Genomic DNA, 57,671 nt, shown 5'->3' with positions numbered 1-57,671 from the left:
GTCGACCAAAGGAACTTTTTAAGCGAGCAGGGACTGTTTACTGCGCCGGTTCGCTCAGGCCGCTTTGAGACGGCCCGCAACAACCGCGACGCCAACCGGGTGGTGCTGGTGGCCCCCGCGTTAACCATGCGCCGCGCCGCCCTCGCCTTTGAGAATGAGGGCATTCAGGTGGTGGCGGCCCCCACCGAGCTGTATAGCACCCCCAACCTGGAAAACCGCGATACCCTGGCCAGCCTGGCCGATCTGGCCCCCAACGTCAACGCCCTGGCGCTGACCACGCGCTACTGGGGCGAGCTGCTGAGCGCCATCTACTACTACCTGCGGGGCTGGCTGCCTCCCTTCAGCATGCAGTGGGATGAGGTGGTTGAGACGATCTAGTTGAAACCGTTCTGGCACCCAGGAACCGGCTCGCTAGAGCTTTAAGCAGTTAGGGTCAGGGTATAGGGTTTAAGGTTTAGGGTGCAGGGCGTTGCCGTAGACCTTAAACCCTGTACCCTAAACCCTCCCCAGCAATTTGCCAGACAGCCATAGGCCATAACGTGCCGCCAATGCGTCCCCCCAAATTCGTCTAGGATAGGGGGGCAATTAGGGCGGATGTTATGGCGCGATCGCAGCTACAAAAACTGGGTACCTACCTCAGACCCCACTGGCGGCAGACGGCACTGGGGGTTGTTGCACTCTTTATTGTGAACTTAGTCGGCGTGTGGATACCGCTGCTGATTCGCAACGGCATTGACGAGCTTCAGGTCACCTTTAGCTTTAACCGGGTGATGTACTACGCCCTGCTGGTGCTGGTGCTAGCTTCGGTGATGTGGGTGATTCGCATGGTGTCGCGCATTACCCTATTTGGGGTGGGCCGCCAGGTGGAGTTTGACCTCAAGCAGCGCATCTTTCAGCACCTGCTGAGCATGGAGCCCGCCTACTTTGGCCGCAACACCGCCGGGGAGCTGATCAGCCGCGCCACCAGCGATGTGGACAACATTCGCCGCCTGCTGGGCTTTGCGATTTTGAGCTTGGCCAATACTCTGTTTGCCTATGCCCTGACGGTGCCGGTAATGCTGTCAATCAGCGTGCGGCTGACCCTGATTTCGCTGATTGTCTACCCGCTGATGCTGGTGCTGGTGCAGACCTTTAGCGATCGCCTGCGCAACGAGCAGCTCCATGTGCAGGAGCGCATCTCTGACCTCAGCGACCTGATTCAAGAAGACATGAGCGGCATTGCGCTGATTAAAATCTACGCCCAAGAAGAGAACGAGCGCCGCGCCTTTAACCACCGCAACACCAGCCTGCTCGACGCCAACCTGAAGCTGGCCCGCACCCGCAACATGCTGTTTCCGCTGCTGGGGGGGCTTGCCAGTGTTGGCCTGCTGGTGATTTTGGCCACGGGGGCGGGGGCGATCGCCGAGGGAGTGATCACCGTGGGCGACTTTGTGGCTCTGCTGCTGTATGTGGAGCGGCTGGTGTTTCCCACCGCCCTGCTGGGGTTCACCATCACCGCCTACCAGCGCGGTGAGGTCAGCATCAACCGCATTGAAGAAATCCTCGATGCCCAACCTGATGTGCAAACGGCTGCCACCGCCATTCCCCTGCCCCTGGAGCAAGTCAAAGGCAGCCTAGAGGCCCGCCACCTCAACTACGCCTACCCCGACAGCAAAGTTCCGGCACTGGATGAGGTGAACTTTAAGATTGCGCCGGGGGAACAAATTGCGATCGTCGGCCCGATTGGCTCGGGCAAATCGACCCTGGCCAACGCCCTGCCCCGCCTGCTCGATATTGGCCCCGGCCAGCTCTATCTAGATGGCTACGATGTGACCGAGCTGCCCCTGGCCGATCTGAGACGGGCGATCGCCTACGTGCCCCAAGACAGCTTTCTGTTTAGCACCAGCATCAACAACAACATCCGCTACGGCGAACCCATGATGGAGTTCCCCGAGGTGCAGTACGCCGCCAAGCAGGCCCAGATGGACGAAGAGATTCAGAACTTTCCTCATCACTACGACACTGTCGTGGGTGAGCGCGGCATCACCCTCTCAGGGGGGCAGCGGCAGCGCACCGCCTTAGCCCGCGCCCTGGTGGTTGATGCCCCCATTCTGGTGCTTGACGACGCCCTCTCTAGCGTAGACAACCGCACCGCTACCGCCATTCTCAACGCCCTCTCGGAGGGCACTCAGCAAAAGACGGTGCTGTTTATCTCGCACCAGATGTCTGCCGCCGCCACCGCCGATCGCATTTTTGTGATGGACAAAGGGCGCATTGTGCAGCAGGGCTGCCACCGCGACCTGGTGCAGCAGCCGGGCCTCTACCGCAACCTCTGGGAGCAGCACCAGCTAGAGTCCGTGTTGCAGTAGCGAGCCACTTTGCCGGGGGTGGGTTAGAGCAAATCCAGGTGGGGCTGACGGGCAAGAAGAACAGCCAATCAAACCCAGGCCAGAGTAAAGAATACAGCAAGGGAAATGACCGCTATGGAAAGCATTAAAGTACGTCAGCACATTGAACAAGATGGCATTCTACATCTTGCTCTGCCGGTTGGGTTGGCCGACCGAGATGTAGACGTAATGGTGATATATCAACCTGTTCAGGCGTCAGCTTCTGTAGAAATATCCTTAGCAGCTTTCTACGGCATCTGCGCCGATGACCCCATCGTGACTGAGGAACGAAACCCAACTGAGAGCAGCACCAGCTAGAATCAGCCCTGCGATAACCGTTTAGGTGATGAGGCAAACAGCTCTAAAACCTTGGCCGAGCTAGGATCAGCTGCATCCTTCTGTGACTCAGGAGCGTGATCCATGGCTTCGATGGCTGGCAAAGTTGCGATCGTGACCGGGGCAAGTTCGGGCATTGGTCGGGCCACTGCGATCGCCTTTGGCCGAGCAGGCGCAACTGTGGTGGTAGTCGCTCGCCGCCCCGACAAGGGCGAGGAAACCGTCCAGCAGATCAAAGCGGCTCAGGGGAAGGCGATGTTTATCCAAGCCGATGTCACCCAGGCGTCAGATCTCGAAGCTATGGTTAAACAAACCGTCGAAACCTACGGTCGCCTCGACTATGCCTTTAACAATGCCGGGTCGGGTACCTCGGGCAAACTGGCCGACCTCTCCGAAGCCGACTGGGATTTTGAAATCAACGCCAATCTCAAATCGGTTTGGCTGTCGATGAAGTACGAAATCCCCGCTATGCAGCAGTCGGGCGGTGGGGCGATCGTGAATACCTCTTCCCAGGGTGCCCTGCTGGGGGTGGCCGGGTATGGGGCCTACGGTGCGGCTAAGGCGGGAGTCATCGCCCTATCGCGGGCGGCGGCGGCAGAATACTCTAGCGATCGCATTCGCATCAACACCGTTAGCCCCGGCGCGGTCAAAACCGATCTCTGGGCCGCAGCCCCGCCTGAAATGCTCGATCAGGTAGCCGCTGGCATTCCGCTACAGCGCATTGGCAGGCCAGAGGATATTGCCGAGGCCGTCGTCTGGCTGTGTTCTGAGGGGGCTGGGTTTGTGACTGGCCACAACCTCGTTGTAGATGGCGGGTTCACCGCCGTGCAGAAGTAGACAGCCCAGGGATGGGGAGTAGATTTATGGGTTAAGCACAGGTGCTTGTGATGCCAAATTCCGCATGAATACCCCCAATTTGTAGTAGGGGCGTAGCATGCTACGCCCCTACGGGGTTCGTGATTATGAATTGGGGTTTACCAAAGCCTATGTCTCAAGCTACCGGGCTAACCCCGAAAATTGCCCTGTTGAGATCGCTCATTATCGTCTGCGCTCTGGCTCAGATTGTCTGCACTCTGACTCAGACGGCTCGTCGGGGCACTTGGGGTTGAGCGCCTTGCGAGTCAGGTTGGTGGTATACCACCCGGCGCAGAGTGCCAGCACAGCCCCACCGCCTTGCAGCGCCAGTTTTCTGGCGGTGAGCCCCTCGTGAAACAGGGCAACGCCAAAGGAGCCCAAATAGACATACAGCGTAATTACCGGCAGCATGCCCACCCAGGAAAAAAAGCAGTACTGCCAAAAATTCACCTTGGTGCAGCTAAAGCCATAGTTGAGCAGGTTAGATGGCACCAGGGGCGACAGCCGCGTCAGCAGCAAGATTTTCCAGCCCTTTTGACCGACGGCGTGATCGAGGCGAGCAAAGCTGGGGTTTGTGATCATCCAGCGCTTGATGCGATCGCGGGCTAGGGTGCGCCCCACCCAAAAACAGGCGATCGCCCCCAGGGTGTCGGCCACAGAAGCCACCACAATTCCTTGCATCAAACCAAAGACCGCCCCGGCCACCAAAATCAGCACGATGTTGGGCAGACCCAATACGGTCGCCAGCAAATACACCGCCACAAAGACCGGAGCCGCCACAAAACCCAGCGCGCTGAGCCAGCCTTCAATATTCACAAACCAAGCTTGCAGCGGCAGTTGGCTGCTCAGCAGAGCCGCAATTACGCCGCAGCAGGCCAACAGCCAAAACTTCCGGCTCCGCAAAATTGTCAATTTCATACCTGTCAGATCCCATGCCAATAGGGACAGGCTGGGGGAATAGTTAACTTTAATCAGCGATCGGAACTTTCGCCGTCTGCCTTGAGAAACGTAAGCGTTGCAGCTTGAACATCATAAGACGGACACAAACTCAATACTGATGCCTGACACACTCTTCTCTTGGAAGATGTGGGCCCATTGCTTTCCTGTCAAGATCGAACAAAAGCTAAAGCAGGGGTCGGCATGCAACTCGATGGCGTCATTTTAGATGTTGATGGAACACTGGTTTTGAGCAACGATGCCCATGCCAAGTCCTGGGTTGAGTCCTTCGCCAGCCACGGTTATGACGTGCCCTTTGACCAGGTGCGCGCGATGATGGGAATGGGTGGCGATCAGCTCATGCCCAAGCTGATTCCCGAACTCAATGACGAAGAAGAACCCGGCAAGACAATCGCCAGCGATCGCAAAGAACTGGTCTTAAATAAGTATGCGCCCGACATTGCCCCCGCCAACGGCGCACGGGCGCTGGTGCAAAAAATGCTGGAAGCGGGCCTGCACGTGGTGATTGCCACCTCCGCCAGCCCTAAGGAACTAGAGGTGATGCTCAAAATCGCCGAGGTGGACGATCTGCTGCACGAAACCACCACGTCCAGCGATGCCGAAAACTCTAAACCCGCCCCCGACATCGTCGAAGCCGCCGTCAAAAAGGCACAGCTCGCGCCCGATCGCATGGTGATGCTGGCCGATACCCCCTATGACATTGAGTCGGCAGGCGGAGCTGGGGTGAAGGTGATTGCCGTGCGCTGCGGTGGTTTTAGCGATGAGGAGTTAGCGGGCGCGATCGCCATCTACGACGACCCCGCCGACCTGCTCCACCACTACGAGCACTCTCCCCTTGGGCAAGCCGCAGCGGGTTAACCCCTATCGAAGAAGGCCTTCGAGGAGGTTGTTACACTCAAGCTATAGCTGTGTCGAGCCGTCTTTTATGAAACTGGGCCAGAGTCTGCTAATTGTGGGGGTTGTGGTAATCGGGGTGGGGGCGCTGCTCTTTTGGGCCTACAGTGCGGCCTCGGCACCGCTGCCCGTAGGCTTTCCGCCACCAACGGCGGATGGGGAAATCGAAATCAAGCAGTATCCCGACTATAGGGCCGCTACGGTGCAGGTGACGGGAAACTTAGCTAACGCGCCCTCCCAGGGCTTCTCGCCGCTCTTTCGCCACATCAGCAGCAACGATATTGCCATGACGGCTCCAGTAGAAACGCGCTACCCGACCGCAACCCTTGATGCTAGTACGGTGGTCGAAGGGGACGCATCGGTTTCGTTTTTGTACCGCAGTTTGGATATCGTGCCCCAGGAGATCGCCCAAAACGTGCAAGTAGAAGACATTCCGCCCATGACAGTCGTGAGTGTTGGCGTCAGGGGCGGCTATGGCTACGAGGTCTACACCAGCGGCCTTCAGCAGCTGAAGACTTGGTTGGCAGCGCATCCTGAGTATGCCGTGGCAGGGCCGCCCCGCCGCTTTTTTTACGATGGCCCCTATGTGCCCGATGCCCTAAAGCGGAGCGATATTCAAATTCCAGTTCGGCAGAACTGATCGCACCATTCCTGCTCATCTAGCTCAGGCAGCGGCGGTTCCTCTATTAGCGATGAAAGCTGAATGATGTCGCTGATCAAGGTCAGGTTGCCACTTTTTCGCTCAGATACAGGTTGGTGACATACTTCAGCGTCACTGTGCCGTCGATCGCAGCCCAAGCCCCATGCCAAGCGGCGCTGGCGTCTAGAAACTGTAGGTGAGCTCGCCCTTCCTTAGGAATGTAGGACGAGCTGAGCGATCGCCCCACCACCTCAGGCAGCGTCAGCGTCTGGCCGTAGGCAAAACTCAGGTGTCGCACCCGTGAAAACTCAGTCTGCTGCTCCACCGCTTTGAGCGCTTGGGTGTGGTCGCGGTGGTCAATAGCACGCGTCGCTACGGCATGGATGATCTGATAGTAGGCCGCCGTGCCTGAGTCCTTTAAATCCCAGTCGTTCCAGAGCAGGGCCAAGCGTCCTCCCATCTGCAAAATGCGGCTAAACTCCGCCAGCGCCAGCGGTGCGTTGAACCAGTGAAACGACTGGCAACAGGTGACAATATGAACAGACTTATCCGCTAGCTCTGTTTGCTCACCAGTACCTGGCTGAAAGACCACCTGGGGATGCGCTTCAGCTGCTTCGCGCATAGCGGCATTGGGTTCAACCGCGATTATCTGGGGGCCGCGATCGCCCAGCAGCCGACTCGAAATACCCGTGCCTGCTCCAATATCGGCTACCACTAGCGATCGCGGGTCACCCATGTCGGCCAAAATGGCGGCGATCGCCTCCGGAGGATAGCCTGGCCGATAGCGAGCATAGTCTTGGGCGCGGTCAGAAAAGCGTCCCAACGGGTTCAGGGTATGAAGCGGTAAGACATTGGGGGGCATAAAGCGATCGCCATACTGCTACGTCGCTATCGTAACCCAGCAGTGCAGCAGTCAGAAGCTCTACCAGCGCACCTTGCCAATCCAGTACAGTAAGCCTAAACCCTCCTTACCGCGTCCATGACCACGACCAAACTCAAGCCCGACTGGGCCGGCAACGATCTGCTCTCGCGGATCGTCAACCGCGCCATTCAAACTCCCGCTCTCTACGCCCTGATGAAGCGCCAGGCCCGCCAGGTGCTAATCAAAACCGCCGAGAAAAATGGCGTTCCCTGGCGACAAACCTGCCTCGATCTCGACACTCCCGAAATGCGCCAGCGATTGGATGAGTTAACCAATCCAGCGGTAGTCTACCCCGACTATTACCAGGTGCCCTTCCACGCCTACAGCGAGGGCAACCTTTGCTGGCAAGCCGCCTTTGAGGCCGCCCCCGCCACCTACGCCATGGCCCTGCGGGTTTGGCCTCAGGAAGAGTTGTCCTGGCAGACAGCCCAAGCCCGGCTGCGCCACAGCTTTCTTGAAGTGCTCGACCAGCATGGCCCAGCCGAGGTAACAGACATTTTGGATGTGGGCTGCTCGGTGGGCATTTCTACCCTCAGCCTGCACCGCCACTACGCCCAGAGAAATCCGGTGCGCACCGTGGGCCTTGACCTGTCGCCCTACATGCTAGTGGTGGCTCAATCCCAAGATACCAACCGTGAAATTGCTCAATGGGTACATGGGGCAGCAGAAGCTACCGGCTTCCCCGCTGCGTCGTTTGATGTGGTGACGATGCAGTTTGTTGCCCACGAACTGCCCCGCGCCGCTACCCAAGCCATATTTGACGAAGCCCGGCGAGTGCTGCGGCCCGGCGGAGTCCTGGCCATTGTCGACAACAACCCCAAGTCGCCCGTGATCCAAGCCCTGCCTCCGGTGCTGTTTACGCTGATGAAAAGCACCGAACCCTGGAGCGACGACTACTACACCTTTGATTTAGAAGCAGCTCTGGTTGAGGCTGGCTTTGAGCCACCTATCACAGTGCCCAGCGACCCCCGCCACCGCACCTTAGTAGCGCGCAAGGGGATGTAGCACCGACAAAACAGCGGAGACAAAGTGCGTCCGAAGAAATACGGGTAGAATAGGCTCAGTGCTAGCGTGGAATACCGCATTGGCACTGAGTTTGCGATTGCACCTGTCTTTTGCAATGGCCTTCGCAAGCGCCAGCGGCACAGCCTTAATTAGTGGCAGGGGTAAACCATGGGTGAATGGCTCGATCACAGCGTAGCGGTAGATGTCGATGTGCCGGTAGAAACGTCCTGGAATCTGTGGTCTGACCTGGAGCAGATGCCCCGCTGGATGAAGTGGATCGACTCTGTCAAAGTCTCCGATGCCGATCCCGAAATTTCAGAGTGGAAGCTGGCCTCCCGCGGGTTTGAGTTTACCTGGCGCTCTAAGATCACCAACCTGGTCACCCACCAGATTATTCAGTGGGAAGCGATTGACGGGCTGCCCAATCGGGGGGCCATTCGCTTTTACGATCGTAAGGAGGGTCAGTCAACCGTCAAGCTCACCGTGTCTTACTCGGTGCCTGGCGTCATCAAGTGGATGGACGGGCTGTTCCTCGGTCGGTTGGTCGAAGCTACGCTGCAAGACGACCTCAACCGCTTTCGCGACTACGCCATGGCGGCCAAACAATCTCCTTCCCCCTAGGCACCATGGGCCTTACGGTAGAGCAGCCCCCCACCCCCACCCTAGTGCAAGGCTTTCAGCGGAGCTGGCAGACGTTGACCGACGCCCTGGTGTCCTTACCCGGCAGTCAACGCCGCCACTACGCCACGCTGCTGCTCACGCGGCTGATTGCCGTGGCGGCCCTGCAACAGCGGGGCTACTTGGGCGGTGACGAGTGGTATCTACACAATCAGTTTGGCCAGAGCCAGCAGCGCGAGCTAGATGGGTTCTTCTCACAGGTGCTACAGCCGCTTTGCCAGCAGGGGTTTACCCTGCCCGCCGAGGAGCGCCCCCCAGCTTTGCGCCAGCGGCTAGGGCCACTGCCCTTTGTGCCCACAGGGCCGTTTCGATTCACAGAGTTAGACCAGCGCTGGGGTCACGTTCCCCTGCCCGACGCTGCCTTTGAGCCCACCCTCCACTGGCTAGCCGACCTGGCAGCGGCGGCTCCTGCTGGGCTAGACGCGGGCTTGGGCATGCTGCTAGAGCAGGCGGTCAATGGCTATGACGGGGTCGCCATGGCGACGCCAGCACCACTGCTGGGGGCGCTGTGCGATCGCACCATCCACGCCACCCTACTCGACCGCGCCGAGGCGCTCACCAACCACCGCTATCGCTCCACCGAACAGCTTCTAAAGGAGCTTTCCCCCGCCGAGGCCGGAACGCTGTTGACCGAGCTAGGACAGCTCACCCTGCTCGACCCCGCCTGTGGTTCAGGGCGCTTTCTCGTGGCGGCGCTCAATCAGCTGATGGAATTGGCCCTAGGATTGCGGGCGATCGCCACCCAAAATTCTGCCAAAACTATTCCCAACTGGGCCAAACCATCCCCCAACAACCCTACCCTAGGCCTCTACCAACACCTGGCCACCCACGCCCTCTACGGCCTCGACCTGTGGCCTCCAGCGGTAGAGCTCGCTCGGCTACAGTTGTGGCTCCAGGGCGTGCAGCACACCAGCCAACCGACAGAACTCACCGCATTGCCTGACCTAACCCTAACCGTGCTCCAGGGCAACGCTCTGGTCGGTCTAGTGCGCGTTGATGACGAACGATTCGATCAGGTGCCGCCCCGGCGCGGGGCCAAAGATCCAGAACAAGCCGTCCCGCTCCAGGGGAATCTGCTCCAACCATTGATTGCTGACAGCTACCAGTCTGTGCTGGGTGAGCGCCAGGTGCGCCTAGAGCACTACCGCAGCCAGACCCAGCTGCTGGCCGAAGTGGGCAGCGTGCCCGCCTACGCCCAGGCCGACTTTTTGCGCGATCGCCTCGACGAACTCGACGCCATTGCCCAGGGCAAGCTCACCCACTTGCTGTGGAGCGAGGGCAGCCAGCAGCTGGGCCTGAGGGTGCCCGATCCGACGGGCGATCGCCCCACTCGCCCCCTAAACCAAACGGATGTCGATGCCACCCAGCCCTTCCATTGGGGGTTCTATTTTCACCAGCAGCGGCGTGACCAAGGCGGCTTTGACATCGTGCTTAGCCACTTTCCCCGCGGGGCCGTGGAGGCGACCCAGGTGGGCTTTGTGGAACGCTATGCCACTCTGTTTGAGCAAAAAAACGTGACTCCCTCTACCTTTCGGCACAACCGCCAACCGGTGCTGACCATCGACCACGACCTCACCCAAGCCTGGGCCGAGTACCGGGGCCAGTTCACCTGGCTGAGTAACTACCTGCGCCGCTCTGACCAATATCCCCACAGCAGCTTAGGGCCTGACGGCCTGAGCCAGAATCGGCTTTTTTGGTCTCGGTTATTTCTAGAACGCAGCTTGCAACTCTTGCGGCCCGGCGGTCGCTGCGGGGTGTTACTCGACCCCTTTTGGGCCCAGAGCAACAGTGCCCCCCTGCGCCACTGGCTACAGCGCCAAACCGATCTGGCTACCGTGCTCGACCTGTCAAATCACCAAAAGCTCTGGCCCGACATCCCCTCTCGTACAACGCTCTGTGCACTGTGGCTGCGGCATCAGGGACCAACCCAGGGCAGCCCCTATGCCGCTTTTTCTAAGCCCAATACGGCCCTAGCGCCGGAAGCCCTCGGGGGTGTGCTGCAACGCCTCATCCACCCGACGGGATAGGGCGGCCAAGTCGGCGGAGTTGTCGATCACCACATCCGCCAAGGCCACTTTGTCTGCCAAGGGCATCTGGCTTTGAATGCGGGCGGTGGCCTGCTCGGCAGTCAAACCATTGCGTTCCATGAGGCGCTGACGTTGGCGATCAAAGGGACAGGTCACCACCCAAATTTCGCTCACCTGATCAGCTAGGTTGGCCTCAAACAAAAGTGGGATGACTTGCACCACGACGGGAGCCTCGGCCAGCTCAGCCATCGCCTCCCCGAAACGCTGGCGTACCACCGGGTGAATCTGCTGCTCTAGCCAGGCTTTTTCGGCGGGTTGGTTAAAGACGATTTCCCCCAGCGCTCCCCGGTTCAGGGTGCCGTCGGGGTGAAGCAGAGATGCTCCGTAGCGATTGGCGATCGCCCCCAACACCGCCGACCCCGGCTCCACGGCCTGACGAGCGTAGATATCGGCATCCAGCACGGGCAGGTGGTGTACTCGCGCCAGGTACTCGGATACGGTTGATTTGCCGGTGGCAATGCCCCCGGTTAGGCCGATAATGCGCTGGCCCATGTGACAATCGCCTCCGTCAGTCCATCTAAGGTATATTCCGCTGGCTCAATATCCACCCGGCCTAGAAGCTCGCGGCAGCTGTCTGAGGTTTTGGGGCCAATGGAGGCGATCGCCACCCCCTTCAGCACCTCGCGCCAGTCCGCACCTAAACCCTGTTCCAAAAGCTGAGCCGTATGCACCACGGTTTTCGAACTGGCAAAGGTGATCACATCCACATTGCCACTTTTCAGGGCTGTCAAGGCGTTTGGGTCGGCGAACTCTGGACAGCCCGATTCGTAGGCCGCCACTTCCACCACCTCGGCCCCGGCGGCGGTGAACTCCTGCACCAGCACTTCCCGACCGCCGCTTTCTACCCGGGGAAATAGCAACCGCTGCCCCGCCACCGCTTCAGGAAAGTGACCGACCAGGGAATCGGCAACAAAGTCGGGGGGAATAAAGTCTGGTACCAATCCCCGTTGTCTTAGCACCGCCGCCGTTTTACGCCCCACCACGGCAATTTTGAGCGAACTCAGGGCGCGCAGATCCTTCCCCTGCTCCAGCAGCCGATCCACAAAGAAATTCACCGCATTAGCCGAGGAGAGAATCAGCCAAGAGAAGGTGGGAAGAGCAGCGATCACTTCATCTAGCCCAGCCCAGCTCGACGGCGATCGCATCTCCAGTGCGGGGAGATCGATCACCGTAGCTCCCTGGGTGATGAGCAAGTCAGCAAAGGCGCTGGATTGTTCGGCGGCGCGGGTGATGAGGATGGTCTTTTGAGTGAGAGGGAGGGGAGTGATGGGGTGATGGGATGCGTAGGGTGCATTCACGAAGCAATGCACCGCTCCAGGGCTCTCTCCAGAATGTTGGATTTTGGATTTTGAATCTTGGGTTGGTTGCTTGCCCGAAGCCAGATAAGGACGCAGGCGGACAACTTCCCCAAACACCGTCACACAGGGGGAGAGGGTTTCGCCGCGAGTTGCCTGGCAAATGGTGAGCAGGCTGCCTTCCCACACCTGCTGCTGGGGGTGGCCGCCCCAGCGAATAATGGCCACCGGCATGTCGCCTCGGCAGCCGTTTTGGCGCAGACGGTGAACAATTTCTTCGAGGTGGCGACTGCCCATGAGCAGCACCAGAGTGCGCAGGCGAGCCAGGGTGGGCCAGTCGAGCAGATCAAGATCGTGGGCGGTAAAGACGCCAAAGCCGTGGCTCCACACCGGGTCGGTGAGGGGAATACCTGCCAGCAGCGGGGCCGCCAGAGCCGACGAAACGCCGGGCACAACTTCTACCGGGCAGCCCGCCTCGCGTAGAGCCTGCACCTCGGCGGCGGTGCGGCCAAAAATAAAGGGGTCGCCGCTTTTAAGACGTACCACCTGACGCCCTTCTAGAGCCAGCTTGACCAAGAGTTGATTGATGTCGGTTTGGGCGGTGCTAGGCTGGCCACCGCGTTTGCCAACATTGATGCGATCGCACCCCTCCGGCAGCAGCGCCAGCAGCGCCTCATCCAGCAAAGCGTCGTACACCAGGCACTCGGCCCGCTGGAGCAGGGTGTATCCCCGCACGGTGAGGTAGTCGAGGCTCCCCGGCCCCGCTCCTACGATATACACTGTCCCCGGCTGAGTCATAATCAAACGTTACACCGTCACGCCTCGTAAGTCATGCCCCTTGGATGGCCCCTGATTGCCCAATAGCAAATCATAAATTTAGAAACCCAGTTTCTCCAAGAGACCGGGTTTCTGATTCGCCATATCCCCATGACTTCCCTTAGCGGGCTGGGTAAGCTAGGAACGAGTAATTGTTCATGCTTTTTCTCGCACTGCCATGCCCCAAATCATTGACGGGCGCTACGAAGTCATCCAAGCCCTTAGCGAAGGCGGGTTTGGCATCACCTTTTTGGCCAAAGACTTGCGCCGCCCTGGTCAGCCCCGCTGTGTGGTAAAACAATTGCGGCCTCGGCGCAAGTTTTCTGCCGAGACATGGCAGGTAGCCCGCCGTCTGTTTGACCAAGAGGCTGAGATCCTGGAGCGCCTAGGTCGCCACGACCAAATTCCGCTGCTTTTGGCACACCTGGAAGAAAACGGCAAGCTCTACATCGTGCAGGATTTTATTGCAGGGCGCACCCTGCGGGATGAACTTCATGCCGCAAAGCGATTGCCCGAACAGGATGTGACTACATTATTGCGCCAAGGGTTGGAAGTACTCAGTTATGTACATCAGCAGGGGGTTATCCACCGCGACATTAAGCCCGAAAACTTGATTCGCCGTCAGGATGGTGTGCTGTGCCTGATCGACTTTGGCATTGTGAAAGAATTTTCAGCCCAGCAACTTGGGCAGATGGCTCACCCTCCATCTAAGTTAATTGCAACTACTGTCAGCATTGGCACCGAAGGCTATACTCCTCTAGAGCAAGCCCGAGGGAAACCCTACCCCGCTAGTGATGTCTATGCCCTAGGCATGGTAGTCATAGAAGCACTGACAGGCCGCTACCCAAATGATCTCGATCTCGACCCCAACACGCTAGATGTAGTGTGGCGGAAAGGGGTAAAGGTCAGCGATTCCCTAGCGGAGGTACTGACTAAGATGGTGTGCGGCCACTATAGCCGCCGGTACGCTAACGGGGCAGAGGCTTTGCAATCGCTGCAAGTAGCATTGGGGGAGGCCGGTTCTCAGGCAGATGTAACTCTTAAAAAAGACTCGGAAACCAAGCCCAAGAAAGGGTTAAGAGGAGTGTGGCAAAGCTTTAAGGAAGGTTTCCAGGATGCCTCCGAGGAATTTCAGGCTGCTTATGAAGAAGAATTATTGAGATGTGAGCAAGAAGCAATTGCACCACAAGAGCAGAAAGCTCAGCCTGAGAAGAATGTAACTCCTCAAAAAAATCCAGAACCTAAGCCTCAAAACGGGTTAAGGAGAGCATGGGAAAACTTTCGAGATGGATTTCAAGATGGCTATGAGGAAGAGTACCAGGATGATCTTAGCTCAGAAAAAGGGGTTGACTACACCCACCTGCGCGACCTACTCAAAGCCGGAAAGTGGAGAAATGCTGACCAAGAAACCTATGAAGCGATGATTCGCACTGTGGGCAAAAAAACTGACAATTGGTTCACTACCGATGAATTGCTGAATTTTCCCTGCACGGATTTACGCACGATTGATCGCCTGTGGGTAAAGTACAGCCAGGGCAAGTTTGGTTTTAGTGTACAGAAGCAAATTTATATCGAATGTGGGGCCAAACTCGATGGCAAGTATCCGGGTGATAAGATTTGGGATGAGTTCTGTAATCGCATCGGCTGGCGTAAAGACGACAAGCCTCTTGTGTACTATGACGACCTAAAGGCAAATCCCTCTTTATCTCCCACCGGAGAATTTCCGGCTCACGTCACGGGGTGTGGTTTTGTGGGTGGGTTGTTCTTGTCGGTTGGTGGTGGATGGTTTGGGGTTCTCTTCTCTCGCACAAAGACTTGTGAACTTTAGTACGAGCCATTCTAGCGGTCTTTAAAAATTTGTAAAAGCAGAGTGTTTACACGATTTTCCTGCCTTTCAGCGATCTGTCACCTGGCACCACGGGGCACTCCGCTTTTCTAAATTCTCACTCATCAAACAGGAGGTGATGGAGCGTAGCCTTGTTCGGTGCGTCCGCCGGTGCTACAAACGCTTAATAGGTGTCTGTAGTTCCCATCTCCCGGCGGATCGTCTCCAGTTTGGGCAATGCTCCCACTCGCGGGTCACTGTACTCTTGATAGCTCAAAAACACTCAATCTTTGGGACATACCAATCGTCGCTAAGGTTGTAGAGATGGTAGTAAACGTACTAGGGCCGCGATCAGCGCGTGGTTTTGCTCCTCGGTGCCTACCGAAATCCGCAGCTTGTCGTCTAACCGGGGTTGTTTGAAGTAGCGTACCAAAATGCCCTGCTCTTTTAGGGCCAGATACAGCTGCTCGGCGTTGGGCTGGGGCGGCGTAGCCAAGACAAAGTTGCCATGGGAATCGAGCGCAGTAAACCCCAGATGCCGCAGTTCTTTGGTTAATGCTGCTCGCGAGGATTTGATTTTATCTACGCAGGTGTTCTTGTAGGCCTGATCGCGCATGGCCGCCGTTCCTAGGGCGATCGCAAGAGCATCGACGTTGTAGCTGTCTTTGACCTTAAATAGCTCAGCCAACAGCGCCGGATTGGCAATGCCAAACCCCAGCCGCAGCCCCGCCAGCCCATAGCCCTTCGATAGGGTGCGCAGCACCACAACGTTGTCGAATTCCTGCACCAGCGACAGCGCTGAACCCTCAGCAAAATCCACGTAGGCTTCATCTACCACGACCAGTCCTGAAGCCTGCTGTGCTAAGTCTCGCAGGTCAGACAGCGCCACCACGTGGCCCGAAGGGCTGTTTGGAGTGGCAATGAACGTGATCGCCCCCTGGGCCGCCACCAAATCCTTTAGAGGAAACTGAAAATCGTCGGGATAGGGAACCTCGACCACGGTGGCGGGTTGCAGCGCCGCCAGGGTGCGGTACAGCACGTAGGTAGGGGTGGGGTAGACAATCGGTCGGGCGGCGTCATCGGCACAGGCGCGCACCAAAAGATTGAGCAGATCGTCGCTCCCGTTTCCCACAATGATCCAGTCCGCCGGTACGCCTAGAACATCGGCGATCGCCTGACAAAAGTTGCGGGCAAAAGGGTCAGGATACCGCCTGAGCAGCTCATTCTCGAAATGCCTCAGCACCTCAATCACCTGGGGAGAGGGCGGATAGGGGTTTTCGTTGGAGTTGAGCTTAATAATGCCTGTGCCAGGGCGAGGCTGTTCTCCCGGCACGTAGCCAGCCATCGCATCTATGTTGGGGCGAACGTAACTCATTACAAATAAATCGTGGGGATCAGAGTACTTCCTGTGAAATGCTGGATCACAGACATTCAGCCTGTTGAGGCAAGGTTTGATCATGCTGACCTTTTACCATACCCCGCTGTCGGTCAACTCCCGCCGCGTCTGGGTGGCGCTGCTAGAGAAGAATTTGCCCTTCGAGGAGATGGCCATGAGCATGGGGGGAGAGCAGTTTCAGCCTGAGTTTTTGGCACTCAATCCCTTTCATCACATTCCCGTGCTGGTCGATGATGGCTTCACGGTCATTGAATCCTTCGCCATTTTGGATTATTTAGAAGCCAAGTACCCCACGCCTTCGCTGCTGGCAACGACTCCCGAGGGCATCGCCACGATGCGCATGGTCGAAATGGTGACGGTGAATGAGCTGGTGCCCGCCATCAACCCACTGATCAAACAGATGATGGGCTTTGGCCAAGACCCAGAAGATGCGATCGCCCAGGCCAAGCAAAAGGCCGAGGTGGTGCTCAAGTTCTATGCCGACAAGCTGGGGAATGGCCCCTTTTTCTGCGGCGAGCAGCTCACCCTGGCGGATGTGGTGGCGGGCACCTTTGCCCCCTGGTTTGAGCAGTTGGGCCTGCCCATGGCCGACTACCCCACCCTACAAGCCTGGACTAGCCGCCTGATGGATCGCCCCGCCTGGCAGAGGACCCAACCTTCAGCGAAAGATCTGGCGGCGTTTCGCGATCGCATGAAAGAGCGCATGGCCGCCCAAGGGCAGTAGTGATTCGTCGGGTGCCTCTCTGGGGTTGGACTCTGGGGTTGGGGGCGATCGCCCTCAGCCTCCGCTTAGCTGGCCTGGGCCGCATCCACGGGCTAGTCTTCGACGAGGTCTACTACGTCCCCTTCGCCCTCGACTATTTACAGGGAACGCCCAGCTTCGATGCCCACCCGCCCCTGGCTAAATACCTAATTGCCCTGGGCCTTTGGCTTGGTCAGTGGCCCGCCACTTGGCTGGGTTGGCCCACGGTGAAGGTGGAGGGGGCTTTGGTCAGTCCGCTCGCCTTTCGCTGGCTGAATGCGATCGTGGGCGCGACGATTCCGGTACTGTTAGCGGCGCTGGCCTTTGCCCTCAGCCATGAATACCCACCTCAACGCCGTCGCACCTTCGCTCTGGTGGCCGGACTGCTAATGACGATGGAAGGGCTGACTCTAGTAGAGTCGCGCCTGGCGTTGATCAATATTTACGGGCTGGCCCTGGGGCTGCTGGGCCAGTGGGCATGGGTCAGGGCAGGTCAGGCCCAGCATTCCTCGCACTGGCGCTGGGTAGCAGGCATCGCCCTGGGGGCCGCCATCAGCGTGAAGTGGAACTGGGCAGGACTGTGGCTGGGCCTGCTGCTGTGGGAAATTCTCACAAGCGATGGGGAAGCCCCTCTTCCTAAATCCCTCTCCCCAGGGGAGAGGGACTTTGATGTTTCCTCTGGCTCCTCTTCTCCCTCAGGGAGAAGGGGCTGGGGGATAAGGGGCAACCGCTGGCGCATGCGGGCGGCCTACCTGGGCGTGATTCCCTTGGCAACCTACCTGCTGCTGTGGCTGCCCCATCTGGTGCTGACGAGTGAATCGTTAATGGGCGTTCACCGTCGGCTTTGGTCTACCCACCAATCGATCGCAGCGGGAGCGGGTCACGATTACTGCTCGCCGTGGCACAGCTGGCCGCTGATGGTGCGCCCGGTAGCCTACTTTTACGAACGCGCTGACGGTATGGCCACAACCATCCACGCCATGGGCAACCCGGTGTTGTGGTGGCTGGGGACAGCGGCGGTGCTGGCCCTGGGCCTGGGCTGGGTGAGTCGGCGAGTGACGGGCGAAAATCGCGGAGTTGGGTCGTCAAGCAATGCCGTAGTGCTGTTTATTCTGCTTAATTACCTAGCGAACTGGCTGCCCTGGGCGCTGGTGAGCCGCTGCACGTTTCTGTACCACGCGATAGGCATAGCGGCGGTTAGCACCCTGGGGCTGGCCTGGCTGATGGCGCAGTGGTGGCAGAATCCGCGCGATCGCCCGCTGGCCCTGGTGCTGCTAGGGGCGATCGCCCTCAGCTTTCTTTTCTGGCTCCCCCTCTACCTCGGCATCCCCCTCTCGCTAGAAGCGCTCCACCGCCGCTGGCTGCTGCCGGGGTGGATCTAGCCGCATCAGCCGTGGATAGTGATCACGTTAAAGCCCTCTTCCGGGGCGGGCGGCACAAAATAGCTGGTGAACTGATCAAAATCAGCCTCGGTTGGCGCAAATTCGTGAGTGCCACTTTCGTTGCGCAGGCGCAGCCGCCGCTTGCACTCGGCATCCGGCACATCCAGGTAATAGAGAACATGGGCAGCTTCGGCGCGCTCAACGATGGCTTTCATCCACTGGCGACTCTTGACCGTGTTGGCAGGAAAATCGAGGACGACCGAGAGACCCGCTCTCAGCAGCGCCTCAACGTGGATACCCATTACTGTATTGAGACGCGTGCTGTAGCGAACATAGTCGGCTAACGTGTTCAGCTCATCGGGGTAGAGGGTGGATAGCCACTCGTCTTGATTGATCAAAACCGTCCTGGGCTGGCTCGCCAGTTCGCGCGCCTTAGTGGACTTGCCCGCTGCAATTTTGCCGCAAATGAGGTGAAGCGTAACGTCAGCCATCGGAGTCGCTGGGTGCTAGCCTAATTCTCTTCCTGTAACGCTATAGCTGTAGCCAGTTTGATTGAGACATTTTCCAAGCCAACGTTTGAACGTCTTATGGTTTTGAGTCTGATTACGACTATAACAAAGCAAATTTAACGCGAAAGCAGGCTGTATGGGTTAGTCGCCTCAGTAGCCATGCTCCGCCAAAAACTCTAACGAAACGCTGTTGCCCGCCGGGGCGTCATCCTTGCCCCCCATAAACTTCTCTACGTACTTGCCCAGCACGTCGCCCTCCAGGTTCACTGCCTGGCCGGGGCGTAGGTGTTGCAGCGTGGTCTCATGGTAGGTTACGGGGATCACCGCGACGGCGAACCAGTTGCCGCTGGGGCTACAGTCGGCCACCGTCAGGCTAATGCCATTCACCGCAATGCTGCCCTTGGGCACGATGTAGCGGGCAATTCTGCGATCGCCCACGGTAAAGCTAAGCTTCCAGGCGTTGTCAGTTTCGATCGCCGCTTCTAGATGACCCTGCCCGTCGATGTGGCCGGTGACAAAGTGACCGCCAATCTTGCTGCCCACCCGCAGCGACGACTCCAGGTTGACTCGACTGCCATCGGGGAGGTTGCCTAGAGAGGTGCGATCGAGGGTTTCCGGTGAAACTGCGGCCACAAAGCCATCGGGCAGCATGGTTTCTACCGTCAGGCAAATGCCGTCTACGGCGATGCTATCCCCCAGTTCGACATCGGTGAGAGAACTAGGCAGTGGGCTGGTCTCCCAGCGCAGGTAGACCTGAGTATCGCCCTTGTGAAAGAGCGTACCCGTCGCTTGAATCAGTCCGGTAAACATGGCTGTAACCTTAAGAAAATTCTCAGGGAAACTGCGACCCACCTAGGGCCCAATCGGGGCATACTTAAAGCAATAATTTTTTTCTTTAGAGTATCCCGTATTCCATCTGCTGATAGATAAGCTTAGGTAGACTAAGGGGGCAACCCCCGCCCACAGTCGCTTTAGAATCGCTTCACTGGGTAACCCTCAGCCTGCCATTCATAGAAATCGCCCGGTACGCAAACAGCCCAGTACACTAGTAATAGTATCGGTTCCAGGCTGACAAACACCCCTAGAGCACGCCAATCAACGGATCCAAGAGGCCAAACCAATGATTGAAATGAGAGTCGCCGGGATTGCCCTAGATGCGATGTCGCGAACTCCGGTAATTTTGCTGCGAGACACTACCGATCGCCGACAGGTTCCAATCTACATCAGCCGCGAGCAGGCCAATTCCATCATCGCGGTGCTCGAAAACCAGCCCGCCCCCCGTCCCCTCACCCACGACCTGTTTGTCAACTTGCTCGACGAGTGGGATATGACCCTGGAGCGCGTGGTCATTCACTCCCTACAAGACAACACATACTTTGCCTTGCTCACCCTCTCCAAGGGCGAAATTCGCCGCGAACTAGACTCTCGCCCCAGCGATGCGATCGCGATCGCCCTGCGCCTTGACGCCCCCATCTGGGTAATGGAAGAAGTTGTCGCCGAGGCCTCTATCTCCGTCGATACCGACGCTGATGAGGCCGAGAAGAAGGCATTCCAGGCTTTTTTGGCCAACATCAACCCCTCCGATTTTACCCACCGAGGCAAGTCCTCGACCAGCAACGATACCCTCGAAAGCTCTGATTCGTAGGGTATGGGGGTTTAGGGTATAAGGTACAAGGTTCAGGGTTGTGGCCATCCCTTAAACCCTATACCCTGCACCCTTAAACCCTTCCAACTATGGACTATCGGCGGTTCGGTCGCACCAATCTATCGCTCTCGGTGCTATCTCTGGGCACCATGCGCGCTTTGGCCTCTGAGAAGGTGTTTCGCGACACTCTGATCGCTGGGTTGGCGCTGGGCATCAACCACATCGAAACTGCTCAGGCCTATGGCACTAGCGAGCGCTGGTTAGGGGCTTTTCTCAAAACAGCAGCGGTGCCAGACAACTTGGTAATCACCACCAAAGTTACACCTCAGCCTGACGCCGCCACAATGACTCAGCGCCTGGAGGAATCCCTGGAACGGCTAGGGCTAAACCACATTCACTGTCTCGCCATCCACGGTCTCAACACCTCTGAGCACCTAGCCTGGGTGAGCGATCCCCAGGGCTGCATGGCGGCGGTGCGGCGCTTTCAGGCTGAGGGACGCATTGGCCACGTGGGGTTTTCGACCCACGGCAGTCGGGAGGTGATCGAGGGGGCGATCGCCACTGATCAGTTCGATTTCGTCAACCTGCACTACTACTATTTCTTTCAGCGCCACGCCCCCATCCTCGACCTTGCTGCTGAGCGAGATATGGGCATCTTCATCATCTCCCCCGGCGACAAGGGCGGTATGCTTTACACCCCGCCCGCCCAGCTTGAGGAACTCTGCGCGCCGTTTACCCCGCTGGAGTTGACCTATCGCTGGCTGCTGGCCGACCCACGCATCACCACCCTCAGCACCGGCCCTGCCATCCCGGCAGAACTCGCAACTCTAGAAAGTTTGGGCGATCGCACCCAGCCCCTGACCACTGCAGAACTCGCTGCCCTGGAACGGCTTTCGACGCAAGAATCTGCTGCTTTGGGGAGCGATCGCTGCGCCCAGTGCTACGACTGCCTGCCCTGCCCCGAAGCCATCAATATTCCAGAAGTGCTGCGGCTCAGAAATCTAGCGGTGGCCTACGACATGCAGCCCTTTGGCGAATATCGGTACCGCATGTTTGAGAACGCAGGTCACTGGTTCCCCGGCCGCAAGGCCAACCGCTGCACCGACTGCGGCGACTGCCTGCCCCGCTGCCCCGAAAAGCTCGATATTCCCGCGCTGCTGCGCGATACCCACGATCGCCTCCAAGGCCCCACCCGCCGCCGCCTTTGGGGCGACTAGGGGCTACAGGGCAGCAAGCTGCCGCTACGCCAAGCGAGTACCTATGGATAGCCCCATCACCATTGAGCCAGCCAAACCCGAAGATGCCCAAGCCCTGCTCGAAATTCACGCAGCGGCGGTGCACCAGACGGCCGCCCCCTACTACTCCCACGAGATTTTGAACAACTGGTCCCGGCGGCCAATTACGAGCGATCGCATTGAGCGCGTCCGCCAAAGATGGATTGAGCACCCCGACCGTCGGGTCATTGTCGCCAGACACAGCGGGCAGGTCGTTGGCTACGGCTTTATTCACAAAGATGGCGAATTGCAGAGCTTGTACACTCACCCCAACTATGGCCGGCGCGGCATTGGAGCCAGCATTTTAGCCACCCTTGAACGAGAGGCGATCGCCCTAGGGCTCACCGACCTGCGGCTCAACGCCTCTCTCAATGCCGCAGCGTTTTACCAAAAGCAGGGCTTTGAAGTCATTGAGCCGGGGGTTCACCAGCTGGCCTTTGGACAAGAAATGCCCTGCTTTAAGATGCGCAAGGCCCTAGCAAACCACAAGCAGTAGGACGCCGGTTGCTATACTAGCGGCATGGCATTTTTGGCATCATCACCCAGGGAATTACTGCTGGGCAGGAGCGGTCGGTTTAGACCCTCAATGTTTCTATCGCCGAGAAAATGCCTACTCTATAGCTAAGGCACTCACCCCCAGCCATTCACCCAGAGCCAAAGATACCGTGGAAGAACAAAAGCAACCCTCCGAAGTCATCACTCTCCTTTCTAGCCGCGAGCTAGAAAAAATGCGCAAAGCCTGCCAGCTCGCCGCTCAGCTGCTCGACTACCTGACTCCCCACGTCAAGCCCGGCGTCAGTACCCAAGAACTGAACGACTTGGCCGAGACCTGGACCCAAAAGCACGGCGCTAAAAGTGCTCCCCTGGGCTATGCCGGTACGGTGATGCCCTTTCCCCGCTCGATCTGTACCAGCATTAACGAAGTTATCTGCCACGGCATTCCCAACGGCGAAGACGTACTGCGCGACGGCGACATCGTCAATATCGATGTCACCCCTATTCTCGACGGCTACCACGGCGATACTTCCCGCACCTTCTTGGTAGGTGATGTCTCGCCCACCGCCCGCCGCCTGGTTGAAGTCACCGAAGAAGCCATGTGGCGCGGCATCCGTGCGGTCAAGCCCGGTGCTCGGGTAGGCGACATTGGTGCGGCCATTCAAGAATATGCTGAAGGCGAAGGCTTCTCGGTGGTGCGCGACTTTGTGGGCCACGGCGTCCACCGCATTTTCCACGCCGCCCCGCAGATTCCCCACTACGGCGAAAAGGGCAAAGGCAAAAAGCTGCGCCCCGGCATGGTGTTCACTATTGAGCCGATGATCAATATCGGCAGCTATGAGGCTGAAGTGCTGGTTGACGGCTGGACGGCAATTACCGTCGATCGCTCTCTCTCGGCCCAGTTTGAGCACACCGTAGTGGTGACCAAAGACGGCGTCGATGTGCTGACGCTCTCGCCTGCCAAGGTTTTGGCCTAGCGATCGCAGCCCTGCAAATTTGAAATAACCGGTGGCTGAGCGGAGTCACCGGTTATTTTTTGCTGTCTGCAACTGTTAGCTGAACCATGGAATCAAGGGCGGCCTGAATGCGCTGCCAGCCGGCAGGCGAGCTAAAGTCGATGCCCATAAACGTGCTGCTGGACTTAGTTCGCAGCATGAGGTAAACCACCCCTGCTACTAAAACAGCGCTAATGGCCGGAATATCTTTGTCTGGAGAAAAAGACCCTTTTTCTTCTAAAAACTTTAGGCTGTCTAGAGCAAATCTGTCTCTTACATAGGCAAGTTCACGGGTTAATTCATTGCCCTCAAGCAGTTCCCACCGCAGAATTTCCTGCGTCATGGGGCGCTCTTGCAGATTGTCTGAAAATCTTGACAGTAGATAGGCCATCCAGTCAGCCAGAGTTTCGGCATTCACCGTAGACTCGTCCCCCACCAATTCTTCCACTGATGGCCAGTAGTCACCCTCCTTAGCAAAACTTTGGAGCAGCTGCGGCAGCCCTTCAAAATATCGGTAGATCAAGACTTTATCGACTCCGGCCTCGCGGGCGATCGCATTCACCCCCAGACCTTTAAAGCCAGATTCGGCTAATAGCTTGCCAACGGCAGCCAAAATGCGGGCCTTAGTTTCTTCTTTGTCGCGTGCCATAAAGTCCTCTCGCTGGCTTGTCACCACTCGGTGACCATGATACCGTGTCACTGAGCGGTGACTTAGATCGATCATTCTCTGGCTGGCGCAGACTATGCACAAACTTCTGTTTGATCTTGAGGTTTATACCTATCAAATTGACTTTGCTGGCCATGTGAATAACTCGGTTTATATCCACTGGATGGAAATTGGTCGCCTCAAGTTGCTAGAAGCCATTGGCATGCCAATCCATGAAGTGGTTAAACAGGGAATTGCGCCCGTTTTAACTCAAACCAACATTATTTATAAATTGCCGCTGTATTTGGGCGATCGCGTTCAGGCTCAAATGTGGCTGTCTGAGCTACGCAATGCCTCAGCGGTCATGCAGTTTCGGTTTTACAACGGTGACCAGGTGCTGGCCGCTGAGGGCATGCAAAAAGGCTTATTTGTAGACATCAAAACCATGCGTCCCAAACGCCTTTCATCGGAAGAAAGAGCTTTGTTTTCTGCCTATTTAACTGTGGCGGCGGAAGTCTAGGTCTTGGCCCATGAATTTAGTTTCCCTATCTAACTTCGGGCTACGGCACCCTTAGTGTGGGCTGACACATCCATGACCGGGGTGTTTTTGAGCAGTTTGCCGACGCCGGCCAGCATTCTGACATGGTGGTTTGCTCTCTCAAATCATATTGTTTGTCAGCAACCCCCGAGGGAAAACCAAATTCCTTGGGGGGGCGATCGCCATGCCCCCCTACTCAGATTCTGGGGGCCAGGCAGCGTCGATGTCGCTGAGCACGGTGTCTAAGTCTTGGCCATCGACATAGTCAACAATGCCCGACCAAAAGGCACCCGTGCCGATCGCACCCGGCATCAGATCAGCACCGTCGAAGCGTAGCACATCGGCGTTTTGCAAAATCTCGGCTTGCCTGCGGGTGAGGTCGTCGGGGTAGGCGTCGAGGCTCACCTGGCGGTGCGGAGAAATGTAGCTGCCCAGCCCGGCCCAAATCGCATGGGGTTCGGGGGTGGCCAGATACGCCATCAGGGCGCGCACCGCTGGCGTGTCGTTAAACACGCCAAAGACGATGCCGCCCAAAATCACTGCGTTGCCCTGGGCTGGGTCCATCGGCGGCAGCGGGAACACGCTGAGATTGACGCCGGGTTCAACGGTTTCGGGTAAAAATTCGACAATAAAGCTGGCCTGGTGGTGCAGGTAGCAGCCTGGTGGGTTGGCAAATAGAGGCAGCGGGGCCTCCCCAAAGGGGGTGCTGAGGATGCCAGTGGTGCCGCCCAGCACCGCCTCGGAGTCGAGGGCGATCGCTCCAAAGCCCTCAAACGCCGCCTTCACCTGCGGGTCAGCAAAGGGAATCTCGTGGCTCACCCACTGGTCGTAAACCTCTGGCCCCGCCTGGCGCAGCAAAATGTCTTCGACCCAGTCGGTGCCGACCCAGCCGGTGGCCTGGCCGCTCTCCATGCCCATACACCAGGGTTTGCTGCCGTCGGCGATCATGCGATCGCTGAGCACTTCCATCTCGGCCCAGGTCTCAGGCACAGTGTATCCTTTGGCCTCAAAGGCTTGCGGGTTGTACCACACCAGACTTTTCACATCCGCCCGCATCCACAGGCCGTAGACATCGTCTTCTAAGCTGACTAGATTCAGCAGGTACTCGTCGTAGGCGTCGCCCAGGGTGGCGCGATCGATAAAGTCGGTGAGGGGCACCATCTGGCCGGCCTCAGCAAAGTCCATCATCAGCCCTGGCTGCGGAAACAGGGCTATATCAGGCGGGTTGCCCGAATCGACCCGCACCGGCACCAGGGTGGTAAAAGCGTCGCTGCCTTCGTAGATAATTTCAATTCCGGTAGCTGCGGTAAAGGGAGCCATAGCGGCCCGCATCTTGTCTTCGCCCACGCCGGTCAGGGTGCCCAGAATGGTGATGGTATCGCCGGACTGCACTTCGGTAGACTGGGGAGCGTTTGACTGCGACCGACAGCCAACCATCACAACGCTGAAGATGAGCGTAAGCCCGACGAAATGGGGAAGTTTTTTCATTGTGGTGGCCTGATCTCAGTTGGCATGCATGGCCCTAACCTTAGGCCAGGTTACTCTACTGTGCCAGCCCCGCGAAAAGAATCCTTATTCCCCGTAGACTACGCGGTTGCGTCCGGTCTGCTTGGCTCGGTAGAGCGCCCGATCAGCGATGTCGATTAGATATTGAGGCGACGTGCCGACAGTGGGAATTTGGCAGGCCACCCCAACGCTAACGGTGACATAGACCGTCTCGGTTGCTGTTTCAAAATTCACGATGTTGAGCGCGCAGATGCTGCGACGAAGGGTTTCAGCAATGGTGAGTGCCCCTGAAAGATCGGTATTGGGCAAGACGACAGCAAACTCTTCGCCCCCATAGCGAGCGACTAGATCGGTAGGGCGATTGACCACGCCCTGGCTAGTTTGGGCAACGGTGGTCAGACAAGCATCGCCAGCCAGGTGCCCGTGGCGATCGTTGAATTGCTTAAAGCGATCAACGTCAAACATGATCAGCGAGAGGGGTAATTGGCTGCGGCTCAGGCGCTTCCACTCCTGCTGAAGAACGACGTCGAAATGGCGACGGTTGGCAATTTTGGTGAGGGCATCTTGGCGGCTCAGTTCATTGAGGCGTTGGTTGGCCTGCTCTAGGGCCTGGTTGGTCTCGGCTAGCCGTTCAGCTTGGCACTGGAGTTTGGCCAGTAGATCGGCCTGCTGCACGGCGATCGCCAACTGGTCAGCCACCTGCTCCAGCAGATCGACTTCTCCCGTACTCCACTGGCGGTAGTCGCTACAGGTCTGAGCGATCAAAAAACCCCAAAGGCAGTTTTCTCCTTTGCCTTGAGACTGTAGCACCGGGGCAATGATGGCCGACTTGGCCGCGATCGCCCGCATCAAGGGGCTGAGGCAGAGGTCAGCATCCTGCTGCTCTAGGTCGGCCACAGCACCCACGGTGCTCTGACCATAATGTTGATAGCAGGTTGACCGCAGCCCTTGCCCCTGGCACTGATGAGCGGTGATGGCTATAGGGCAGTCAGCCTCATGGGTAACCTGAATGACCTCGCCGCCGTGGCCCGAGGTGAACTGAAAAATCAGGGTGCGATCGACGTGTAGGTGGCGCTGCACCTCCTCAGTGGCAGTGGCCAAAATATCTTGTAGGTCTAGGGTTTGTCGAATGCGTTGGGTGATCTGCCAAAGAGTGTGATCTTGCTCTGACTTCCGCTGGAGGGCAAGTTCTGCCGCCTTGCGATCGGTCAGGTCTTGAATCAACGCAAAGTAGCCTTTCACCGCCCCCTCGGTGTCGTAGTCGGGTACCAGGGTGGCGTGCACATAGCGCGTCCCCGCCCGGTCATAATGTAGGGTGGCTTCATAGACCACCTTTTCTCCCGCTAAAACCCGATCGATATTGGGCTTAACCTTTTCGTAGGCGGCGGTGCCAATCACTGTTTCCAAGGAGCGACCATAGAGATCCTCCGGCTTGATACCAAACCAGTCTTGATACGTGACGTTGACGTATTGATAGCAAAGATTTTTGTCTACATAGGAAACGCAAGCAGGCATCGAGTCAACTATTTGCTGCAGCAGATGAAGCTGGGCATAAACTTGAATCTGCCTGTTCACGGTCGCCTCGTGCCGCCATGCCGTCGGAGAGAGCTGCAACTCCGATGACTCTGGAGTAATCTCGTTCCAAAAGCGGGGAGACTGCCGTTTACCTCTAGGCACCTTGGCCATAGAGAAAATCCTCTGGTGGTAGATTGAGCAGAACAGGTGCCAGAGTCGAATTATTCCCTGTTCAGCATTGTTCTTTGTTAAGTTAGCAAAAGTCGCTCCTAAACAATCCCCACCCAAAGAGTTAACTTATCGCCTCTTCAGTGTGGGAATTAAACAGGTGTAGGACATGGGTGTTCACGGCCAGTTCAACCCTGTCGCCCAAAGCCAGAGTCGAGCGGCGATCTACCCTAGCTGCGCAGCTCTGACCGTCGCCTAGAGCCAGGTAAACAATCACCTCATGGCCCATGCTTTCAGTGTGGGTAATGGTGCCTTTGAGGGGAGCGGTGACTATGCTAGGAGGCAGGTAGCGGGCATCGTGAATGTCTTCGGGGCGAATGCCGCAGATTACCCGCTGACTGATGTAGCGCTGGTACTGGGCAGAGGTTGTCGGCGGTAGAGGCAAGCTTAGAGCATCGGATTTGAACCAAAGCTGATCGGCCATTTCGACTAGAACTCCATCAAAGAAATTCATCGCGGGACTGCCGATAAACCCGGCCACAAACTTGTTTTTAGGAGCGCTGTAGATCGCCTGGGGAGTATCGATCTGCTGCAAGACGCCCTGGTTCAAAATGGCAATGCGAGTGCCCATGGTCATGGCTTCGACTTGGTCATGGGTGACATAAACGAACGTGCTCTCTAGCTCACGGTGCAGGCGGCTGATTTCGGCGCGGGCCTGCACGCGCAGTTGGGCATCCAGGTTAGAAAGGGGTTCATCCATCAAAAACACCGCCGGGTTGCGAAGGATTGCCCGACACACCGCCACCCGCTGCCGCTGCCCCCCCGAGAGTTCCTTAGGCTTGCGGTGAAGCAAATCCTCCAGCCCCATCTGCTGAGCCGCCCGCTGCACCCGCTGCTGAATATCGCCCCGGCCCAAACCCTGAATCTCCAGGCTAAAAGCCATGTTGTCGTACACCGTCATATGGGGGTACAGCGCGTAGGACTGAAACACCATGGCAATATCGCGATCGCGGCTAGCCAGCTCATTCACCCGGCGATCGCCAATGTAGATATCTCCCGCAGTCACGCTGTCCAACCCCGCCAGCAACCGCAGAGTAGTGGTTTTGCCACAGCCCGACGGGCCAACAAAGACTAGAAACTCGCGATCGCCAATCTCAATATCTAGATCACGCAGGGCCACAAACTCGCCGTAGCGCTTAGTGACAGACTTGAAAGTGACCGAGGGCATAGGGTGGGGGAGTGGATGGGTGGGCGGGTGGGAGAGTAGGAGGGTGAGGGGGTGGATGGGTGGGAGCGTGGATGGGAAGGGTGAGGGGTAGGAGGCAGGGGTCAGGGCTCAGGGGGTGGAGTTTTAGGCTCATCTACTCCATGCACCCGCCTACCCATCAACCCATCTACCCCTTCACCGACCCCGCCAGCAGCCCGCGCACAAAGTACCGCTGGAGGGCAAAGAACACCAGCAGCGGCACCGTCATGGTGACAAACGCCCCGGCGGTGAGCAGGTGCCAGTCTTGGCCTCGCGAGCCGACCAGGTTGGTGAGGGTAATCGTCAGGGGAGCGACGGTGGGGGTGCCGCCCAAAAATACCAGCGCTACCAGCAAATCATTCCACACCCAGAGAAACTGGAAAACTGCAAAGGAGGCGATCGCAGGCATCGACAGCGGTACCACCACCCGAGTAAAAATTTTGAGGTGGGTGGCCCCATCCACCGCCGCCGCTTCAACTAAATCCTTCGGCAACGCTCTGATGTAATTATTCAACAGGTAAATGCCTAGGGGCAGGCTGTAGCCCGTATGGGCCAGCCACACCCCGGCGAAGGTGCCCGTCAGGCCCAAATCGCCGTAGGTGCGCAGCAAAGGAATAAACGTCATCTGCAAGGGCACCACCAGCAACGCCACGATCGCCAAAAACAGCCACTGGCGCCCAGGAAACTCCATCCAGGCGAGGGCGTAGGCGGCAAAGGTGGCGATCGCGATCGGCATCACCGTCGCTGGAATCGCAATGGTAAAGCTATTGAGCAACGCCTGACCCATCCCCGCCGCGCCCAGCACCGCGCGGTAGTTCTCCAGGCTGTACTGGGTGAACTCAAAAGGGTGCTGAAACACCGTCCACCAGCCGCTGGCGAGCACGTCAGCTGGGGGGCGGATCGAGCTGATCAGCAAGCCCAGGCTGGGGAGAGTCCACAGCAGGGAAAGGGTGACTAGGGCGAGGTGGATGGGGGTGCGGGTGAGCCAGGGGGGCATGGGGTAGAGGGTTAGCGAGTGGGAGGGTTAGCGAGTGGGAGGGTAGGGGGTTTAGCGGGTAGTGGGGTGGAGGAATTCGCGGATGTTGACGACCATGATGGGGATGACGGCGAGCAGCAAAATGACGGCGATCGCGCTGCCCCGGCCGTAGTGGCGAAAGCTAAACATCTCCTTAAACATGCGGCTGGCGATCACCTCGGTGCCCTGGTTGCCCGCCGTCATTACATACACAATGTCGAATACCTTCAGTACCAGCAGCACAGTGGTGGTTGAGACCACCAGAATGGTGGAGCGAATCATGGGCACGACAATGCGCCAAAAGATCTGTACCTCATTGGCCCCATCGATGCGGGCGGCTTCGATCATTTCCTGGGGAATGCCCTTCACCGCTGCCGAGAGCAGCACCATGCAAAAGCCTGTTTGCAGCCAAATCATAATGGTGATCAGGGCGAAGTTGTTGAGCGATCGCTCCACCAGCCAGCCCACCGGCTCAAAGCCCAAGCTGGTAATCACCCCGTTGAGCAAGCCAATTTGGGCAGTTCCCGCCGGACGAAAGGCGTAGATAAACTTCCAGATCACGCTGGCTCCGACAAAGGAGATCGCCATGGGCAAAAAGATCAGCGTTTTGGGTAGTGGCTCGTAGCGCACTCGGTCGGCTAGTACCGCAATCAGCAGCCCCAGGCTGACACTAACCCCTGTCACCCCCACCAGCCAGAAAATATTGTTGCGTAAGGCTTCGCCCATCCCCGGATCGGCAAGGAGCGAGAGGTAGTTACTAAGACCGACGAAGGACTGCGATCGCGCATCCAGCAGGCTAACGTAAACCGTCAACACCGTTGGAATGACCAGGTAGGCCAGCAGCAGCAGCAGCGCCGGGCTTAGGTAAACCCAGGGCAAGATGCGACCTTTGAGCCGGCCTGGGGCAAAGCGCTCCACCAGCGCATTCGCCCCATAAAACAGAGCCACAACCCCACCGCTACCGACCAAAATGGCCAGCACCGCCATTCCTATCTTGGAGAAAACAACCATAGACCTGCGGTTAGCTGTCAGTCAGTCTTGACATTACCTGCCCCAGGCCCACCCATTCCCGTCCATCGCTGCAGGGCCAATGCCCCATTCTGCAACAACTTCAGCGCTCTTATGTTTGAAGGCAGGCATTCTAGAAATGCTCCGAGCCGCCATCGGGTTGAAAGGCCCGACACCACCCAGGAATAACGCTATGCTGGGGCTGATTTTACCTTAGGCAAGGCGATGGCGCGGCAGCGAGCATTTTCGGGCACTCCGTGGGAAGAGCAGGTCGGCTACTGCCGAGCGCTGCGGGTGGGCCAGCAAATTTTTGTCTCCGGCACCGCCCCCAGCGATGGCCAAGGGGGCACCTTTGCCCCCGGCGATGCCTACGCTCAAACCAAGCGCTGCTTTGAGATCATTCAGCAGGCCTTAGTAGAACTGGATGCTGACCTCAGCGACGTGGTGCGTACCCGCATCTACATCACTGATATGAGCCGCTGGGCAGAAGTCGCCCAGGCCCACCACGAGCTATTTGCCGACCATCCCCCGGTCAACACCACCGTCGAAATTCCTGCCCTCATGCAGCCCGATATGCTGGTCGAAATCGAGGTTGACGCCCTGTGCGAAGCAGCCCTACCCCAGCCGCCACCGGTCAGTCGGACCCAAAGCATGATTTTGGGCCGCCCGATTCAACGGTCTGGCCTGCCGCCGACTAGAGGATCAGACCTAGATGAAGGCTGTCTCGACTAGATCCTCAATCTTCGTAGTCAACCGGAATGCGCCCTTGTTTAGCAGCGGACACCAGGCGATCGTAGTCGCGCTCGGTTTGGTCGGCGTAGGCTTCGGCAAAGAGAACCAGGGCATCGGCCAACGCATCGCCTTTGCCAATATAGCCCGCCAGCATGGCGGCGTCGCACGATTTTGCGTGGGCCAGCGCCAGCGCCCAGCCGCAGAGGGTGCAGTAGTCAGGCAGTCTCGATAGCTGAAACTTGTCGGGTTCGAGTTTAAATCCGCCTTTCATATCGCGCAGTTGACGAACGTAGTAGTGGGTGCCGTTGAGGCTGCCCCAGCCTAGAAAAATATCGGGAGATCCTTGAATCAACTTTTGGCCAATCACCACCCGCCGCCCCTGGTGGTCATCGGGCAATCGATGGTCACACCGCGCCGAGGAATAGGGGGCCAGCGCTGAAGGCTGGACTTCTTTGACCTGCAAGAACAGTGGATCGCTGGCGTCCTTGCCCTCTAAATAGAGCACCCAGCAACGGGTGCCCACACTCCCCACTCCCACTACTTTACGGGCCACATCCAGCAGCCGGTAGCGCGATAGCAAAAAGCGGCGATCGCCGCTCAGAGACGTCAAATAGTCTTGCAGCAGCGTCTTCACGTCAGCTAGTACCGTAGGGCCATCGCTCAGGGTCTCGGCCCGCACCACCAGCGGCGGTGACTCGATGATGTGGTGGCGATCGTCCACCAGGTTGGTCATTTCGTCGAGCACTTGCAGGTGGTTGCGATCGCGCGCCTTATCCAAAACTCGCTGGGCATATTTCTCGGCGCTGTCGGGCAGCTTTCCGAGCAGTTCGGATTCAGTAATGTTGTCGTACCACAGCTCAAGGTAAGGCAGGTTGGCGTAGGCAGCCAAGTGCTGACGGTAGGATTCGATCGCCGCCCGCACTGAGTTCTGGCAAAGGGAGCGATCGCCCCCTAAATATCGCCCCGCTACCACAATGCTGGCCGCCAGACGCTTCAGATCCCACTCCCAGGGGGCGGGGTAGGTTTCGTCAAAGTCGTTGATGGCAAATACCAGGTTGCGCTCAGCCGAGGCAAACACCCCAAAATTAGACACATGCATGTCACCACAGGCCTGCACCTCAATGCCGGTAGTCGGTGCTGGAGCAACATCGGCCACCATCACCGCCGCCGAACCCCGCAAAAAGGCAAAGGGCGACGCCAGCATTCGCCCGTAGCGCAGCGGCACCAGGGATGGCAGACGCGTTGTCGCCTGGGCCTGCAGCAGGTCTACCGGGTCAGGGCGATTGGCAGGGGGGTGATATTCGCCCAGGTCAGAGCGCTTGACCCGCTGCCGCAAAGCCTTGCCCGCCGCCATGCGATCGGCTACCGACTGAGGCATATCGGCATCGGCGACTGGGCTAGAAGCCGATTCGTCAGCGGTAACCATAGCAATACAGGCCAGAAACAGCAGCGTAGCTAGGCTTGACCAACAGGCACATCGACAGCGGCTTGAAAGGCATCCCAGGTGAGAATGTCCTGGAGCAGCGCCCGGTAGCCAGCTACGTTGGGGTGCAGGCCATCCACAGAAATTAGCGGCTGCCACCAGGCTTCACCCCGGCCCATCCACAGGTTGAGCACATCTAGGTAAGGAATGTTGTGGCTGGTGCAGACCAGACGAGTGGCTTCGCGATAGCGCCACTGGTCGCTGTGAGTGTAATACAGCACCTCTGAGAAGGGCATGGCCTGCTCGTTGACCGGCGTCATGCCGATAAACAGCACTGGGCACAGCCGTCGCGCCTGGTTCAGCAGCGCCTCCATGTGCTCTTGAAACTCGTCAAAGTCGGTGCGATTGCGGCCCAGAGTATTGCCTACCCGCGCTGAGTCATTGAGACCCACCGACAGCACCAGCAGATCGGGCACCCGGTTGCGCAGCTCACCTCGGTTGCGAAACTCATGGTCAAGGCGCTGTCTTACCTGGCTGACGCCATCCCCCCGCACCCCGAGGTTGTAAAAAACCGCCCCCTCACGGCCTGGAGCCATGGTCAAGCGGCGCAGGCGCTCAACCCAGCCGCCGCCTTCTGGGTCACCAAAGCCGTACACCAGACTATCGCCCAGCACCAGCACCTTTTGGGGATGGGGCTGCTTGAGAATGATTCCTGAGGTAGGGGCGGGATGGGAGGCCAGCATAAAGTAATTAACTTAGGTAATGAGCCGAACCAATCAAACTGGACTATAGAAGGATTTGTTTTAAATTGTTTACATATTACCCTTTGAGGTGACTAGTGCCAGAGGCAAACCTTCATCTGGCTGGTAAAAAAGCGCGATCGCCCAAGCTTGAAACCCGCTGCTTTGCCTTAGGCTGTAAATGGCCACAACGGCCGCGCCCCGATAGACCCTGGCCCACATGAGCAGACGTATGGAGTACGGTGCAGCACATGGTAACGAACCGATCGCCAAAAGCTGGCTAGCCCGCTGGTGGGAAGAGCTTACTCCCATGGCGCAGTCAACCCTAGTGCTGCTGGCTACCCCGCTGCTCGTACTGAACGTTTGGGCGGTGGCGGTTATTTTTGGTTACTTCCGCTCAATTTTAGTCACCGTGCTGATCGCGGGTCTGCTGGCGTTTTTGCTCAGCTATCCCATGGGTCGCCTCGAAAACCTCGGCCTCAAGCGTGGCTTAGCCTCAACCCTAGTGCTGGTGCTGGCTCTGGTGGGGTTTTCAGGCCTAGCAATTGTGGTGCTGCCCTTTGTTATCGACCAGGGTCAGCAGCTGGTAGTGCGCTTGCCCGACTGGTTTGACTCAGGCAAAACCCAGCTCATAGTGCTCGACGGCAAGATGGCCGAATGGGGCTGGCCAATCAACCTCGATGGGCTAATTGCTCAAACCAGCGATCGCCTCAAGCGCGAGATCCAGTCCATTGCGGGGGAAGCCCTCAACCTCACCATCAACGTAGCGGTGTTTACCGCCAATAAGCTACTCGACGTTGTGCTGACCGTGGTGCTCACTTTCTACCTGCTCCAGCACGGCGAAGAGGTGTGGGAAGGGGTAGTAGGGCTGCTACCGACCCGCCTCCAGCAGCCCTTCTCAGAGACCCTGCGGCAGAGCTTTCGCAACTATTTTTTAGGCCAGTTCATCGTCGCTAGCTGCTTTGGCACTGCCCTGACAATCATTTTTGGCCTGCTGAATGTCCCCTTCGGTTCACTGTTTGGTCTCACCGTGGGGCTGCTGGCGCTGGTGCCCTTTGGCGGCACCGTCGGCGTAATCATCGTTACCCTACTGGTGGCCCTGCGGGACATCAAAATTGCCATCCCCATGCTGATTTCTGCCGTTGTTGTGCAGCAGCTGGTTGAAAACGGCATTGCTCCCCGAGTGTTGGGCAGCGTTACCGGGTTGAACCCTTTTTGGGTCTTTATCGCCATTTTATCCGGGGCGAGGGTAGGGGGTCTGCTGGGGGTAATTGTGGCCGTCCCCGCCGCTGTCATTATTAAAGAAGCCCTAGTGGCACTGCGCAACTCCCGTCAGCCTGTTCCCGAGGCCGATGCCTCCGTTAGCCCCGGCGCTGGCTCACCCCAGGCGAAGGCACCAGCCCTGCCCTAAAGAACGCCCCGGCGGCCGTTGGGCATCACCGTAGACCAGTTGGTGCGAGCTGCTGCCAGCTGGTCGGCAGAAATTAGCGCTCCCGTCAGGTCAGCTCCGCAGAGGTTGGCTCCCCGCAGGTTAGCGTTTGACAGACAGGCATGGGCGAGGTTGGCCCCTCGCAGATCGGCCCCCTCCAGGTTGGCATAGTGGAAGTAGGCCTTGATCAACTTGGCGTTGCGCAAGGTTGCTTTGCACAGGTTGGCCCGGCCAAAGTTGGCGTTGCTGAGATCAGAGCCCTGGAAGTTGGCGTTGGGCAACTTTGATTGATTAAAGTTGGCTTCGACCAGCAGGGTGCGCTGTAGATCGAGGTCTTTGAAAGTTTGTAGCGAAAAGTCGCGTCGCCCTTTGGCGTACTTTTGCTTGACATCTTCGGCAGACAACACGGCAGCAGCGGGCGTAGCTTTCCGCGGGGTGGGCGAGCCGTTTTGAGTTGGCACCAAGGGAGCCATGCTCTTGGCCCCCGAATGCGATCGCTCCCGCCGGGCTCGAATCGCTGCCGCCATGCGAGATGACGGAGAACCACCCCCTGAGTTGCTGATAGCGGCATGGGGTGAGGAACCACTCACTGGCCCGCCAATGCTATAGCCGCTGGTGGCCGGCCCCAGTGAGGTGGGAAACGCCATGTTTTGGGCCAGGCTTTCCATGTAGGGTTCAAGATCTAGGTCGCGATGGATAGCCTCCACGCTCTGGTAGCGATGCTTGACCGAGATCTCCAGCATCTTTTGCAGCACGCCAGCAAAGTGGTCGCTAATGTGCACGTGCTCACGCCACAGCAGTTCCCCGTTATTGGGGTCGTAGTTGAGGTCTTTGGGGGCCTTGGCCGATAACAAATAAATGCAGGTCACCCCCAGGGCGTAGATGTCGCTGGCGTAGACGGGGCGCATGGCCATCTGCTCAGGGGGCGCGTAGCCGGGAGTGCCAATGGCATAGGCGGTGAGGGCTGTCTGGTCAGAGCTGGCGGCCTGGGCTGGGTTGACTTTGTCTTTTACGGCCCCAAAATCGATCAGCACCAGTTTTTTATCCTGGTCGCGACGAATGATGTTGGCGGGTTTGATGTCGCGGTGAATAACGTGGTTATCGTGGACGTACTGCACCATCGCCAAAATTTCGCTGAGGAATTGCTTGACCCCAGCCTCAGTGAAGGGGCCACCGCGCTTGACCTCTTGCTGTAGGGTGAGGCCATTGATATATTCCTGCACCAAGAAAAACTCTTGCTCGCTCTCAAAGTAGTCAAGCAGGCGGGGCAGCTGGGGATGGTTACCGATCATCCCTAAGATTTTGGCTTCTCGCTTAAACAAATCTCGTGCCATCTCGAGCACGTGGGGCGCTTCGGCGGAGGGGCGCAGCTGTTTGATGACGCAGGGGGGCTTGCCGGGCAGCAGCTCATCGCGAGCCAGAAAGGTTGCCCCGAAGCCACCTTGGCCCAGAGCCCGAATCATCCGGTAGCGGTCCCGCAACAGTAGCTCTGCCCCGCACGTTTGACATTGGTTAACCGTGGGGGGGTTCTTAGGCTTAGAACAATCAGGGTTGATGCAGTAGCTCATGCGGCCCAGAATGGTGGGTATCTAGACGGGCCCGAAGGCCACGGCAAGCGGTAATTAACCAGCAGCGGGGCAGTAACAGGGCAGCCCTAAGGCTGCGATCGCGGCAGCTATGGGGACCGGCCCCTCTCGGTAATGCCACATTACCCCAATTATTCCCTGTTTCAGAGAGGGGTTATAGCATTCACCTACAGGGATATATACTTCTGCCCAAAATCCAGGGGAAATGTGAAAAGTCGATAAACCCTTGCTTCCTATTCTCAATAGTGAATCAGGTGTGCAGTAGAGAGCTGGCGCCCTTGGGTAGATGCAATGCCCACGGGGTAGAATGTTTGGGCAATAAACCACAGCATTCTAGATTTTCTAACGGTCAAGACAGCCCCACCATGCGCATATCTCTGAACTGGCTCAATGAATACGTCAATGTCCAGCTTTCTGCCGAAGAGCTAGCCGATGCCCTAACCATGGCCGGGTTTGAGGTCGAAGACATTGAAGATAGACGCACTTGGGCCGATGGCGTGGTGGTTGGCCGAGTGGTAGAGCGCACCCCGCACCCCGATGCCGACAAGCTCAGCGTATGCGTGGTCGACATTGGCCAAGCCGATAGTTCAACTATAGTGTGCGGGGCTGCCAACGTGCGAGCCGACATCTATGTGGCGGTGGCTACCGTTGACACCTATTTGCCGGTCGTAGATTTGACCATCAAGCCCCGCAAGCTGCGCGGCGTGCCCTCAGCGGGCATGATCTGCTCCCTAGCAGAATTGGGGTTGGCGAAGGATTCTGAGGGCATCCATATTTTTGCGGCTGACAGCCTAGAGCTGGGGCAAGATGTGCGCCCCCTGCTCGGCCTAGACGATGTAATTCTCGATGTCACTTCGACAGCTAATCGGGCCGATGCCCTCAGCATGGTGGGCATTGCCCGCGAAGTGGCGGCAATTACGGGGGCCGAGCTGCACCTGCCGATCACCCAAGCGCCCGCAATACCGAAAAGCACCACGGCTCCGGAGATCGCCCTCCCGGATGAGAAGGCCTGCCCAATCTACATCGGCACGGTGTTGGAGAACATTGCCCTTGGCCCTTCGCCCCAGTGGTTGCAGCAGCGGCTGGTGGCGGCAGGCACTCGCCCCATTAATAATGTTGTGGATGTAACTAACTACGTGCTGCTGGAGTGGGGCCAGCCGCTACACGCCTTTGACCGCGATCGCCTGCTAACCACTGGGGACGCCCTCAACCTCGGCGTTCGCTACGCTCAGCCCGGCGAAACCCTAGTGACCCTAGATAGCCAAAAGCGTCAGCTTCAGCCCGAGACTCTATTGATTACGGCCAACGACCAACCTGTGGCCCTGGCGGGGGTGATGGGCGGTGAAGCCACTGAGGTCCACGACGGCACCCAGGCGATCATGCTAGAGGCCGCCTTTTTTGACGCGGCGGCGATTCGCAAGTCGGCCCGCAGCCAAGGGTTGCGTACCGAGGCTTCGGCCCGCTACGAGCGCGGTGTGAACCCGGCAGAGCTGGGGCTGGCCTGCGATCGCGCCCTGCAACTCCTACAAGAGCTAGCTGGGGCCACCGTCGTTGCCCAGACCACCGGCACCACTGTCCTTGGGACGGCCATTCCCGAGCGGGTGATTACCCTGCGGCTGAGCCGGGTAGCCCAACTACTGGGCAAAGTGATCAATCTGGGTGACCAGCCCCAAGACCTGCCGCCTGAGACCATTCAAAAGCTGCTAGAAACCTTGGGCTGCCAGGTAACTCCAACAGATGATACGGGCGTGTGGGCCGTAACCGTACCCCCCTATCGCTACCGCGATCTGGAGCGCGAGGTGGACTTGATTGAAGAAGTGGCCCGTCTCTACGGCTACAACCACTTTGCCGACACCCTGCCCCAAAAGGCGATCGGCGGCTTTTTGTCGGTGGAGGCAGCCCTGCGCCGCAAGCTGCGGGAGACGTTTCGGGCGGCTGGGCTGACGGAGTTGCTGCACTACTCGCTGACTAAGCCGGTTAGCGATCGCCAGGTCACCCTCGCCAACCCGCTTTTCCCTGAATATTCTGCCCTGCGCCAGGATCTGGTAGACGGGCTGATCGATGCCTACGAATTTAACCTCAACCAAGGAAACGGCCCCCTCAATGGCTTTGAGATTGGCCATATTTTTTGGCAGGATGAAACAGGCATTCATGAGGCTGAGGCCTTGGGCGGCATTGTCGGCGGTGATGGGCGATCGAGTCAGTGGGTTACCAGCGGTCAAGATCGCCCCCTTACCTGGTACGAGGCCAAAGGCATTCTCGACGGTGTCTTTAGCCGCTTGGGCCTGACGGTTGACTACCGCGCCGACAGCACCGACCCGCGCTTTCACCCCGGTCGAACCGCATCGCTGTGGGTGCGGGGGCGGTTAGAGCTAGGCCGTTTTGGTCAGCTCCATCCCCAGCTGCGCCAGCAGCGGGAGCTACCCGCCGAGGTGTATGTGTTTCAGCTCAACTGGTCAGCGCTGGAGACCTGCCTGGTGCCAGTGCTGCAAAGGTCGGTGAAGTTTGCCGCATACTCGACGTTTCCGGCCAGCGATCGCGACCTGGCTTTCTACGCTCCGCTCGAGGTTACCGTCGCTGACTTGACGACAACCATGACCAAAGCCGGGGGCAAACTGCTGGAGTCGGTCGCCCTATTTGACGAATACCGAGGCGAAAGCGTCCCCCAGGGGCAACGCAGCCTGGCCTTTCGTCTGGTCTACCGCTCCCCCGACCAAACCCTCACCGATGAAACGGTAGACCCTGTGCACCAAAAAGTGCGCGCCACCTTGGAGAAGCAGTTTGGCGTAACGCTGCGCAGCTAACTACAGCAGCGACATGCCACCGCCCCGTGTTCCCAACGGCTCCGCTTAGGGAACGTGGGGTTAGCTCTAACTAGGGCATGACCTTAACCATTGTCTGCCTCAGCCGGTTCGGGCTGTGCGGTGTGATGGTGCCACAGCCGATAGCCACCGTAGCCCACTGCTGCCAGCAGCACCCAATAGGGGCTAAAGGCCAGCAGCCAGAGCGCTAGCTTTAGCCCGCTGACGGTAAACGCTTTCACCGATTGAGTTGCCGATTCCCAGGTGTTGTCGAGGGTTTCACCCACTGGGCGCAGCGGGGTTACTTGAGTTACCGGGCTTTCCAAGGTTAGGTAAATTTGTGAAAAGGCCACTTGCCGTTTGAGGTTTTGCTGCTGAGCTGCCATACGCTCGATCGACTCGCGCACGGTGCTGAGCTCCCGCGCTACTTCTAGCACGTGGGAAATTTCGCCCGATCGCTCCATAATTTTCAGCAGAGCGGCTTCAGACTGACGCAAATTCTTCAGCCGGGCATCGAGATCGACTAGCTGGCTCGACACATCCTCCGCCGTCAGCGACTGCTGCTGCACAGTTCCCAGAGGACGGAGAGCGTTCAGCACCGGATCTAACTGGGCCTGGGGCACTCGTAGAGTCAAAGTCACCTGCCGAGCTGTTCCCTCAGGCGAGCGGTTATCTTGCAGACTTAGCACATCCCCTTGAGACCTTTGAAGGATGGTTTGCACCTGATCTACGGCAGCGTCAATATCAGTTAGCACCAGCACCAGGCTGGACTGTTTGACCAGCTGAGGTGCAGGCTGCCCAATGTCGCTAGGGGCCGGCTCGATAACTTCGCTAACCTTGGCCCGATCAGAGGCCACAGCATCTGCTGGGGCGATCGCCTGATTGGCAGTCGGCGCAGCATCGCTCGACACTGCACCGGATTCAGGAGCCATGGCTTCTTGCTGGCTTGCTATATCGGGTACGCCAGCACAGCCGCCTACCAAGGCAGCCCCTAGGGCGATCGCTAAAAACTGAGCACGATGGACACGGAGGAATGCAGAACGGGTCATCGGGTCGCCTAAGCCAAACTCGGATGGCTCTACTATGGCCTGAGCGATCGCGGCAATTGCCCGAGTTACCAATACTGAAACCGGTAGAGCGAGCGAGGGCGATCGCACCGGAATTCTTGATAGGATCGCACAGTTGCCGCAGAGGAGCGTTGGCGCGGCCTTTTTAAAGGAGAATCGCACCCCAGTGCCAGAACCCATCAGCATCACTGTCAAGCTCTTTGCCATTTATCAGGAGGCCTACGGCCAGCCCGAGGTCCAGTGGCAGTTTTCAGAGGGGGCCACGGTGGGAGCAGTGCGCGATCGCGTTCTAGCCGAGCATCCCAAGTTAGAGGCTTGGCGCGATCGTACCCGCCTGGGTCTCAACCTTCAATTTGTAGCCGACGATACTCCTCTAAAAGACGGCGACGAGGTGGTGTTGATCCCTCCCGTGAGCGGCGGCTAAGGCTAGCACAAGCGAACTATCGCAACTTTTCTGCTTTGCCAAAGAAACTTCAAAAAACGTTAGGGTTGCCGCATCCAAGGCAGGATAGGCGATCCCCATTTTTTCGTGTTTAAAAGATTGCACAAGTTCTAGAAATGCTCATCGCGCTCCAGATATTTCTATACCTATAGCGTAGAGTTGATCTTGTTGACCCCATATCTAGCGTTTACGTAGGAGCGCCCGCTATGGACTGGTTCCCTCGCCGCCATGCCGTTGTCTTAGCCCGCAGCAGCCCTAGTCGACTCGCCTATCTCGAAAAACTAGGAATCATCGTACCCCAACGGTCCGGAGGTTCTTCCCGACTGGAGGTGTTCTACTCCTGGGAGCAGATTCTTGAAATTCGCGCTATTAGTCGGCTGCGCCAGCACTTGTCGTTTCAGACTATCCGCAAGATTCTACAGTACTTTGATGACCGCGGCGTGGGCCGCACCCTGCGCGACAAGCACTTGGTGATTGGCAACCATGGGGTCAGCTGGGTGCGATCGGGCACAACCACACCGCAAGTTGTTCATCTAGTGGGTCATAGCTGCTGCCCTATGGGGCAGTTTGTGCTGGCTCCTCTCAACGGACCAGACTTAAGTTGTGCCGATGCACTGGCTAAGACAACCATGTCTAAGGTGGTAGATATTGAGCACTTTAGACAAAAGGCACGCTCTCGATAGACAAAGTCCAATCCTAAAAAAGCCTCTGAACTCAGCATCCAGAGGCTTTTTGATAGGTTTGATCTTAGACATCTACCTTGTAGGCAATTACTAGCCCTTAGGACACCATTTCGCCGGTTTCTTGCAGCACGTGTAGGCGGTGGTAAATGCCGCCATGGGCCAGCAGCTCTTCGTGGTTGCCGACTTCGGCAATGCGGCCTTCCTCCAGAACCACGATCTTGTCAGCCTCCCGTACCGTACTTAGACGGTGGGCAATGATGATCGTGGTGCGCGTTCCGAGAATCGATCGCATCGCCAGCTGAATTGAGCGCTCCGATTCGTAGTCGAGGCTGGAGGTGGCTTCGTCAAACACCAGCACATCGGGGTTAACCAGCAAGGCGCGGGCAATGCCCAGTCGCTGCCGCTGTCCGCCCGAGAGTCGCACGCCCCGCTCGCCCACCACGGTGTAGTATCCCTTGGGCAGACGGTGAATGAACTCGTCAACCCGAGCGATGCGGCAGGCTTCGTTCACCTGTTCCATAGTAGCGGTGGGGTTGCCATACCTCAGGTTGTCGAGCAGAGTGCCGTTGAACACATCCACTTCCTGGTGCACGATCGCCAGCCGCTTCCGATACCCCGTCACATCCAGCTGGCGAATGTCTTCGCCGTCGATCAAAATGCGGCCGCTGTGGGGGTCGAAGTAGCGAAACAGCAGCTTCACTAAAGTCGATTTCCCCGAACCCGATCGCCCCACCAGAGCCACCGTTTGGTAAGGCTCAATCAGCAGATCGATGGCTTGCAGCACGGGTCTTTCAGCGTCGTAGCCAAAGCTCACCTGGTCAAAATGCACCTTGCCGGTGAACTGGTAGGTGGGCAGGCTCTCGGGGGCGTCGGTCAGATTCACCGCGTCGGTGCCCAGAGGCTCTTCCATAAACTCGTGGAAGTGCAGCATTGAGGCGTAGCGGCGGGCCAAGACCTCGCCCATGTCACTAATCGGCTCTAGCTCCGAGTAGGCCATGCTTGACACCGTCAGGGTGGTGACAAAGTGCCCCAGCGAGATGTGACCCTGCAGGGTGGCCAGCAAGGTCATCACCAGCAGCCCAAACACGCAACTTTGAATGATGAGATCCTGCCAAGTGCCCAGAACGACGTAGCCTTTGTGAATAACACGAATCACCACAGCGAACTCGCGCTGCAATCGCTGACTCTGCCGCCGCAGCTCGTCACTCTCCGCCGCAAAAGCCTTCACCGTTTTGATGTTGGTGATGATCTCCGAGGTGCGGCTTTCGGTGTTCTCCATATAGGTGTCGAGGGCCTGCTCCTTTTTGTTCAGGCGAATCAGATCCTTCAGGCTAAAGCTGAGAATACCGATAAAGGACATCAGAAAAATCAGCGCGATGCGCCAGTCAATCCACCAAATAATGACAAAAATGCCGGCAATGCGCACCAGCTTAGGAATTAGCTGCCCAGCGATTTCGGGGTAGGTCCAGGTGTGGTTAGACAGACCCCGCGCCACCCGGCCCGAGATGCGGCCGGGGTTGTGCAGGTCGTAGAAGCCCAGGGGCAGGGTCAGCAGCTTGCGAATCACCGAGTAGGTATGGTCGCGCCGGGTGCGCAGGGCAATATCCCAGTGAAACCAGTCAGCCACCCAGGGCTGAATAGGGGCACGTACTACAGTGACTAAAAAGATAATGGCTAGGAAGAGGGCAATCGCCAATCCTGGCCCCGCTGGGTAGCCCACTGTAGCCGCCACTCGGTCGACCATACCCTGGCTTAGGGGGTCAATGGGCTGGTCTGAGAGAACGTTGAGCAACTGGCCAATGCTGTAGGGCACTGCCAAATCCGCCACCTGAAACAGGCTGCTAGCGGTGATACTCCAAATCGCGGCCCAGCGGTAGCGACTGTAGTATCGGAGAACATGCGAAAGGGAGGCCATGACGGTAACCGTCCTGCGGTCGAATATGTTGTAGTATAGATACTACAACACAGGTTCTTGGATTCCGCAAGGTGTTTTGTCAGGGAAGTCGTAGGGTTAGCAGAGTTGCCGTGTGGGGTCAACGCTGCCCCAAAAGAATACTTTCCTGAAACCATCGGTGTCGTTCCAATAGCGAAATAGGCGGCGTGGCTTTAGCCGTAATGTAAAAGAAAGCAAGTTTTTCTGGATCAGGCATGTCATCTCGAGGTTCATCTACCAATGCCTACACTTAACCAAACCAAAACAGCTATGTAGCATTTGTATACCGGGCGATCGCCCATATCCGACAATCGTTGCAGTGAAAATCGTCGGGAAACAGCTGACGCAGGCTATAGGCAATCTCTACCGCACGGGCAAAATGGTCGAGCAGGCCAAATCGGTTAACATCCTCAGGTCCAAAAATTGACGGAAAGGCTCCGCAGTTTAGCAGGAGGCTAATTGAGTTGTTTGAATCTAAAATATCGTAGCCACAAAAGCTAAAGGTACTAGGCCAAAGATCAGATTCAGATACCTGGCGATCGGGAGCTTCAATTAATGCCAACAGATTGTGCTGCGCACCATCATAGGCAATGCGACGTTTGAGATATTCGTAATCACGAAAGTAGTGAACTCGGTTATCGGCATGAACATTAAAATTCCAGTCCTCATCGATCAGGGCATCGATTAGCGATGGGCAAAGTATCGTGTCCATCGACACAACTTCGCTCAGGTGCGCATAGCCAGACCATTTAACATAACGAGTCCACGCATCACCCCGTTGGGAATCAAACCTTTGGCAAGCTGCAAAGATGGGAGTCATGACAGACATAGTGGCTCATGCCTATGCATGTGTTTCAAAACTGCTATTACACGAAAATTTTGCCAGTTAGCCTACGAGCATTCTGCCTAGAACTAGCCAGGCTATCCAAGCCATGTAGTGAATTACAACGATCGCCCAAAACTCAGTTTGGTAAGACTGTTTCTGGCTCTTATGGCGCAATACTTGCTGAGCCACAAACCCACCGGGCCAACCACCAATCAACTCGCAGAAATGCAGGGTTTGTTCAGAGGTTCGCCACACTTTTTGCTTAGCCCGCTTCTTATCGTCGGCATAAACAAAATAGGTGATGACGCTCATTAGAGGGTAGAGCACCAGCGGCAGCGGGTTGCCTGTCAGCCAGGTAAAGTGAGCTGCACCCGCCAAAGGAAACGCCAACAGCAACAGTAGCTCAGCGATCGGCAAGCGGGAGTAAGATTTTTCGCCGGGTTTGCGGGTGCCCCTTGAAGCATTTAGTGAAGACTCCGATCGCTGCCTAGCACCAGCAATAAAAGCTCCAACAGCGCGGGTTTTGCCGTCTGGGTTAACTAGACAGTAGTAATAAATCGTGTCATTTTCCCGAGGGCGACGGGTTGCGTTTTTCAGCTCAGACACGTGGAGAAAAACGTCTTTACCTCCGTCAGCCGGTTGAATAAAGCCAAACCCACGATCATCGTTCCATTTTGTGAGTTTGCCGCTGCGAAGGTCAGATTTCATAGGTGAATTCTAACTTCAGTACTGTTCCTTCGGCTACACCGAGCGGCGGTGCACCAGGGCTGCGATCGCCTCCACTAGCTGGGTCGACTCCATCGGTTTTGGCAAATGCTTTTGAAAACCAGCGGCCAACACTTTTTGCTGGTCGACGACGCTGGTATAGGAGGTCAGAGCAATGGCAGGAATGGGCTGGTTATGGGTTAATGCTCGAACTTGCTCCATGAGCATGTAGCCGTCCATCCCGGGCATACCAATGTCGCTAACTAAAATATCGGGTTTTACTTGGGAGAGGGCCGTAATCGCAGCGGCGGCCGAGGGTAGAGCCGTTACCCTAGCACCAAACTGCTGAAGCGTCGTAGTGATTAAATCGCGGTTGTCGGCGTCATCTTCAACAATCAAAACGTGAATATTTTGCAAGCTGCCCTGGGCCAAGGGTGGAGGCAACTCCGCTAGGATTTCTACCGCGTCAAACATGAGCGGGAACCGAACCGTAAAGGTGGCTCCCTGATTTTCGCCGAGGCTTTCGGCTTCAATCGTGCCGTGGTGCAGATCAACAATCTGGTGGGCGATCGCCAACCCCAGCCCCAGGCCACCAAAATCTCGGGTCGTAGTGCTATCGGCCTGTCTGAAGCGATCAAACACGTGGGGCAAAAACTCAGAGGCAATGCCTTTGCCAGTATCGCTGACCTGAATTTGCGCCCAGCTGTCGTCATAGGCTAGGCGCACGGCGATGCGCCCACCCTGGGGCGCAAACTTGACGGCATTTGACAGCAAATTCCAAACGACTTGCTTGAGCCGGTTAGGGTCTCCCAAGACTTTGAGTGGCGCACCGTCAAGCTCGGTATCAAACTGCACCTCCTTAGCCTTGCCCAAAGAGCGCACAGTTTCTAAGGCCTCTTGAACAACTGTGACTAGCGAAACGGGCAGGCTGTTGAGCACCAGCTTGCCGCGCAAAATCCGCGACACGTCAAGGAGGTCGTCGATCAGCTGCGCCTGAAGTTTCGCGTTGCGCTCGATGGTTTCTAGGGCGTAATCAACTTTGCTCTCGCTGAGTTGGCCCATGCGCAGCAGCCGAGCCCAGCCCAAAATCGGGTTGAGGGGCGACCTCAGCTCGTGGGAGAGCACCGCTAAAAATTCGTCTTTGAGGCGGTTGGCGGTCTCGGCGGCTTCTCGGGCGACGCGCTCCTGCTCTAGCAGCCGGGCGCGCTGGGTTTCTAGCTGCTTTTGGTCATCCACGTCGGTGATGGTGCCAACCCAGCGGGTGACTGTGCCGCTGCTGTCTGGCACCGGCAGGCCGCGATTGATAAACCAGCGATAAACACCGTCATGGCGGCGAATGCGCTGCTCAATGTCAAAGCCAATGCCCTGGTCTAAGGCTTGTTGCCACAGCTCTAGAGCGCGTGCCTGCTCATCGGGATGCACAATTTTAGTGCCGCCGAGGCCAACAGCGGCGTCTTTTGAAAGGCCGGTGTAGTCATACCAGCGCTGGTTCCAGTACTGAACGCCGGTGCGATCGGCCATCCAAACCATTTGAGGCATGGCCTCCGCCAAGACGCGGTAGCGTTCTTCGCTCTCCCGCAGGGCAATTTCGGTCTGCTTGAGGGAAGAGACATCCAGCGCAACGCCGGCCATGCGGTAGGGCTGACCCTGCTCATTGTCATACACGCGCCCAATGGAGCGCACCCAATGCACGGTGCCGTCGGGCCACAGGGTACGCATTTCCACGTCGTAGTCTTGGCGGTGGGCGATCGCCTCTACCACCGCCTGCTGCACGCGATCGCGATCCTCCGGGTGAATGGTCTGGGCGAACACCTCGAAGCTCATATCAATATCGGGGGCGAGGCCAAAAATCGCTTTGCAGCGATCGGACCAGACCAAGTCTTGGCTGATCAAGTCATAGTCCCAGGTGCCGCAGTTCGCTCCCTGCAGGGCCAGCTGTAGTCGCGATTGGCTGTCCTGCAAGACCACCTCGATCTGCTTGCGATCGGTAATGTCTAAACAGGTGCCTATGAGTTTGACCACCTGGTTTTGAGCATCGAGCACCGGCTCGCAGCGAGAATGCAGGTAGCGAACCGAGCCGTCGGGCAAGACCACCCGTAGATCAAAGGCAGAGGAATGGTGATCGGCGATCGCCCGTTCCATCAACTGCTGCACCATGCGGCGATCGTCGGAGTGAATGCGCTGCATGAGCTCGCCATAATTAGGCTCCGTTTGGGCCGGGTCATAGCCAAACTGGTCAAACATCGCCTCCGACCAAACGCTCTGCTGGCTCTCTGGGTAAAACTCCCAACTGCCAAACTGGGCTAACCGCTGGGCCATGGCCAGGTGGGCTTCACTGTAGCGGAGAGCATCTTCAGCCTGCTTGCGGGCGGTGATGTCAACACCCACCAGGGTCACAATCCAGCAGTCTTGAGCCTGATCGCGGCGAGAGGTCAGGCTGTCGGCAATCCACCGAGTCGAGCCGTCCTTGTGGCGAAAGCGATACTCGACCGTAATCGGCCGTTGCTCAAATACCGCATCAAACATCGGACCGGAGATCACAGCCTGATCCTCCGCAAAGGTGCGAGCCATCCAGAGCTCGGGGGTAATCTCGGCCAGGGTATAGCCGGTCAGCGCCTCACAGCCCACCGAGCGGTAGTCAAGGATGTAGGTGCGATCGGCAAAGAAGCGGCAGCGGGCGATCGAGGCTGGGGCGGTGTTGAGCAGGTTATTGAGCTCTTCTTGGGAGGTTTGCAGAGCCTGCTCCAGATTTTTGCGCTCCGTGATGTCAACCCGCAGCAGCGACACACCCTTGCTAAAGGGATACACCCGGTTTTCAAGCCAGCGCCCCTCAGTGGCAGAAAACAGCTCAAAACTGGTGGCGATTTGGGTCTCAACGGCCCGGTGTAACTGCTCATGAAAGGGAGCGGCGATCGCCTCCGAAATTACCTCCCAAATTGGCTGCCCCAGCAGCTCATGGCGAGGCCTTTGCAAGGCAGCTACGGCGCGATCGTTCACGTAGGTAAAGCACCAGTTTGAGTCCAACATCATGAACTCGTCGCTGATGCTAGTTAGAACATTTTCTAAATTTTCAGCAGCAGTTTGAGCGGTGGCCCGCAACGCCCGTTCGCGCCGCTCTCCCAGAATTTTTTGAGTGGTTTCATTGACGGCAATAAAAATACCTGCCACCTGGTCTGGCTCATCCCAAATGGGCGTGTAAGAAAACGTAAAATACCCCTCTTCGGCCTGACCGTTTCGATTAAGAGTCATCGGCAGATCCTCAGACCAGGTGGCCTCTCCCGTAGCCCTGACCTGTGCCAGCAGCACCCCCGAGAAATCCCATACTTCCTGCCAACACTCCTCTGCCCGCTGACCAATACCGACAGGATGCTTATTCCCAGCAATGGGAATATAGGCATCGTTGTAGAATTGAATATAGTCTAGCCCCCACAAAATTTGCATGGGAAACCGGGACGAAAGCAGAATTTGCAGCGCAATTCGCAAGCTCTGGGGCCAAGTTTCCATAGGCCCTAAAGACGTATCTGACCAATTAAAAGCTCGAATTAGAGATCCGGTCTCTCCTCCGTTTCTTAAAAAGGCCAGCTCGCTAGATAATGCCATTCTTTACTGCACACGCCTATCAATAATTAATCACGTTGAAAACCAAATGTTTGGCCCCGTTGCGCTGTGGCCTACCATTAAACCCGGCGACAAAATGCTTTCCCACCAAACATTAGCCAAAGCTCGTCACCTTTGTCTCGTCAGGCTTACAGACTACTACAGAGCTCAAGTGAACTACCTAATTTTTAAGAATTGCTTTTTAGAGCACCGGCAGGGAAAACGACCCAAAGATAGGGTGTGCTAGGGCAATTTGCCCAGATTCATTTTAGAGCTTTACCCTGGGGAATGACACCTCTGACAAAGTGTTAAGCACAGGCTTTAACCTCTATTCCGAGTATTTATTTATACAAGCCGCTTCCTAAGCAGCTGGCCATTTCCTTAGGGCTAGCTGCCATTGCGTAGTTGTGCAACTGGGCGGTAGCCACAGTCGCTATGCGGGAAAATTTAAGTATCAGTAAGCTGTCAAATCACTGTAGGTTCAACCGCTCAGTCTACTGAGGCAAAGTGCCTCCCCACTGCTTTGGCATCAATTGCAAAATTGCGGCACCGCCCAAGCCCAGGGACGAGAACAATTTGAAACAGACAGGGTCAGCCTAGCGCTCTACCCCTCGTAGACCGCACTGGTCAACTTACTTGATTCTGCGTATTGACCGTCTGTCCCTGCGTTCTTGCCCAGCCTAAGACTGTATATTTAGGCCCGCTGTCTCTGCTCAGCAACAGCGCCCGGCGGTGCCACCATAGATTACGCTGAACCCAGCCGCCCACGATTCCGAGAGAGACCTAGATGCCCTCTGGCCCAATTCGCCTCTTGCTGGTAGACGACTCACCCGTTGCCTTAGTTCTTTTGCAGCGCATTTTGCGGGAGGCACCCGACATGGAGGTCGTGGGTGTAGCCCACAATGGCCAAGAAGCTCTGGACATGATAGCAACGGTGAAGCCAACCCTGATCTGCACCGATTTGCACATGCCCAAAATGAACGGGCTAGAGCTTACTGAAGAGGTGATGGCCCGCTGCCCCTGCCCTATTTTGGTGATCAGCGCCTCGGTGCAGAAAGAAGATACCCAAACCGTTTTTCGCATTTTAGAAGCAGGGGCGCTGGACATCTTTCCCAAGCCCCGCACAGGCTTGGCCTCCGAATATGAAAAGACAAAGACTGAGCTGTTGGCAAAAATTCGAGTGCTAGCGGGGGTGTCGGTGTTTACTCACCGGCGGCGCAGCCCAGCTCCAATCGTTCCATCAGGGTTGCCCCTCTCTACCACCTCGCTAGCGAGACGCCCCCGGCTGTTGGCTTTAGGCGCATCTACGGGCGGCCCCCAAGCTCTGCTGGCGATCATGCAGCAGTTGCCCAAAACCTTTCCGGTGCCGATTGTGTGCGTACAGCACATCAGCAATGGGTTTTTGCAGGGGTTAGTCGACTGGCTCGACAACAGCTGCGCCCTAAAGGTCACCATTGCCACAGCGGGCACTGTGCCACAGCCTGGTGTAGTCTATTTTCCCCCTGAACGCCATCATTTAGAAATCGACGTGGGTGGACGCATACAGCTCTCTCAAGGTGAGCCAGTGGCCGGGCACTGCCCCTCGGTAACGGTAATGTTTCAATCTGTGGCGGCCTACTACGGCCGGTCGGCTGTGGGCGTGCTGCTCACGGGCATGGGTCGCGACGGGGCCGATGGGCTCCAGACCCTGTTTCAGGTGGGGGGGCTCACCATTGCCCAAGACGAGACGAGCTGTGTGGTATTTGGCATGCCCAAGGAGGCGATCGCCTTAGGGGCTGCCCAGCAGGTGCTGCCCCTGAGCGCGATCGCTCCCTTTTTGCTCAGCCAAGTTTTTGTGAGCGGCCTTAATTAGCTCCTAAAAGTATTCTTGGATACTTTATTGCCGTTTTTTTGGCTTTTATTAATGCGATCGCGTCGACTGCGACTGAGGAAATTACCCAACTATATGAACAAGCGTTAACCAGCGCTCTCCCTAGGGAAAATTGGGACTGGGGTAGGCGGCTGTGGCACCGTTATCGGCTAGCTACAGAGTTCGTCAAAAATCTACTGCTTAGCCCTAGGGCTGAGGCATTTTTGGTTTGGCAAAAATTTACCTAGCGGACCTTTGGCCGCACTGGGTTTAGCCGCCAACACATCACCCCCTTAGTTAACGCCTCTTTCAGCATCGTCACCTGGCGCAGGGTCCTTTAGTCAAGCGGCCTCCATGCGTAACTTAGGGAGCACCTATCTATGGCAAATGCGGAACACTTAGACATTCTCAACAAAGGGGTGGAGAGCTGGAATGCTTGGCGGCTTCACAATCCCAGTATTAGACCAGACTTTCAAGGAGCAGATTTAGGCAAATTGCATCTGCCTGGTATCGACTTCCGCCACGCCAATTTTTACGAAGCCAACCTAAGAGAAAGTGTGTTCACTCGGGCCAACTTTGAGTCGTCTACCCTCTACCGCTGTGATCTATGCATGGCCGATTTGAGGCGGGCAAACCTCAGCATGGTCGACTTTTATAAAACCAACCTTTACACCGCTAATCTGAGTAACGCCAATCTGCGCCACTCACACTTTTACAAAGCAGATATGCAAGAGACGCTGCTCAACGATGCTGACCTGGGCGAGTCTAACTTTTACGAAGTCGATATGCGGGAGGCCATTCTGCAATCGGCCAACCTGGTCAGAACCACTTTTTATTACTCCAACCTGTGCAACGCCAACCTGTGTCAAGCCAATTTGAACTGCGCCAGCATGATGGGAGCCAATATGGCCAAAGCCAATCTCAGGCGGGCCAGCTGTGTGGGCACCAACCTGTTTAGAGCGGTGCTCAGCGGTGCCGACCTAACCGAAGCTGATCTGCGCGAAGCGGTACTGCGGCTAGCTGATCTGAGCAATGCCTCATTAGAAAATGCCAACCTATTTCGGGCCAACCTCTCTGAGGCTTGCCTCGACTATGCCCAGCTGGCGGGGGCCAACTTCAAAAAGACCAACCTATGGCGCGTCAATCTAGGTCAACTGATTTTGACCCATCCGGGCCATGACAGAGATGCCATCACCATTGACTCTAGCGCCCTCAACTAGCCATGGACGATCTGATCCTAAAGCGCATCAGCGATCTCATCGCCGACCATTCTGGCCTGTGTATTCGCCCCCAAGATTTTCAGATCCTGTCAGACAAAGTTTGGCTGCGGGCTAAAGCGTTGGGGCTGACGACCTTAGCCGCCTACCATGACTATCTCAAAGCTTTAGACCAAGGTTCCCTTGCCCTAAATAGTTTTAAGGCTCAACCTAGCCCGCCCCAGCAGCGGTCTGAATGGCAAGAGCTGTACTCGATTTTGACTATCAATGAGAGCTATTTCTTCCGAGACAGCAACCAGCTCAGATTGCTGAGCGATCGCCTCCTTCCCGAAATTATTCAGCGCAAGCAGGCCGCGGCCCCCTTGAGCTCCAAACCCAGCCTGCGCATTTGGAGCGCCGGCTGCTCCACTGGAGAAGAGCTATACTCGATCGCAATCGCCCTCGACCAGCTCAACTTTCCGTGGCACCAGTGGGATGCGCAGCTGATTGGCACCGACATCAGCGCCGCCGCTGTCCACAGCGCCCGCCAAGGGCTTTACAGTAGCTGGTCCTTTCGGCAAACACCCGCAGCTATACAGCAGAAGTATTTTCAGGCCGATCGCCAGGCCTACAAAATCTGCGATCGCCTCCAGCAGCATGTGGTCTTTCAGGTCGGCAATCTGCTCAAAGACCCTTGCCCTAGTCGGGGGCACGGGCCAGGTGACTTAGACCTGATTTTGTGCCGTAACGTATTCATTTATCTCGATCGCCAGGCAATTGGTCAAATTATTCAAAGGTTTCACAGCGCCCTAGTTCCCCAGGGGTATTTGCTCACCGGCCATACCGAACTCTACGGCCAAAACACCAGCCCGTTTCTGGTCACTAGCTTTCCTGAGACAGTGGTCTATCAAAAACCACCTCAAGCGGCCTTACCCCAAGCAGCTGCGATTGACGCAGCTGCTCCATGGCAGAGTTTAGCCAGTTCACAGCCAGCTCGTCTTACCCCCAAAACCGCACCCCCCAGTCTGGATGACGGCTTGGCAGCAGCCCTGCAAGAGGCGGCTGCGTTTCTCCAGCAAGACGATTACACCAGTGCCATTCGAGCCGCTAAACAGCTTTACCTTGCCCATCCGGACTGCACCGCCGCGCGTCAGATTGCCGCTCGGGCCTATGCCAATACTGGCTGCTACAGCCAAGCCAAACAACTCTGTCAGCGAGTAATCTGTGACGATCCCCTCAGCCTCGACATGCACTATCTGCTGGCCCAAATTGCCGAAGATGAGAACAATTTAGAAGCTGCCAAAGAGCATCTGCGCAAAATTATTTACCTAGACCCTGACTTCGTTAAAGCCTATCTCGACCTAGCTAGCATTTACGATCGCACCAGGCAGCCTGAGAAAGCTAAAACAACCCGTGAGCATGCTCTCACTCTATTAGCAAAGCTGCCTCCCAACACTGTATTAGACGACCATAGCGATGCCACCGTTGCCCAATGGCAAGCGCATCTTAAGCAGCAGGTTGCGGGCGGCGATCGCCAATCATCTCAAGATTGATCTCGTCTCCACCACAGAGCAAAATCACAGTTTTTGTAGAATGGCGCAATGGTTGCGCCATGAGCAGCGCGCTAAAAATATAGCGATCGCCGTTGCGATAGGATACTGACTTTCACTAGCTAAAACTGGTGCAGCACAACGGTATATAGCCATCACGCAAGAGTATGTGAAATGTCCTAATCGTTCTGGCGATGGCTAGAGCCCAGACATTTTCTCTGAATTGCGGATAACTCATTCCATGGGGGAATGCTAAGCCCGAAGCATTGATTTCTTTCGAACCCAGACTTCATCGAGTCGGCTGGAGGGATCTGCGTTCTACCTTGCCGTGCTTTATTCCCCTTGGGGGCAACCCGTGATGACCCCGACATCCTACCTCTTGTTCACCCTAGACGGTGCCCACTACGGGCTAGCGGCTGAGGCCGTACAGGAAATGTTTTTGCTGCCTGCTCTGATCTCGGTACCTGAATCGGGGCCAGAAGTTGCTGGCGTGCTGAACCTGCGCGGTCAGTTACTGCCGGTCATCAACCTTAGGGTGTGCCTAGGTTATCCCCAGCAGGCCAACGCCCTTAGCCAAGCCGTTATCGTGGTGCAGTGCGGCAGTCGACAGCTCGGCTTAGTCGTAGACCAAATTCAAAACGTAGAGGCGATCGCCCCTAGCAGCATCACTGCGGCCCTAGAAACTTCCTATTTTGGCTGTGGCGAACACCCACTGACTGTTGGGTTCGCCCGCCAGAGAGACACCGTCATTGTCTTAATAGACCCAGTGGCCCTCGGGCAAGGCTCCCACAGTGCAGCCCCGTCCTCGGTTGCAGAGGTCCAAACCAACCGCTTCATGGCGCAGTTTAGCCCTGCCGAGCGACAGGTGCTCCAAGCCCGAGCCGCTGGATTAACCCAGCTAATTGCCGACGAAAGCACGTCAGATTTGTCAGCGGTGGCAGTCATTGGTTTAGAAGGCGAACGCTTTGCTCTGGGGTTAGAGAGCGTGCACGAATTTGCTGAAGTGCCTCAGATTACTTCCATTCCCTGTTGCCCAGCGCACATTGTTGGAAACATAAATCTGCGCGGCGAAATTTTAACTTTAGTGGATGTACGCCACTTTCTAAACTTGACTCCGGCAGCTCCTCTCCAGCCCAAAACAGCAGTGGTTATGCGACTAGGTTCCCTAGTAGCAGGGGTTGTCATTGACGATGTTTTCGATGTGATTTATTTGCACGCTTCAGAGATAGCAGCAACGCCCACCGCCGTCCACTCCAGCAATAACCCCTACCTCAAAGGATTTGCTCAGCATGGCGACTCTATGTTAACCCTTCTAGATCTGCCCAAATTGCTGACCGCAGGCGATCTTGTTGTCGATCATTCAAACTAGCTAACCATGAAAGATTCCTTAGACCTAAACCCTAAAGTTAATCCCTTTAGCTTTTTTTCTTCATCCCTTCTGCAGAGAGACACCATGAACAAACGCAAGTCCTGGAAACTACGCCACTGGATTGTACTAGGCTACTCTGTACCAGTACTCGCACTTGTAGTGTCTGCGGGCATGGCAGCGGCTAATGTGCGCCAGCTTATGACTATCTCTGGGGAACTCAGAAGCGCTTGGGAAACTCACGAAAAGGTTGACCATGTCAACCTCAACCTTCAGATTATGGCCCGTGCCACCCGTGGCTATTTACTTCAGAGACACCCAACCTCTCTATTAGACTTCAATGAAGCTAAATCAGACTACATGACTGTGGTCAGTGAGCTAGATGCTCAAATCACCAATGAAGAACAGCGGCAAAACCTAGCTCAGCTTACAACTCTAATCAATCAGTTTATTACTCTCCATCAAGGCATGATCGATCTGGTCAACCAAAATCAGACCGCAGCAGGTGTGCAAATTTGGCGAGAAAGCAACGGGCGCGCTCTAACCGGCGAGATCGGCAGCTTGTTGACCGATATGGAAGACCTTGAAGGTGAGATTGTCGCTAGACAAGAAACGATCCAAGCGGCCGCCCTATGGCGGCTGCAACTTACGCTGCTGATAGCGGCCACTCTCTCATTACTGCTGTCGGCTCTGATTGGCACCTTGGTAATTATCAAAGCCTCACGCATTATGGACCAGGCGGCAGGCAACATTGTTAGCTCAGCCAGCGAAATTGCCACCAGCATTGAGCAGCAGGAGCGCAGCAGCAGCCAACAGGCCGCTTCGGTAAGCGAAACCAGCACCACTATGGATGAGCTAGGGGCTTCGTCACGGCAGTCGGCAGAGCAAGCTGAAGCCGCCGCCGCCGGTGCTCAACAGGTCCTAGCCTTAGCCGAAGGTGGTACCCGTGCCGTTGAACGTAGCCTTGACGGCATGGGCGACCTCAGAGAAAAAGTGGACGCGATCGCCGATCAAATTCTCCGTCTGAGCGAGCAAACCAACCAAATTGGCGGCATTTCTAGCCTAGTCAGCGATTTGGCTAACCAAACCAACATGCTGGCCCTTAACGCCGCCGTCGAAGCGGTGCGCGCCGGCGAGCACGGCAAGGGTTTTGCGGTCGTCTCTGGCGAAATTCGCAAGCTAGCCGATCAAAGTAAAAAATCGGCCGAAAAGATTAACGCCCTGGTGGCCGACATTCAGACCGCCATCAACTCAACGGTGATGGTCACCGACGAGGGCACCAAAACCGTCGAAGAGGGGGTCAGAATTGCTGAGGAAACCGCCGATGCTTTTGCCGGGGTAGCCGAGGCGGTTAACAACGTGGTGCTCAACAGCCAGCAGATTTCTCTCAACGTGAAGCAGCAGGCGGTTGCCATTCAGCAGGTGGTGAGCGCCATGAACAGCCTCAACACCGGAGCCCAAGAAACCGCCCACGGCATTACCCAAATTAAGGTTGGCACCCATCAGCTCAACGAGAGTGCCCTCCAGCTCAAGGTGGCTATTTAAGCTGCTTTCCCCTTCCTAACAGCTTAAACACCGAAGGCTGAGGAGAAGACATCTCTACGGGTTAGACCCACTCGCCTGCCCTTACAACCCATGCCCTATCGGAGGGAAGCGCCTGCCATGATGATTGACGACACCGAACTCCGCGACATTTTTAAGACCGCCAGTGAGGAACGCTTGCAGGCCCTCGACGACGGGCTGCTCCACCTCGAAAAGCACCCCGACGACTCGGCCATCCTCGAAGCACTCATGCGCGAGGCCCATTCCCTCAAGGGCGACGGCAACATGCTCGGGGCCACCGATTTGGGCAAGGTCGCCCACCAGATTGAGCATGTTTTGGGGTCCATCGGCCGCGGAGAGCAAGCCCTCTGCGCGGATCTGTTTGACTGCCTCGCCTACGGTGTAGCAGCTATGCGTCAGCTCGTTCACGCTGCGGTGACAGGCGAAACCGCTGAGGTAGAGGTGTTTTATGTGCTGGCTAGGCTGATGGGGGCAGAAGCCGCGCCGCCTGCTCCGGTCATGGCCCTAGAGGTAGACGATGCTATTTTCGATCGCGCGATCGCCCCAGTAGACACCAATGGTCTCGGCCCTAACCATGCTTCTCCGGTTCAATTGCTGGAGATGGGGGGAGCAACCAGTCAAAATGGTACGGCCCTGATTGATGCCCCTGCGATCGCGCCTCACCTCAGCGATCGCTACATTACCGACAGCGAACTGCGCGATATTTTCAAGACCGCCAGCCAAGAGCGCCTGCAGGCCCTTGACGACGGGTTGCTCTACCTCGAAAAGCACCCCGACGACTCAGCTACCCTCGAGGCGCTTATGCGCGAGGCCCACTCCCTCAAAGGCGATGGCAACATGCTTGGGGTTACCGATCTCGGCAAGGTCGCCCACCAGATCGAGCACATCCTCGGCGAACTCCTGCGCGGCGAAGCAGCCCTCTCAGCGGAGCTATGCGATCGCCTCTCCCATGGCCTAGCCGCCATGAAGCAGCTAGTGCACGAAGCCACCACTGGCGAATCCACTGATATCAACCTGTTCTACGTCCTGGCCGAACTCATGGGTGCTTCCCTTAGCCCCAAACCCGCGAGCCCCACCGCTGAAACCATCGGTGCCCCTCCGCCATCCCCCGATTTACTCAGTCACGCCGTAGAACTATTTCCAGAAATCCCTTCCCTCCCTACTCCTGCACCCCCTACTCCTACACCCCCTCACACTACCCCCTTACCCACCCACAATTCCTCAGACCCCGGCCTAACCAACACCACCGACTACCGCATCGAGACCATCCGCGTCCCCACCCAGAGCCTCGACGCTCTGATGACCCAGAGCGGTGAGCTGACGGTCACCAAAATTCGCGTCGCCCACCGGCTGGCTGAGATCGACGCCATCAACAACTTGTGGGAAGAGTGGAGTCGCGACTTTTTGATGAGTCGCTTTTTGCTTCA

At 57.1% G+C, this 57,671-nt stretch carries 49 protein-coding genes and 1 pseudogene (2 of these 50 cut by a window edge); 29 read left to right on the top strand and 21 right to left on the bottom strand.

Annotated features, from left to right (window positions below):
* From H6F59_RS09640 to H6F59_RS09625, 4 genes are all read left to right on the top strand, one after another.
* Positions 1–378, top strand: partial view of a YdcF family protein gene (locus H6F59_RS09640; protein ID WP_190698253.1) — the 3' portion only. 747 nt of this gene lie to the left of the window's left edge; only the last 378 of its 1,125 coding nucleotides appear in the window; the start codon falls outside the window, past its left edge; it ends in the stop codon at positions 376–378.
* Between the two features lie 221 nt (positions 379–599).
* Positions 600–2,348: an ABC transporter ATP-binding protein gene (locus H6F59_RS09635; protein WP_190698250.1), complete on the top strand. Its 1,749-nt coding sequence runs from the start codon at positions 600–602 to the stop codon at positions 2,346–2,348.
* Positions 2,349–2,462: 114 nt separating this feature from the next.
* Complete coding sequence (locus tag H6F59_RS09630) at positions 2,463–2,684, top strand: hypothetical protein (RefSeq protein WP_242021368.1); 222 nt, start codon at positions 2,463–2,465, stop codon at positions 2,682–2,684.
* 102 nt (positions 2,685–2,786) lie between these two features.
* Positions 2,787–3,539 carry a glucose 1-dehydrogenase gene (locus H6F59_RS09625; RefSeq protein ID WP_190698243.1) on the top strand — a complete coding sequence of 251 codons (753 nt, stop codon included), beginning with the start codon at positions 2,787–2,789 and terminating at the stop codon, positions 3,537–3,539.
* A 201-nt stretch (positions 3,540–3,740) separates the two neighbouring features.
* Here H6F59_RS09625 and H6F59_RS09620 read toward each other — a convergent pair whose 3' ends face one another.
* Positions 3,741–4,475, bottom strand: a complete 735-nt coding sequence (locus H6F59_RS09620; protein WP_190698240.1) for a TVP38/TMEM64 family protein — start codon at positions 4,473–4,475, stop codon at positions 3,741–3,743.
* A 222-nt stretch (positions 4,476–4,697) separates the two neighbouring features.
* On the opposite strand from H6F59_RS09620, the gene H6F59_RS09615 reads away from it, so the two are divergent.
* Both H6F59_RS09615 and H6F59_RS09610 read left to right on the top strand, forming a co-directional pair.
* Positions 4,698–5,372, top strand: a complete 675-nt coding sequence (locus tag H6F59_RS09615) for an HAD family hydrolase (RefSeq protein WP_190698237.1) — start codon at positions 4,698–4,700, stop codon at positions 5,370–5,372.
* A 67-nt stretch (positions 5,373–5,439) separates the two neighbouring features.
* Positions 5,440–6,048, top strand: a complete 609-nt coding sequence (locus H6F59_RS09610) for a heme-binding protein (RefSeq protein WP_190698234.1) — start codon at positions 5,440–5,442, stop codon at positions 6,046–6,048.
* A gap of 82 nt (positions 6,049–6,130) precedes the next feature.
* Here the strand turns inward: H6F59_RS09610 and H6F59_RS09605 are convergent, their stop codons facing one another.
* Complete coding sequence (locus H6F59_RS09605) at positions 6,131–6,910, bottom strand: class I SAM-dependent methyltransferase (protein WP_190698230.1); 780 nt, start codon at positions 6,908–6,910, stop codon at positions 6,131–6,133.
* Positions 6,911–7,027: 117 nt separating this feature from the next.
* Here H6F59_RS09605 and H6F59_RS09600 point away from each other — a divergent pair, with 117 nt between their 5' ends.
* The 3 genes from H6F59_RS09600 to H6F59_RS09590 all read left to right on the top strand — a co-directional run bounded on the left by H6F59_RS09600 (position 7,028) and on the right by H6F59_RS09590 (position 10,680).
* Positions 7,028–7,975, top strand: coding sequence for a class I SAM-dependent methyltransferase (locus tag H6F59_RS09600; RefSeq protein ID WP_190698227.1), 948 nt, complete (start codon positions 7,028–7,030; stop codon positions 7,973–7,975).
* 168 nt (positions 7,976–8,143) lie between these two features.
* On the top strand, positions 8,144–8,596 hold the full coding sequence (locus tag H6F59_RS09595; RefSeq protein WP_190698224.1) for an SRPBCC family protein: 453 nt from the start codon (positions 8,144–8,146) through the stop codon (positions 8,594–8,596).
* A 5-nt stretch (positions 8,597–8,601) separates the two neighbouring features.
* Entirely contained in the window at positions 8,602–10,680 is a 2,079-nt protein-coding gene (locus H6F59_RS09590) for a DNA methyltransferase (protein ID WP_190698221.1), read from the top strand.
* On the opposite strand, the gene coaE is transcribed toward H6F59_RS09590, so the two are convergent.
* Positions 10,624–11,232: a dephospho-CoA kinase gene (gene coaE, locus H6F59_RS09585; protein ID WP_190698218.1), complete on the bottom strand. Its 609-nt coding sequence runs from the start codon at positions 11,230–11,232 to the stop codon at positions 10,624–10,626. The two genes, H6F59_RS09590 and coaE, sit on opposite strands and share 57 nt — an antisense overlap.
* Entirely contained in the window at positions 11,208–12,833 is a 1,626-nt protein-coding gene (gene cobA / locus H6F59_RS09580; protein ID WP_190698215.1) for a uroporphyrinogen-III C-methyltransferase, read from the bottom strand. Before cobA ends, coaE begins: the two co-directional genes overlap by 25 nt.
* 196 nt (positions 12,834–13,029) lie before the next feature.
* Here cobA and H6F59_RS09575 point away from each other — a divergent pair, with 196 nt between their 5' ends.
* Positions 13,030–14,679 carry a serine/threonine-protein kinase gene (locus tag H6F59_RS09575; RefSeq protein ID WP_190698212.1) on the top strand — a complete coding sequence of 550 codons (1,650 nt, stop codon included), beginning with the start codon at positions 13,030–13,032 and terminating at the stop codon, positions 14,677–14,679.
* A 307-nt stretch (positions 14,680–14,986) separates the two neighbouring features.
* Here H6F59_RS09575 and hisC read toward each other — a convergent pair whose 3' ends face one another.
* Entirely contained in the window at positions 14,987–16,051 is a 1,065-nt protein-coding gene (gene hisC, locus H6F59_RS09570) for a histidinol-phosphate transaminase (RefSeq protein WP_190698209.1), read from the bottom strand.
* A gap of 82 nt (positions 16,052–16,133) precedes the next feature.
* Between hisC and H6F59_RS09565 the strand changes: the two genes are divergently transcribed.
* Entirely contained in the window at positions 16,134–16,796 is a 663-nt protein-coding gene (locus H6F59_RS09565; RefSeq protein ID WP_190698206.1) for a glutathione S-transferase family protein, read from the top strand.
* Positions 16,796–18,196, top strand: coding sequence for a phospholipid carrier-dependent glycosyltransferase (locus H6F59_RS09560; protein WP_190698203.1), 1,401 nt, complete (start codon positions 16,796–16,798; stop codon positions 18,194–18,196). Before H6F59_RS09565 ends, H6F59_RS09560 begins: the two co-directional genes overlap by 1 nt.
* 5 nt (positions 18,197–18,201) lie before the next feature.
* Here the strand turns inward: H6F59_RS09560 and H6F59_RS09555 are convergent, their stop codons facing one another.
* Together H6F59_RS09555 and ribE are read right to left on the bottom strand one after the other, a co-directional pair.
* Positions 18,202–18,687: an ATP-binding protein gene (locus tag H6F59_RS09555; protein ID WP_190698200.1), complete on the bottom strand. Its 486-nt coding sequence runs from the start codon at positions 18,685–18,687 to the stop codon at positions 18,202–18,204.
* Positions 18,688–18,855: 168 nt separating this feature from the next.
* Positions 18,856–19,515 carry a riboflavin synthase gene (gene ribE / locus H6F59_RS09550; RefSeq protein ID WP_190698197.1) on the bottom strand — a complete coding sequence of 220 codons (660 nt, stop codon included), beginning with the start codon at positions 19,513–19,515 and terminating at the stop codon, positions 18,856–18,858.
* Positions 19,516–19,825: 310 nt separating this feature from the next.
* Here ribE and H6F59_RS09545 point away from each other — a divergent pair, with 310 nt between their 5' ends.
* The 4 genes from H6F59_RS09545 (at position 19,826) to map (ending at position 23,096) form a co-directional block, all read left to right on the top strand.
* A complete protein-coding gene (locus tag H6F59_RS09545; RefSeq protein WP_190698194.1) occupies positions 19,826–20,350 on the top strand; it encodes a bifunctional nuclease family protein in 525 nt (174 codons plus the stop codon).
* Between the two features lie 89 nt (positions 20,351–20,439).
* The gene (locus H6F59_RS09540; RefSeq protein WP_190698191.1) at positions 20,440–21,567 is read left to right on the top strand and encodes an aldo/keto reductase; all 1,128 of its coding nucleotides are present in this window, start codon (positions 20,440–20,442) and stop codon (positions 21,565–21,567) included.
* A gap of 43 nt (positions 21,568–21,610) precedes the next feature.
* A complete protein-coding gene (locus tag H6F59_RS09535; RefSeq protein WP_190698188.1) occupies positions 21,611–22,120 on the top strand; it encodes a GNAT family N-acetyltransferase in 510 nt (169 codons plus the stop codon).
* A gap of 121 nt (positions 22,121–22,241) precedes the next feature.
* Positions 22,242–23,096, top strand: coding sequence for a type I methionyl aminopeptidase (gene map, locus H6F59_RS09530; protein ID WP_190699763.1), 855 nt, complete (start codon positions 22,242–22,244; stop codon positions 23,094–23,096).
* Positions 23,097–23,148: 52 nt separating this feature from the next.
* Here map and H6F59_RS09525 read toward each other — a convergent pair whose 3' ends face one another.
* The gene (locus tag H6F59_RS09525) at positions 23,149–23,763 is read right to left on the bottom strand and encodes a TetR/AcrR family transcriptional regulator (RefSeq protein ID WP_190698186.1); all 615 of its coding nucleotides are present in this window, start codon (positions 23,761–23,763) and stop codon (positions 23,149–23,151) included.
* Between the two features lie 94 nt (positions 23,764–23,857).
* On the opposite strand from H6F59_RS09525, the gene H6F59_RS09520 reads away from it, so the two are divergent.
* The gene (locus H6F59_RS09520; RefSeq protein ID WP_190698183.1) at positions 23,858–24,280 is read left to right on the top strand and encodes a thioesterase family protein; all 423 of its coding nucleotides are present in this window, start codon (positions 23,858–23,860) and stop codon (positions 24,278–24,280) included.
* Between the two features lie 210 nt (positions 24,281–24,490).
* Here H6F59_RS09520 and H6F59_RS09515 read toward each other — a convergent pair whose 3' ends face one another.
* From H6F59_RS09515 to H6F59_RS09495, 5 genes are all read right to left on the bottom strand, one after another.
* Positions 24,491–25,786, bottom strand: a complete 1,296-nt coding sequence (locus tag H6F59_RS09515) for an ABC transporter substrate-binding protein (protein WP_190698180.1) — start codon at positions 25,784–25,786, stop codon at positions 24,491–24,493.
* Between the two features lie 84 nt (positions 25,787–25,870).
* Positions 25,871–27,490, bottom strand: a complete 1,620-nt coding sequence (locus tag H6F59_RS09510) for a diguanylate cyclase domain-containing protein (protein ID WP_190698177.1) — start codon at positions 27,488–27,490, stop codon at positions 25,871–25,873.
* A gap of 121 nt (positions 27,491–27,611) precedes the next feature.
* Positions 27,612–28,715: an ABC transporter ATP-binding protein gene (locus H6F59_RS09505; protein ID WP_190698174.1), complete on the bottom strand. Its 1,104-nt coding sequence runs from the start codon at positions 28,713–28,715 to the stop codon at positions 27,612–27,614.
* Between the two features lie 166 nt (positions 28,716–28,881).
* Positions 28,882–29,730, bottom strand: a complete 849-nt coding sequence (locus H6F59_RS09500) for a carbohydrate ABC transporter permease (RefSeq protein WP_190698171.1) — start codon at positions 29,728–29,730, stop codon at positions 28,882–28,884.
* A gap of 51 nt (positions 29,731–29,781) precedes the next feature.
* Entirely contained in the window at positions 29,782–30,759 is a 978-nt protein-coding gene (locus H6F59_RS09495) for a carbohydrate ABC transporter permease (protein WP_190698168.1), read from the bottom strand.
* Positions 30,760–30,981: 222 nt separating this feature from the next.
* On the opposite strand from H6F59_RS09495, the gene H6F59_RS09490 reads away from it, so the two are divergent.
* Complete coding sequence (locus H6F59_RS09490; protein WP_190698165.1) at positions 30,982–31,488, top strand: RidA family protein; 507 nt, start codon at positions 30,982–30,984, stop codon at positions 31,486–31,488.
* A 4-nt stretch (positions 31,489–31,492) separates the two neighbouring features.
* Here the strand turns inward: H6F59_RS09490 and H6F59_RS09485 are convergent, their stop codons facing one another.
* Both H6F59_RS09485 and H6F59_RS09480 read right to left on the bottom strand, forming a co-directional pair.
* The gene (locus H6F59_RS09485) at positions 31,493–32,914 is read right to left on the bottom strand and encodes a DUF2252 domain-containing protein (protein WP_242021366.1); all 1,422 of its coding nucleotides are present in this window, start codon (positions 32,912–32,914) and stop codon (positions 31,493–31,495) included.
* 29 nt (positions 32,915–32,943) lie between these two features.
* The gene (locus H6F59_RS09480) at positions 32,944–33,654 is read right to left on the bottom strand and encodes a GDSL-type esterase/lipase family protein (protein ID WP_190698162.1); all 711 of its coding nucleotides are present in this window, start codon (positions 33,652–33,654) and stop codon (positions 32,944–32,946) included.
* Between the two features lie 217 nt (positions 33,655–33,871).
* Between H6F59_RS09480 and H6F59_RS09475 the strand changes: the two genes are divergently transcribed.
* The gene (locus H6F59_RS09475) at positions 33,872–35,062 is read left to right on the top strand and encodes an AI-2E family transporter (protein ID WP_242021365.1); all 1,191 of its coding nucleotides are present in this window, start codon (positions 33,872–33,874) and stop codon (positions 35,060–35,062) included.
* Here H6F59_RS09475 and H6F59_RS09470 read toward each other — a convergent pair.
* Positions 35,059–36,648, bottom strand: coding sequence for a serine/threonine-protein kinase (locus tag H6F59_RS09470; protein WP_190698159.1), 1,590 nt, complete (start codon positions 36,646–36,648; stop codon positions 35,059–35,061). The genes H6F59_RS09475 and H6F59_RS09470 overlap by 4 nt on opposite strands.
* Positions 36,649–37,031: 383 nt before the next feature.
* On the opposite strand from H6F59_RS09470, the gene pheT reads away from it, so the two are divergent.
* Complete coding sequence (gene pheT / locus H6F59_RS09465) at positions 37,032–39,470, top strand: phenylalanine--tRNA ligase subunit beta (RefSeq protein ID WP_190698156.1); 2,439 nt, start codon at positions 37,032–37,034, stop codon at positions 39,468–39,470.
* Between the two features lie 83 nt (positions 39,471–39,553).
* On the opposite strand, the gene H6F59_RS09460 is transcribed toward pheT, so the two are convergent.
* Positions 39,554–40,720 carry a DUF4349 domain-containing protein gene (locus H6F59_RS09460; protein ID WP_190698153.1) on the bottom strand — a complete coding sequence of 389 codons (1,167 nt, stop codon included), beginning with the start codon at positions 40,718–40,720 and terminating at the stop codon, positions 39,554–39,556.
* Between H6F59_RS09460 and H6F59_RS09455 the strand changes: the two genes are divergently transcribed.
* Both H6F59_RS09455 and H6F59_RS09450 read left to right on the top strand, forming a co-directional pair.
* A complete protein-coding gene (locus H6F59_RS09455; RefSeq protein ID WP_190698150.1) occupies positions 40,701–40,958 on the top strand; it encodes a MoaD/ThiS family protein in 258 nt (85 codons plus the stop codon). The genes H6F59_RS09460 and H6F59_RS09455 overlap by 20 nt on opposite strands.
* Positions 40,959–41,182: 224 nt before the next feature.
* Positions 41,183–41,659 carry a MerR family transcriptional regulator gene (locus tag H6F59_RS09450; RefSeq protein ID WP_190698147.1) on the top strand — a complete coding sequence of 159 codons (477 nt, stop codon included), beginning with the start codon at positions 41,183–41,185 and terminating at the stop codon, positions 41,657–41,659.
* Between the two features lie 97 nt (positions 41,660–41,756).
* Here the strand turns inward: H6F59_RS09450 and H6F59_RS09445 are convergent, their stop codons facing one another.
* The 4 genes from H6F59_RS09445 to H6F59_RS09430 form a co-directional block, all read right to left on the bottom strand.
* Positions 41,757–43,574 (bottom strand): ABC transporter ATP-binding protein, encoded by a 1,818-nt coding sequence (locus H6F59_RS09445; protein ID WP_190698144.1) that lies wholly within the window; start codon positions 43,572–43,574, stop codon positions 41,757–41,759.
* 286 nt (positions 43,575–43,860) lie between these two features.
* Positions 43,861–44,421 (bottom strand): hypothetical protein, encoded by a 561-nt coding sequence (locus H6F59_RS09440; RefSeq protein ID WP_190698141.1) that lies wholly within the window; start codon positions 44,419–44,421, stop codon positions 43,861–43,863.
* Between the two features lie 57 nt (positions 44,422–44,478).
* Positions 44,479–45,126: a cold shock and DUF1294 domain-containing protein gene (locus tag H6F59_RS27575; RefSeq protein WP_190698139.1), complete on the bottom strand. Its 648-nt coding sequence runs from the start codon at positions 45,124–45,126 to the stop codon at positions 44,479–44,481.
* Between the two features lie 33 nt (positions 45,127–45,159).
* Entirely contained in the window at positions 45,160–48,627 is a 3,468-nt protein-coding gene (locus H6F59_RS09430) for a PAS domain-containing protein (RefSeq protein WP_190698135.1), read from the bottom strand.
* Between the two features lie 880 nt (positions 48,628–49,507).
* Here H6F59_RS09430 and cheB point away from each other — a divergent pair.
* From cheB to H6F59_RS09400, 7 genes and pseudogenes are all read left to right on the top strand, one after another.
* The gene (gene cheB / locus H6F59_RS09425; protein WP_190698132.1) at positions 49,508–50,572 is read left to right on the top strand and encodes a chemotaxis-specific protein-glutamate methyltransferase CheB; all 1,065 of its coding nucleotides are present in this window, start codon (positions 49,508–49,510) and stop codon (positions 50,570–50,572) included.
* Positions 50,573–50,949: 377 nt separating this feature from the next.
* Positions 50,950–51,789 (top strand): pentapeptide repeat-containing protein, encoded by an 840-nt coding sequence (locus tag H6F59_RS09420; RefSeq protein WP_190522865.1) that lies wholly within the window; start codon positions 50,950–50,952, stop codon positions 51,787–51,789.
* A 2-nt stretch (positions 51,790–51,791) separates the two neighbouring features.
* Positions 51,792–53,318 (top strand): protein-glutamate O-methyltransferase CheR, encoded by a 1,527-nt coding sequence (locus tag H6F59_RS09415; RefSeq protein WP_190698129.1) that lies wholly within the window; start codon positions 51,792–51,794, stop codon positions 53,316–53,318.
* A gap of 355 nt (positions 53,319–53,673) precedes the next feature.
* Positions 53,674–54,684, top strand: coding sequence for a chemotaxis protein CheW (locus H6F59_RS09410; protein WP_190698126.1), 1,011 nt, complete (start codon positions 53,674–53,676; stop codon positions 54,682–54,684).
* 171 nt (positions 54,685–54,855) lie between these two features.
* The gene (locus H6F59_RS09405) at positions 54,856–56,226 is read left to right on the top strand and encodes a methyl-accepting chemotaxis protein (RefSeq protein ID WP_242021364.1); all 1,371 of its coding nucleotides are present in this window, start codon (positions 54,856–54,858) and stop codon (positions 56,224–56,226) included.
* 90 nt (positions 56,227–56,316) lie between these two features.
* Positions 56,317–56,583 (top strand): annotated as a pseudogene (locus H6F59_RS27570) (Hpt domain-containing protein); the annotation flags it as partial.
* Positions 56,584–56,895: 312 nt separating this feature from the next.
* Positions 56,896–57,671 carry the start of a response regulator gene (locus tag H6F59_RS09400; RefSeq protein ID WP_397193536.1) on the top strand. It continues 1,615 nt past the right edge of the window, so only the first 776 of its 2,391 coding nucleotides appear in the window; its start codon is at positions 56,896–56,898; the stop codon falls past the right edge of the window.

The organism is Nodosilinea sp. FACHB-141, from assembly GCF_014696135.1.
Taxonomy (GTDB): Bacteria; Cyanobacteriota; Cyanobacteriia; order Phormidesmidales; family Phormidesmidaceae; genus Nodosilinea.
This window is presented reverse-complemented; position numbering and strand designations above follow the sequence as displayed.

Bases quoted from the DNA above. Each gene is read 5' to 3' on its own strand.
- H6F59_RS09635 (WP_190698250.1), top strand. From the start codon at position 600: ATGGCGCGATCGCAGCTACAAAAACTGGGTACCTACCTCAGACCCCAC.
- H6F59_RS09630 (WP_242021368.1), top strand. From the start codon at position 2,463: ATGGAAAGCATTAAAGTACGTCAGCACATTGAACAAGATGGCATTCTA.
- H6F59_RS09625 (WP_190698243.1), top strand. From the start codon at position 2,787: ATGGCTTCGATGGCTGGCAAAGTTGCGATCGTGACCGGGGCAAGTTCG.
- H6F59_RS09620 (WP_190698240.1), bottom strand. From the start codon at position 4,475: ATGAAATTGACAATTTTGCGGAGCCGGAAGTTTTGGCTGTTGGCCTGC.
- H6F59_RS09615 (WP_190698237.1), top strand. From the start codon at position 4,698: ATGCAACTCGATGGCGTCATTTTAGATGTTGATGGAACACTGGTTTTG.
- H6F59_RS09610 (WP_190698234.1), top strand. From the start codon at position 5,440: ATGAAACTGGGCCAGAGTCTGCTAATTGTGGGGGTTGTGGTAATCGGG.
- H6F59_RS09605 (WP_190698230.1), bottom strand. From the start codon at position 6,910: ATGCCCCCCAATGTCTTACCGCTTCATACCCTGAACCCGTTGGGACGC.
- H6F59_RS09600 (WP_190698227.1), top strand. From the start codon at position 7,028: ATGACCACGACCAAACTCAAGCCCGACTGGGCCGGCAACGATCTGCTC.
- H6F59_RS09595 (WP_190698224.1), top strand. From the start codon at position 8,144: ATGGGTGAATGGCTCGATCACAGCGTAGCGGTAGATGTCGATGTGCCG.
- H6F59_RS09590 (WP_190698221.1), top strand. From the start codon at position 8,602: ATGGGCCTTACGGTAGAGCAGCCCCCCACCCCCACCCTAGTGCAAGGC.
- coaE (WP_190698218.1), bottom strand. From the start codon at position 11,232: ATGGGCCAGCGCATTATCGGCCTAACCGGGGGCATTGCCACCGGCAAA.
- cobA (WP_190698215.1), bottom strand. From the start codon at position 12,833: ATGACTCAGCCGGGGACAGTGTATATCGTAGGAGCGGGGCCGGGGAGC.
- H6F59_RS09575 (WP_190698212.1), top strand. From the start codon at position 13,030: ATGCCCCAAATCATTGACGGGCGCTACGAAGTCATCCAAGCCCTTAGC.
- hisC (WP_190698209.1), bottom strand. From the start codon at position 16,051: ATGAGTTACGTTCGCCCCAACATAGATGCGATGGCTGGCTACGTGCCG.
- H6F59_RS09565 (WP_190698206.1), top strand. From the start codon at position 16,134: ATGCTGACCTTTTACCATACCCCGCTGTCGGTCAACTCCCGCCGCGTC.
- H6F59_RS09555 (WP_190698200.1), bottom strand. From the start codon at position 18,687: ATGGCTGACGTTACGCTTCACCTCATTTGCGGCAAAATTGCAGCGGGC.
- ribE (WP_190698197.1), bottom strand. From the start codon at position 19,515: ATGTTTACCGGACTGATTCAAGCGACGGGTACGCTCTTTCACAAGGGC.
- H6F59_RS09545 (WP_190698194.1), top strand. From the start codon at position 19,826: ATGATTGAAATGAGAGTCGCCGGGATTGCCCTAGATGCGATGTCGCGA.
- H6F59_RS09540 (WP_190698191.1), top strand. From the start codon at position 20,440: ATGGACTATCGGCGGTTCGGTCGCACCAATCTATCGCTCTCGGTGCTA.
- H6F59_RS09535 (WP_190698188.1), top strand. From the start codon at position 21,611: ATGGATAGCCCCATCACCATTGAGCCAGCCAAACCCGAAGATGCCCAA.
- H6F59_RS09525 (WP_190698186.1), bottom strand. From the start codon at position 23,763: ATGGCACGCGACAAAGAAGAAACTAAGGCCCGCATTTTGGCTGCCGTT.
- H6F59_RS09520 (WP_190698183.1), top strand. From the start codon at position 23,858: ATGCACAAACTTCTGTTTGATCTTGAGGTTTATACCTATCAAATTGAC.
- H6F59_RS09515 (WP_190698180.1), bottom strand. From the start codon at position 25,786: ATGAAAAAACTTCCCCATTTCGTCGGGCTTACGCTCATCTTCAGCGTT.
- H6F59_RS09510 (WP_190698177.1), bottom strand. From the start codon at position 27,490: ATGGCCAAGGTGCCTAGAGGTAAACGGCAGTCTCCCCGCTTTTGGAAC.
- H6F59_RS09505 (WP_190698174.1), bottom strand. From the start codon at position 28,715: ATGCCCTCGGTCACTTTCAAGTCTGTCACTAAGCGCTACGGCGAGTTT.
- H6F59_RS09500 (WP_190698171.1), bottom strand. From the start codon at position 29,730: ATGCCCCCCTGGCTCACCCGCACCCCCATCCACCTCGCCCTAGTCACC.
- H6F59_RS09495 (WP_190698168.1), bottom strand. From the start codon at position 30,759: ATGGTTGTTTTCTCCAAGATAGGAATGGCGGTGCTGGCCATTTTGGTC.
- H6F59_RS09490 (WP_190698165.1), top strand. From the start codon at position 30,982: ATGGCGCGGCAGCGAGCATTTTCGGGCACTCCGTGGGAAGAGCAGGTC.
- H6F59_RS09485 (WP_242021366.1), bottom strand. From the start codon at position 32,914: ATGGTTACCGCTGACGAATCGGCTTCTAGCCCAGTCGCCGATGCCGAT.
- H6F59_RS09480 (WP_190698162.1), bottom strand. From the start codon at position 33,654: ATGCTGGCCTCCCATCCCGCCCCTACCTCAGGAATCATTCTCAAGCAG.
- H6F59_RS09475 (WP_242021365.1), top strand. From the start codon at position 33,872: ATGAGCAGACGTATGGAGTACGGTGCAGCACATGGTAACGAACCGATC.
- H6F59_RS09470 (WP_190698159.1), bottom strand. From the start codon at position 36,648: ATGAGCTACTGCATCAACCCTGATTGTTCTAAGCCTAAGAACCCCCCC.
- pheT (WP_190698156.1), top strand. From the start codon at position 37,032: ATGCGCATATCTCTGAACTGGCTCAATGAATACGTCAATGTCCAGCTT.
- H6F59_RS09460 (WP_190698153.1), bottom strand. From the start codon at position 40,720: ATGCTGATGGGTTCTGGCACTGGGGTGCGATTCTCCTTTAAAAAGGCC.
- H6F59_RS09450 (WP_190698147.1), top strand. From the start codon at position 41,183: ATGGACTGGTTCCCTCGCCGCCATGCCGTTGTCTTAGCCCGCAGCAGC.
- H6F59_RS09445 (WP_190698144.1), bottom strand. From the start codon at position 43,574: ATGGCCTCCCTTTCGCATGTTCTCCGATACTACAGTCGCTACCGCTGG.
- H6F59_RS09440 (WP_190698141.1), bottom strand. From the start codon at position 44,421: ATGTCTGTCATGACTCCCATCTTTGCAGCTTGCCAAAGGTTTGATTCC.
- H6F59_RS27575 (WP_190698139.1), bottom strand. From the start codon at position 45,126: ATGAAATCTGACCTTCGCAGCGGCAAACTCACAAAATGGAACGATGAT.
- H6F59_RS09430 (WP_190698135.1), bottom strand. From the start codon at position 48,627: ATGGAAACTTGGCCCCAGAGCTTGCGAATTGCGCTGCAAATTCTGCTT.
- cheB (WP_190698132.1), top strand. From the start codon at position 49,508: ATGCCCTCTGGCCCAATTCGCCTCTTGCTGGTAGACGACTCACCCGTT.
- H6F59_RS09420 (WP_190522865.1), top strand. From the start codon at position 50,950: ATGGCAAATGCGGAACACTTAGACATTCTCAACAAAGGGGTGGAGAGC.
- H6F59_RS09415 (WP_190698129.1), top strand. From the start codon at position 51,792: ATGGACGATCTGATCCTAAAGCGCATCAGCGATCTCATCGCCGACCAT.
- H6F59_RS09410 (WP_190698126.1), top strand. From the start codon at position 53,674: ATGACCCCGACATCCTACCTCTTGTTCACCCTAGACGGTGCCCACTAC.
- H6F59_RS09405 (WP_242021364.1), top strand. From the start codon at position 54,856: ATGGCAGCGGCTAATGTGCGCCAGCTTATGACTATCTCTGGGGAACTC.